This window comes from Hydrogenophaga sp. BPS33, assembly GCF_009859475.1.
Lineage (GTDB): Bacteria > Pseudomonadota > Gammaproteobacteria > Burkholderiales > Burkholderiaceae_C > Hydrogenophaga.
Genome location: NZ_CP044549.1, coordinates 4,083,862 through 4,141,532 on the forward strand (window position 1 = coordinate 4,083,862; position 57,671 = coordinate 4,141,532).

Genomic DNA, 57,671 nt, shown 5'->3' on the forward strand with positions numbered 1-57,671 from the left:
GATGCAGAGCTGGGCCCGTCCTTTGATGCAGCCCACTGGTCGCGGGTGGCAGGGGTGCGCATCTGCATCCTGGCCCGCACAAGCCGACCCCTGCCCACCACCGGTGGTGAGCGCGCCACGCTCGGCAGCTACGTGGATTGCGAGGGCAATCGACAGGACGGCAATGACGACGGCTTCCTGCGCCGGACATACCAGACCACCGTTCAGTTGAGGAACGCGCGCCCTGCCGTTCCCGCTCCCTACCCAAAGCTTGGAGCGAATGTTCGCGATCCATGGGCGCATCTTGTGGAAGGGCAATAAGGTGAGCTTCATGTCCATGCGATCGCACCATGAACAGGGCATCGTGCTGCCCATGGCGCTGATCATGCTCGTGATCATTTCACTGGCAGGCCTTCTCGCGGCCAGAAATTCGGCGACCCACGAACAGTTCTCGAACAACACGCGCACCACCCAGGTGGCCAGACAGTCCGCAGAAGCGGCGTTGCGCTTCTGCGAGAGCGCGGTTACCAACGAGGATCCGGCTTTCAACACCATCAGGACAAACATCGTGGCGACAGAACTGGAGCCCGACAAGATCGCGGACGGCGTCTGGAACACGAATTCGAACTGGGCCACGGGGGCAAGCAACCTCATCACCTACAAACCCGCGTTCGACCCCCACGTGCAGCAAGCAGCACAAACCAGGGCCGGCAACCACCCGACCTGTCTGATACAGGCCATGAAGAACGGCCGCTATCTCATCACGGCGCGAGGACTTTCCAACGATGCGGTTGTCGACAGGGACAACCGACTTTCCCAAGGCTCGGAGATCTGGTTGCAATCCGTTCTGACGCCAGAAATTCCGAACCACTGACCCCCGGGGCGCACATCCCGGCGCCTTGCGAACAACAACCGACGGAGAGGCAACCATGTTTGAAACTGCGCATGCGAAATCCACGGCACGGCTACTCTTTTGCGCCGTGATCTTGCTGGGGGCCTCCATGCGGGACTTCCAGGTTCAAGCACAACCCAGCAAGAAGCCGCTGCTGGCGAGCCAGTCCAACGTCAAGCCGAACTTGATGATCACGTTGGACAACTCCGGGTCCATGGCATTCAGCTACCACGAGACCTATGGCGTCGTAGACGATACCAACGATGAACTCACCATCTACAAGTGCCCGGACAACGAGTGGAGCTTGTTTTCAGGCGACTGGGTCCAAGGAGGTATTGCAGGCTTCAGCACGGTCAACAGCTGCATCAATCATGAAAGAACCCAGTACACCAGCCACGCAACTCCCGTGCAGATTACAGGCTCCTGGTCCGCGCAGCGCTCCGCCGATGTCAACCCTGTCTACTACAACCCGCGTACCACCTACCGCCCGCGCTTGGACGCGAACGGCCAGCCGCTGGTGGCAAATGACGGTATCACATGGGTGTCCAACCAGGGCACCACCACCATGCAATACACCGTCTACAAGAACAACGCAGACCAGATCATCGCGAAGCACTCGATGTTTGCGGACAGCAAGAGCGACCTGCCCGTTGGCTACTCCAGGGTCTATGGCTTCGCTTTTCCGTGGAAGATCCCTGAGCACATCGCCTACACGTCAACCAACAGCAGCACGCCAGGCTTCACGTACGCCTTCTGCACCAAGGTGATCACCGTGGCGGGATTGCAGGTGGGTTGCGACAAGGGCGCATGGACCGGCGTGACCATCTTTCACAAGGGGACCTCCGATGTCACGCTTCCGAAAGGCCACAACCGCACCGATTGCGGGGTGACCAGCACAACGTGCTCCCACGAAAAGGAAGTCGACAACATCCTGAACTGGTACCGGTACTACGCGTTCCGGGCCCCAGCCGTGGCCACGGCGATCGGTCAAGCCGTGTCCAACGACGCGTTCTACGACCTCCTGCGCATCGGCTATCTATCGATCAACCGCCGAAATGGCTTGACCGTTGGCGCCGTCGATCAGACACCGGGCATCGACACGGGTAACAACGCTGTGCTGCGAGGCGTCCGTCTGCATTCAAAAGGCTCACCGGATACGCAGCGCTTCTACACCTGGCTCTACGATCAGGACGGAACCGCCAATCGCACATCCGACGATGGAAAAGACCCTAGCTTCAACTCGGCGACACAACGGCGAGACGCGCCTTACGGAGGGACACCGCTGCACAACGCCATGACAAAGGTGGCCGACTATCTGAGCGTGGGCACGAATGCCAAGGAAAACCCCTGGGCCACAGACCCATCCCAATTGGCCAGCAGCAGCAACCCGGAGAAGAGCTGCCGGCGTTCGTTCAATCTGATGTTTTCGGACGGCGCCTGGAACACAGGCTCGTCCACCATCGCAGGCATCGACTACGACAACACGGATGGCCCCTCGTTCACGAGAACGCTGAGCAACGGACTTACCGACTCGTTTGTATATCGGAGGGCGGGGCTCGACAGTCCCGAGACAAGGCGTGCCTATACGCCGTTTCCGAGCACGGGCACGGGCGGCTTGGCCGACCTGTCCGCCAAGTACTTCTGGCACACGGACCTCCGCACCGACCTCGCCAACGAGGCAACCACCCGCGCAGGCCAGCCCACGTTCTGGCAGAACATGACCACCTACACGGTCGGATACCTGATTCGCCCCACAGGCGAGATTCCCGGCAAGAACGGCTTGACCTTCGGCCAGATCAAAGCATACGAAGCGGGATACGCCAGCGACGGGTACGAGAAGGCACCCAAACCCGCGTGGGCAGATGGCGATATCAGTGCGGCCGCCTCCGACCAGACCCGCGTCGATGACTTCATCCAGGCGGGCTATACCGGAGGTGGGAGAGGTTTCAGCGCGAGAACCGCCGACGACGTGCGCACGATCTTCGACACCATCATTTCCGAAATCCTGAACGCCATGGGCCGTGATGCGGGTGTGGCGGTGGGGTCCAAGGAGGCCACCGGCGACGAAGGCCCGCTGAAGTACAGCGTGAGCTACCGGACCTTGGACAACTCCGGCGACCTCATGGCGCAAGAGTTGGACGCCAACGGAAACGTGAAGAAAACCCCGTGGAAGGCGGCCGATCTCATCAAAGAGCACGGAGATCGCAAGGTGTTCACGATGTCCGGAAACACCAGCGCCACCAATTTCAGTGGTCCGCTGTCCCAGCTTCCCGCCGATGTTCAAGCGGCCTTGAAGCCGGCATCCGCAGCGGACGTCGAACGCATTCCCAGCGACAGCCGTTTTGTAGACTACCTGCGCGGCAAGGACCCGGTGACCGACAACAACGGCGCTCTGTTCCGGCAACGTTCCAGCAAGATCGGCGCCATCGTCAACGCGCCCCCCCTCTTCATGGGAGACCGCCGTGACTTTGCGTACGACCTGTACAGCACGGTCAGCGGGAAGGAAAAATACGAAGCGTTTGTCAAGGCCAAGCGAGCTATGCCGGCGTCGATATTTGCAGCGACCAATGCCGGAGTGATGCACGCCCTGAACGCGAAGAATGGCGAGGAGCTTGCCGCTTTCATGCCACGTGGCAGCCTGCGCCGCATGCTGGACTACGCGAGGACGAACTACAGCTTCGACTACACGCTGGACGGACCTCTGAGCGAGCACGACATCTACGACAGTGAAAATTGGAACCACGTGGCCATGGGCAGCGGCGGCCGAGGCGAGAAACTCCTGTACGCGGTGCGCTCGCCGCTGAACGCCAGCATCCAGCCAAACCGAACACCCGAGCAACGGGATTTCCTGTGGGAATCCGGCCCCGAACTTATCGATGACGACCCCCTGACCAACGGCGTCACGATGGGATACATCACCAACCCCATCCGCAGCGGGCAGACGGCCAACGGCGAATGGATCGCCGTGGTCAACAGCGGTCATCTCAATGGCAACGTCGACGGCTCACGACACGGTCTCGTGATCCTGAACGCCATGACCGGTGCAAAGATCCGCAACATTCCATTGCCAAAGGGATTCCTGCCGAAAGACAGCTCAACAACGGGCTACACCACCGGGCTCGGAGGTGTCACATTGATGCGCAACGCCCAAGGGCGGATCGTTGCCGCCTATGCTGGCGACGCGAATGGCAATCTTTGGCGGTTCGATTTGAAGGGCGCACCCTCCACCTGGGCCGTGTCGTACGGCGCGCCACTGTTTACCACGGCCGACAACCGGCCCATCTACGGTGCCCCGGCCTGGCAACCCCACCCCAAAGGTGGCGCCATCGTGGTGGTGGCCACCGGCATGTTGCTGAGCGACGAAGACCTGAAGAACACGCTGGCGAACGAGGCGATCTATGGCATCTGGGATCCGACCCCCATTGGCGGAGAGAACGTCAAAGAATTCAAGACTGCCACTGTAGAGCAACTGCTGGCCCAGACGGTGTTGACGGACACCGCCAATGTGGTGGGCAGCAACACCTATTACGCTGCCAGCAAGAACACCATCGACTGGAAGGTCCATCGCGGCTGGACCATGCCACTGGGCCGAGAACACACCGGCGAGAGGTCCTTGGACCAGATTCAGAACCTGAGCAACATCGTGCTCGTCCCGACCACCGTGATCACCGCGCCCAGCTCCTCCGCGGAGGATACGTGCACGGCTTCGCCGATTCCACCGAACTACATCTATGCGCTGAAGGCGCTCGACGGATCTTCTGTCCGCTTTTTCGTGAACAGGAGAAACGATCAGACCGAATACGCCTCCGTGGTGTTCGTCGGTGAGGGTGGGTTCGCCAGAGGCATGGCTGTGGTCCAGGACGATGAACGGGCTCCTGTAACGAGCTCCAAACGCCTGACATACGCACCTGCAGAGAATGATGGCGAAAGCATTCCCAGCCAGGACGGCATCCTCAACAAGAAGTGTCGGCCTCAGCGCGCTCGGTTGACAGGTACCGACGACGAGAGCCTGGACGGAAATCTGCAGTGCTCGGTGGCCGGCTGGAGCCGCACCCAATACCAACTCAGCCGCCCTCCTGCCAACTGAGCGAGCCGCGCCATGCCCCTGTGTTCACACCATCGGACCCGCCACTCCCGCGGCTTCACCCTGATCGAGCTGATGATCGTGGTGGCCATCGTCGGCATCCTCGCGGCGATCGCCTACCCCTCCTACACCGAATACGTGCACGCGTCCAGAAGGGCCGACGTGCAACGCGCCTTGGCAGAGGTCGACCAGTACATGAAGCGCTACTTCAGTGCGCGTGACACGTTCGAGGAAGCGACCTTGCCGGCGGACCTCGCGCGCTCCCCCAGGGATGGCGCTGCCCCCGCGTATACCATCTCCCTGGTCGAAAACGGATCTCTCGTGAACAAGAGCGAGGCCGCCACGACCTACACGCTTCGAGCCACCCGCACCGGTGCCATGACCAACGACCGTTGTGGCGATCTGACGACCACGCACACCGGCGCGCGCGCGATCAGCAACAATGCGGCAGGCTCCACCCTGGCCGATTGTTTCAGGGGGTCCTGAGCCGTTCCCATCCACTACTGCGTGGCCGCCTGCGGCCTCGCCACTGCTTCATGCGTCAAATCGACACGGAACTGCTCCATCGTGTCCAAGCCTTGTCTGCACAGGCACTGCGGCTGTCCAACCCCAACCCTCGCGTGGGTTGTGTCATTGCCGATGCGTCCGGGCGCGTTCTGGCCGAGGGGTACACGCAAAAGGCCGGTGGTCCGCACGCAGAAGCCATGGCGTTGCGGGACGCACAGGCCCGCGGCCATTCTGTGGAAGGGGCGACCGCCTACGTGTCGCTCGAACCTTGCTCCCACCACGGCCGCACCCCGCCCTGTTGCGACGCGCTGATCGCGGCTCGGGTGGCCAGGGTGGTGGTCTTCACAGGCGACCCCAACCCGCTGGTGGCCGGCCAAGGCATTGACCGCCTGAGAGCTGCAGGCATTGCAGTGGAACTGCTCGCACCCGATAGCCCGCAAGCGCGCGCCTCGCGCGAACTCAACATCGGCTTCTTCAGCCGCATGATTCGGCATACCCCCTGGGTCCGCCTGAAAGCCGCCAGTTCGCTCGACGGCGTCACAGCGCTGGAGAATGGCGTCAGCCAATGGATCACCGGGGAAGCCGCGCGCACCGACGGCCATGCCTGGCGCGCGCGCGCCTGTGCGGTGCTGACCGGCATCGGAACGGTCCTGGAGGACGATCCTTCCTTGGATGTCCGGCTCGTGGAAACCCCGCGCCAACCGCACCTCGTCATCGTCGACAGCCGCCTGCAGACACCATCGACCGCGCGCCTGTTCCAGGCCCCTGCCCACGGGTTGTCGCGCCAGATCTGGATCTACCACGCAACACGAGATGCGGCCAGAGAGGCCGCGTTGCAGGCACAAGGTGCGACCCTGGTTCACATGCCAGGCGCCAACAACAAAGTGGACTTGCCCGGCTTGCTGGCCGATCTGGGGCGTCGGGAAGTCAACGAACTGCATGTCGAAGCGGGCCACAAGCTCAACGGCTCGTTTTTGCGCGAAGGCCTGGTGGACGAGTTGCTGCTCTATGTCGCGCCCACGCTGCTGGGACGCGGGGCCGGTGTGGCCCACTTCGGCCCCTTGGAGCAGCTCGGCGACGGTCCCCAGCTCCGTTTCGGGTCGATCGACCCCGTCGGACAGGACCTGCGGATCCTGGCCCGGGTGCAGGGCCGCGACCTATTCCTCCACCAAACCCCTGCCTCCGAAACCCTGCGAAAATAGCCGGATGTTTACCGGCATCATCACCGGCGTGGGGCGTATCGCCGACCTCCACGACCTGGGCAGCTCTTTGGAACACGGCAAGCGACTCACCCTGGAGGCGCCGCCGGGTTACCTCGACGACGTGGGCCTGGGTGACAGCATCGCGCTCAACGGCGCCTGCATGACCGTGACCTCGCTGGACCTGCCCCAGCACCGCTTCACCATCGACATTTCCGCCGAATCGCTGGCCCGCACCACGGGCTTGGCGCAGGCCGGCCGCCGCGTCAATCTGGAAAAGGCCTTGCGCGCGCACGACCGGCTGGGTGGGCACATCGTGTCTGGCCACGTCGATGGCGTGGGCACGGTCACCCGCTTCGCACAGGTTGGCGAAAGCTGGGAGCTGCGCATCCAGGCGCCCGCCGAATTGGGCAAGTACCTGGCCTACAAGGGCTCCATCACGGTCAACGGCGTGAGCTTGACCGTCAACCAGGTGGCGGACAATCGCATGGGTTGCGAATTCAGCATCAACCTCATCCCCCACACGGTGCAGAACACCGCGCTGGGCGAATTGACCGACGGCGGTTCGGTCAACCTCGAAATCGATACCGTCGCCCGCTATGTCGAGCGCATGCTCAGCGCGGGCGTGCATTTCAACAAGGAAGTCTCCGCATGAACGCCCCCGAAACCCTGGCACCCGTGGCCATCTCACCGGTCGAGGACATCGTCGCCGACATGCGCGCCGGGCGCATCGTCATCCTGGTCGACGAGGAAGACCGGGAAAACGAAGGCGATCTGGTGCTCGCGGCCGACCACGTCACACCCGAAGCGATCAATTTCATGGCGCGCTACGGGCGCGGCCTGATCTGCCTGACCCTCTCGCGCGAACGCTGCGAACGCCTGCGCCTGCCGCCCATGGTGCCGCGCAACGGCACCAAGATGGGCACCGCGTTCACCGTGTCGATCGAGGCCGCCGAAGGCGTCACCACCGGCATTTCCGCCGCCGACCGCGCGCGTACCGTGCAAGCGGCGGTGGCGCCGAACGCGCAAGCCAGCGATCTGGTGCAACCGGGCCACATCTTCCCGCTGCAGGCGGTCGAAGGCGGGGTGCTCATGCGCGCGGGCCACACCGAAGCAGGCTGCGATCTGGCCCAAATGGCCGGCTGCAGCCCTGCGGCGGTGATCTGCGAGATCATGAAGGACGACGGCACCATGGCCCGTCTGCCCGACCTGCAGGTGTTCGCGGCCGAACACGGTCTGAAGATCGGCACGATTGCCGATCTGATTGAACACCGCAGCCGCCATGAGCGCATGGTGCAGAAACTCGGCACCCGCACCTTGAACACCGCCTTCGGTGAGTTCCAGGCCACCGCCTACAAGGACGAGCCCAGTGGCGCGCTGCACCTCGCCCTGGTCAAAGGCCAGTGGGGGCCGGACGACAGCGTGGCGGTGCGTGTGCACGAGCCGCTGTCCGTGCTGGACGCCCTGGAAGTCGGTCGTTCCATGCACTCCTGGAGCCTGGAGGCAAGCCTGCGCCACATCGACCGGGCGGGTGAAGGCGTTGCGGTTCTGCTCAACTGTGGCGAATCGGCCGAACAGCTGCTGGCCCAGTTCGAAGGCACGGCACGCTCGGCCCAGGCCCCGGAGCGCGGCCGCATGGACTTGCGCACCTATGGCGTGGGCGCGCAGATCCTTCGAGACTGTGGCGTGCACCGCATGCAATTGCTGGGTCAGCCACGGCGCATGCCCAGCATGACGGGCTATGGCCTGGAAATCACCGGCTACCTCGGTCACGACGACTGAATCTTCTTCTCAATTTTTCTCCTCCCAGAAACGGATATCCCCATGTTTGGCGCAGACAAAGGCACCACGACGGTGCCCGACGGCAAGAAACTCAGCATCGGCATCGTGCAAGCCCGCTTCAACGAGGGCATCACCGATGCCCTGTTCGAGGCTTGCCTGGCCGAGTTGCTGCTGCTTGGCGTGCAGGACAAGAACATTGCCCATGTGAAAGTGCCGGGCGCACTGGAGGTGCCGGTGGCATTGCAGGCCATGGCCGAGCGCGACGATTTTGATGCGCTCATCGCATTGGGCTGCATCATCCGCGGCGAAACCTACCACTTCGAACTGGTGGCCAACGAGTCGGGCGCGGGGGTCACACGCCTCTCGCTCGACTACCAGATCCCCATCGCCAATGCCATCCTGACGACCGAAAACCTGGAGCAGGCCGTGGCCCGCCAGACCGAAAAGGGCCGTGACGCTGCTCGCGTGGCGGTGGAAATGGCGCATCTGCTTCAAGAGATCGGCTGAACACCATGTCCTCCGCAGAGACCTCTCCCAAATCCAAGAACACGGTACGCAAGGCCGCCGACAAGTCCGCCCGCACCCGCGCGCGCGAGTTTGCGTTGCAAGCCATCTACCAGCACCTGGTGGGCCGCAACGCCACGATCGACATCGATGCTTTCACCCGCGACCTGGCCGGCTTTCACAAGGCCGACAGCGTGCACTACGACGCGCTGTTGCACGGCTGCATCGCCGAAGCCGCGGCCATGGACACGCTGATCGCCCCACGCCTGGACCGTCCCCTGGCCGAGCTCTCGCCGATCGAGCACGGCGTGCTCTGGATCGGTGCGTATGAATTCCAGCACTGCCTCGACGTGCCCTGGCGCGTGGTGCTCAACGAGTGCATCGAACTGGCGAAATCGTTCGGTGGCACGGATGGCCACAAGTACGTCAACGGCGTGCTGCACCAGTTGGCCTCGCAGCTGCGCCCGGTCGAAGTGGCCGCAGCGCCCGCCGCGCGCGGCGCCGGACGCAAGCCCGCCTCATGAGGATTGCCCAGCGCGCGCAGCGCGTCGAGCCGTTCTACGTGATGGAGCTGGCCAAGGCCGCCTCCGCCATGGACGCGCAGGCCGGTCCCGCCGATCGGCCGATGATTTACCTCAACATCGGCGAGCCTGATTTCACGGCGCCTGCGCTGGTCACCCAGGCCGCCAAGCGCGCCATTCAGGCCGGCCGCAGCCAGTACACCCCCGCCACCGGCCTGCCCGCGCTTCGCGAGGCCATCAGTGGCTGGTATGCCACCCGCTTTGGCCTGCACATCGACCCGGCACGCATCGTCGTCACCGCCGGTGCGTCGGCCGCGCTGCAACTGGCTTGCCTGGCCCTCATCGAGGCGGGCGACGAAGTGCTCATGCCCGACCCGAGCTACCCCTGCAACCGGCAGTTCGTGCAAGCGGCAGAAGGGCGCGCGGTGCTGATCCCCTCGGGTCCGGCGCAACGCTTCCAGTTGAGCGCCGAGCAGGTGGAGGCCGCCTGGAAGCCGTCGACACGCGGCGTGCTGCTGGCCTCCCCGTCCAACCCCACCGGCACGAGCATTGCGCGCGACGAGCTCGAACGCATCGCGCGCTTCGTGCGTGCCAAAGGCGGCATCACGCTGGTGGACGAGATCTACCTCGGCCTGAGTTTCGAGGAAGCGTACGGACACAGCGCCCTGGGCCTGCCCGATGGCCTGGGCGACGAGGTCGTCAGCATCAACAGCTTCTCCAAGTACTTCAACATGACGGGCTGGCGCCTGGGTTGGCTCGTCTTGCCGCCCGCGTTGGTGCCCGCCGTCGAGCGGCTGGCGCAGAACCTGTTCATCTGCGCCAGCACCATCGCGCAACACGCGGCGCTGGCCTGCTTCGAACCCGAAAGCCTGACCGAGTACGAGCGTCGGCGCAGCGAGTTCAAGGCGCGGCGCGACTACTTCATCCCGGCGTTGAACCGCCTGGGCCTGTCGGTGCCGGTCATGCCCGATGGCGCGTTCTACGCCTGGGCCGACGTGCGCGGCCTGTGCGAACGCTGGGGCATCGCGCCACCCGGTGCGCGCCCCGATGAAGGCGGCAGCTGGGCACTGGCGTTCGAGCTCATGCGGCGCTGCCAATTGGCCACCACACCCGGGCGCGATTTCGGCCATGCCGACCCGGGCCACTACCTGCGCTTCTCCACCGCCAACGCGATGGCGCAGTTGCAGGAGGCCGTGGCCCGGCTGGAGCAGGCACTGTGAACAAGGCAGCAGCCCCGTTCACCTGGCCGGTGCGCGTCTACTGGGAAGACACCGACGCCGGCGGCATCGTCTTCTATGCCAACTACCTGAAGTTCTTCGAGCGCGCGCGCACCGAATGGCTGCGGCACCTGGGTGTCGAGCAACAGACGTTGCGCGACACGGTGGGCGGCATGTTCGTGGTCAGCGACACCCAGGTGCGCTACCACCGTCCGGCCCGGCTCGATGATTTGCTTCTCGTTACAGCATGTGTCCAGGAAGCGGGCCGCGCGTCGTTGACAATCCAGCAGACCGCGCGCCTGAAACCCCACGAAGCCGGCGAACCGCCGGTGCTGCTGTGCGAGGGCACCATCCGCATCGGTTGGGTGGATGCCGCCAAGCTGCGCCCCCAACGCATTCCCGACGTGGTCTTGCAGGCGCTGTGCGTGCAGCCCACCTGAGCGCGCTGAAACTTTTCCGTCACCTACCGCATCCGATTTGCCATGACCCATGACCTCTCCATCGTTCAATTGATGCTCAACGCGAGTTGGATCGTGCAGGCCGTGGTGGCTTTGCTGGTGGTGGTGTCCGTGGTCAGCTGGGCGGCCATCTTCCGCAAGGTGTTCGCGCTCAAGCGGGTTCGCGCGCACAACGACGACTTCGAACGCGAGTTCTGGTCCGGCACCAACCTCAACGACCTCTACGCCTCGGCCGCACAGAACGCCAAGCACGGCGGTCCGATGGAACGCATCTTTGCCAGTGGCATGCGCGAATACCAGAAGCTGCGCGAGCGCCGCATCACCGACAGTGGCGCCCTGCTCGATGGTGCGCGCCGTGCCATGCGCGCGAGCTTCCAGCGCGAGCTCGATGCGCTGGAAACCAATCTCTCCTTCCTCGGCTCGGTCGGCTCGGTCTCACCCTACGTGGGCCTGTTCGGCACCGTCTGGGGCATCATGCACGCCTTCACCGGCCTGGCGGCGCTGGCCCAGGTGACCCTGTCCACCGTGGCGCCGGGCATTGCCGAAGCTTTGGTGGCCACGGCCATCGGCCTCTTCGCCGCCATTCCTGCCGTCGTGTTCTACAACCGGTTCTCGCACGACATCGACCGCGTGGCCAACGCCATGGAGACCTTCATGGAAGAGTTCTCCAACATCCTGCAACGCAACCTGGGCGTTCATGCCCAGACCGCATCGGGTCACTGACATGCCCGCCGTCTCCTCACGCGGCCGCGGCCGCCGCACCATCAACGAGATCAACATGGTCCCGTTCATCGACGTGATGCTGGTGCTGCTGATCATCTTCATGGTCACGGCGCCGCTGATCACGCCGAGCCAGATCGCCCTGCCCAGCGTGGGCCAGGCCGGGCGCCAGCCCGACCAGTTCGTGGCCGTGGTGATCGACAAGGACGAGCAGATCAAGGTGCGCGAAGGCTCTTCGAGCGCGGAGCCACAAGCCGTGGCCATGGGCCAGTTGGTCGCCCGCGTGCAGCAGCTGCAGGCCAGCCGCGGCAGCCCGCCCGAAGGCGGCGTGCCGGTGGTCATCAGCGCCGACAAGAACGTCAAGTACGAAGCCGTTGTTCGCGTGATGGACACCTTGCAGCGCGCGGGCATTGCGCGCGTGGGCCTGTCGGTGCAAACCTCTCGCTGATCCACGCCCTCTTCTTGCCATGCAGACCACCGCCGACCACCTCGACCTCACCCCGCCACGCACCGGGCGCTGGCTCGGTCCTGTCGGGCTTGCGTTGGTGGCACACGGCATCCTCATCATTGCCTTGACCTTCGGTGTGCAATGGCAGAACGACGGCGAGCCGGTGACCGTGGAGGCCGAACTCTGGTCGCGCACACCGCAGCAGGCCGCGCCGCGCGCGGTGGAGCCACCTCCACCGCCACCCGCGCCCGCCCCGGCGCCAACGCCAGCACCCGCCCCCAAACCCGCGCCGGCACCCACCCCGGCCCCACCGCCTCCCGGGCCGACCCAGGCCGAGATCGCCACCGCTCAGGCCAAGAAGAAGGCCGAGGCGGAGAAGAAGGAACGCGAAGAAGAGGCCAAGAAGGTCGCCGTGGCGAAGGCTGCCGCCGAAAAGAAAGCGGCGGCAGAAAAGAAAGCCGCGGCCGACAAGGCTGCTGCCGAGAAGGAACGCCAGCAGAAACTCGCGGCCGAGAAACGCGAGCAACAGCGAGAAGCCGAAGACGCCAAGCGCAGTGCGGAGCTGCGCGCCGAGCAGATGAAACGCATGATGGGCCAGGCCGGCGCCAGCGGTGGACCGCAGAGCACTGGCACGGCACAACAGTCCAGCGGGCCGTCGCCGGGCTATGCGGGCCGCGTGGCGGCGCGCATCAAACCGAATGTGGTGTTCACCGAAGTCGCACCAGGCAATCCGCGCGCCGAAGTGGAAGTGCGCACCTCACCCGACGGCACGATCACCTCGCGCCGCCTCGTGAAAAGCAGTGGCAACAAAGACTGGGACGATGCCGTGCTGCGCGCCATCGACCGCACCGATTCGCTGCCCAAGGACACGAATGGGACCGTGCCTTCGTCGCTGGTGATTGGGTTGCGGCCGTTGGATTGAGGCTGAGAACTCCCCCCTGCGCCGCTGACGCGGCTTCCCCCCTCCGTTGCGCGCCTTACGGCGCTTCGAGGGGGGACGGCACCTGGGGCCGGCGGAGCCGGACCCTCGGTGCCCTTGGACAGACTTCCCCTCACTCACACGCTCTTTCTCGCCCGTGCTGTTCCCGGAGCGCGTGCCTTTGTCCAGAGACAGCGAGGGACGGCTTGTATGGTTGAGGTGTTGGGGTGGAGGGCCTGGAAGTACGGCTATCGGCTTGGACCGACTGGCGGAGATTGCCCCCACCCCGCCTTTCAGCGTCGATAAGGAACTGAGCGGCACCCAGTAGCGCCGATCTTGAAGCAAGCTAACGCGGCTGGCGGGAATTTCCACCCCAACACTTGCCATTCTTTCTCGCAGGAGGTTGCCATGCAAGAAGTCCATGTGTTCATCGGGGTAGATGTGGCCAAGGCCGAACTCGTCGTCGCCACGGCCTCCCAACCAGGATGCCGCAGCATCGCCAACGAGGTCGGCGCCATCAGCGCCTGGCTGCGTGAGCTACCAGACAACACCCTTGTGGCCATGGAGTCCACCGGGCGCTACCACCAACTGCTCGCCACCCTGGCACACGCAGCGGGTCTGCAGGTGTTCGTGCTCAACGCCCGCGATGTGTTCTTCTACGCCCGCGCCCTGGGCGCTCGGGCCAAGACCGATCGGCTCGATGCCCATGTGATCGCCCGTTACCTTCTTGAACATCATGAGCACCTGCACCCCTGGCAGGCTTGCTGCCCCGCGCTCGCTCAGGTCAACACCCTGCTCGCGCAGCGTTGGACGGTAGTGACCAAACGCACCGCGCTGCACCAGTCGCTACAGGGCTGTGATGCAGCCATCGCTGCCGAGCTAGGGGCCCTGGATGCGGCCTTCGCCACGCTGCTCAAGGCCATGGATGCGCGCATCGCAGCACTGTTCGCAAAGGATGCCCGCTTGGCAGAGCAACGGGCTTTACTGCAAAGCATCGTGGGCGTGGGCGCGCAAAGCAGTGCATTGCTGGCCAGCGTGCTGGCCCAGCTGGACTTTGCCAGCGCCGATGCCTTGGTGGCCTACAGTGGGCTGGACCCGCGTGCCTGTGATTCGGGCCGCAGTCGAGGCCACCGAAGGCTCTCAAAACGCGGACAACCGGCTCTACGACGCCAGATGTACCTCGCCGCCATGTCGGCCTGCCACACCAAGACATTTGAAGCCACGTACAAGGCTTTGCGCCAGCGCGGCCTGAAGACCACCGAAGCCCTCGTTGTACTGGCTCGCAAGCTCCTGCGTATCGCCTTTGCCGTCTGGCGCTCTGGCAAACCATTCGAGCCTCAGCGATATGCACCCAGCGCTTGACTTCTATCCATAGAACCTCCGCCGGCCCCAGCTGTCGTCCCCCCTCGAAGCGCCGTAAGGCGCGCAACGGAGGGGGGAAGCCGCGTCAGCGGCGCAGGGGGGAGCTTCGACTTTTAGTCGAAGACGATTTCCGCCCGCTGCTCATGCGCCTGCGCCATCCAGCTGGCCAGCGCCGCATCCGTGGGGAAGAACAGCGCACGGTCGTCCAGCTGCAGCTCGCACTGCGCCCCCTCGCGCAACAGCGCCAGCCGCACCGGCAACCCACGCACCAGTTCGCCCTGCTCGGTGACCTCGCGCTTGGGTGGAAATTCGCGCACCAGTTCGGCAATCGATGGCGCGGTGCCGTTCACCGCCACGCGCAGGTACTTGCCAAAGCGGCAGCGCGCGGCCGCCAGGTCCCACACCTGCTGGATCTTCAGGCGCACGCCGCCGGAGAAACGGTCGGGCTGGGCCACCGCCTGCACGATGATGAGTTCGTCGTCCTTGAGCACGTTGCGGTGCTGGTTGATCAGGTTCTCATCGGCACTGGTCTCGAACATGCCACTCTTGTCGTCCAGCTTGAACAGCGCGAGCTTGCCGCGCTGGCCATTGATGACGCGGAAGTCGGTGACGATGCCGGCCAGGATCATCGGGTCGCGGCTCTCCACCACGTCGCCCAGCGGCGTGCGTGCAAAGCGCCGCACCTCGCGCTCCACCTCGTCGAACAGGTGGCCCGAGAAGTAGAAGCCCATCGCCGTCTTTTCGAGCGTCAGGCGCTCCTTCACACCCCAGGGCGTGGTGGCCACGAAGTCGGGCTCCTGCGTGCTGGAGCCGTGGTCGTCGTCGCCCATCACATCGAACAAACCGCCCTGGTTCGCATTGGCCAGGCTGGCGGCGGCGAATTCGAAGGCACGGCCCACCGAGGCCAGCACCTCGGCGCGGTTGAGGTGCAGCGAATCGAAAGCACCGGCCTTGACCAACGCTTCCACGGTGCGCTTGTTCAGACGCGTGCGGTCCACGCGGACGCAGAAGTCGAACAGGCTCTTGAAAGGGCCTTTTTCGGCGCCACGCGGCCCTTCGCCACGGCCTTCGCGCGCGGCCACGATGGCCTCGATCGCCAGCTGGCCCGTGCCCTTGATCGCGCCCAGACCGTAGCGGATGGACTTGTTGGTGATCGGCTCGAAACGGTAGAAGCCCCGGTTCACATCGGGCGCCTCGAAGGCAATGCCCATCTTCAGCGCGTCTTCGTACAACACCTTGAGCTTGTCGGTGTCGTCCATTTCCACCGTCATGTTGGCGCAGAAGAACTCGGCGGTGTAGTGGACCTTGAGCCAACCGGTGTGGTACGCGAGCAGCGAGTAGGCAGCGGCGTGCGACTTGTTGAAGCCGTAGCCCGCGAATTTCTCCATCAAGTCGAAGACCTCGTCGGCCTTCTCCTGCGTGATGCCGTGGGTAGCCAATGCACCGGCGCGGAACTTCTCGCGGTGCTCGGCCATTTCCTCGGCCTTCTTCTTGCCCATCGCGCGGCGCAGCATGTCGGCGCCACCGAGCGAATAGCCGCCCAGGATCTGCGCGGTCTGCATCACCTGTTCCTGGTAGACCATGATCCCGTAGGTCTCGGACAGCATCTCGGCCACCGCCGGGTGCGGGTACTCGATAGGTTCCTTGCCGTGCTTGCGGTTCACGAAGCTGGGGATCAGGTCCATCGGGCCTGGTCGGTACAGCGCGTTGAGCGCGATCAGGTCTTCCAGGCGCGAGGGCTTGGCGTCTTTCAGCATGCCTTGCATGCCGCGGCTTTCAAACTGGAACACAGCTTCGGTCTGACCGCGCGAGAACAGGGCGTACACGCGCTGGTCGTCCAGCGGCACGTCTTCATAGCGGAAGTTTTCCTGGCCCGGGTGGCGCTTCATGATGAATTCGCGCGCGATTTCCAGAATGGTCAGCGTCGCCAGCCCCAAGAAGTCGAACTTCACCAGGCCGATGGCCTCCACGTCGTCCTTGTCGTACTGGCTCACGGCCGAGTCGCTGCCTGGCTGCGCGTACAGCGGGCAGAAGTCGGTGAGCTTGCCTGGCGCAATGAGCACGCCCCCGGCGTGCATGCCGATGTTGCGCGTCATGCCTTCGAGCTTCTGCGCCATCTCGATCAAGGTCTTGACGTCGTCTTCCTTCTGGATGCGCTCGGCCAGCACCGGCTCCATCTCGATGGCGTAGTTGTTCTTGTCACCCTCCTTCTTCGGCACCGGCGGGTACTGCAGCGTGACCGACATCCCCGGTTTGTTCGGGATGAGCTTGGAGATGCCGTCGCAAAAGCCGTAGGAGAAATCGAGCACGCGGCCCACGTCGCGAATCGCCGCGCGCGCGGCCAAGGTGCCGAAGGTGGCGATCTGGCTCACCGCTTCCTTGCCGTATTTTTCCTTGACGTAATCGATCACACGGTCGCGGTTGCCCTGGCAGAAGTCGATGTCGAAGTCGGGCATGGACACCCGCTCCGGGTTCAGGAAACGTTCGAACAGCAGGTTGTATTGCAGCGGGTCGAGGTCGGTGATCTTCAGCGCATAGGCCACGAGAGAACCGGCACCCGAGCCCCGGCCCGGGCCGACCGGGCAACCGTTGTTCTTGGCCCAGTTGATGAAGTCCCCCACGATCAGGAAGTAACCCGGAAACCCCATGCTCAAGATGGTGTTGATCTCGAACTCCAGGCGTTCGACGTAGCGCGGACGCTCGGCATCGCGCTTGGCCACGTCCGGGTACAGGTGCGCCAGGCGCTCTTCCAGGCCCTCGAACGACGATTGCCGGAAGAAGTCCGACATGGGCATGGGCACACCGTCGATCAGCGGGGTGGGGAAGTTGGGCAACTGCGGCTTGCCCAGCACCAGCGTGAGGTTGCAGCGCTTGGCGATTTCCAGCGAGTTGGCGACGGCCGAAGGCACATCGGCGAACAGCGCCTGCATCTGCTCGGCGCTCTTGAAATACTGTTCCCGCGTGAAGCGGCGCACACGCCGGTTGTTGGCCAGGATTTCACCTTCGGCGATGCACACGCGCGCCTCGTGCGATTCGTAATCGTCGGGCTCCAGAAACTGCACCGGGTGCGTGGCCACCACCGGCAGGTGCAGGCGCGCGGCCAATTGCACCGCCGCGATCACATGGCGTTCGTCGTCGGCACGTCCTGCGCGCTGCAGCTCGATGTAGAAGCGGTGCGTGAAGATCGAGGCGAGCCGCAGGGCCACATCCGACGCACGCTCGACATCGCCCTGCACCAGCGCCTGCCCGACCGGGCCGGCTTGCGCCCCCGAGAGCAGGATCAGCCCGCCGTTCAACTCCTCCAGCCATTCGCGCTGCACCAGCGCCTGGCCGCGGCCGTCGTTGCGCGTCCAGGCGCGCGCCAGCAGCTCGCTCAGATTCAGATAGCCCTGCTTGTCCTGCACCAGCAGCAGCGCGCGCGGCGCGGCGGGCTGGTGGGCACCCGGCATGGCGCCGGTGGTCTCTTCGCTGAAGCCTTGCAACAGCACTTCGGCGCCGATGATGGGCTTGATGCCCGAGCCACGCGCTTCCTTGTAGAACTTGACCGCGCCAAAGAGGTTGCTCAGATCGGTGATGGCCAGAGCGGGTTGGCCGTCGGCGGCCGCTGCGGCAATGGCGTCGTCGATGCGGGTCGTGCCGTCGACGACGGAGAATTCGGTGTGCAGGCGCAGATGGATGAACATCGGGCCATTTTAGAAGGCGCGCGGCGCCTTCGGCGCTCAGTTCGGCGGTGGTTCTTCGTCCTTGAGGATGGTCAGCACATCGGAGCGGAACTCGCGTGCATAGAGAATGGCGACCACCGTCAACGTGCCCAGCACCATGGCCATGGGCGAGACGAACCAGGCCAGCGCGGCAAACGAAAAGTAGTAGCCCCGCAGGCCGTCGTTGAAGGCCTCAGCGGCGGCGGCCACCACCCCGGCGGCGCGCGTGGCATACGCGCGCCGGTCGTGTTTGCCGGACGCGAAGTCTTCGGCGGGCGGCATGGCACCGATCACCAGCGCCAGAAAGGTGTACTGCCGCATGCACCATGAGAAACGGAAGAACGCGTAGACGAAGATCGCGATCAGCACCAGGATCTTGAATTCGAACACCACCAGGGTGGTGGCCTGGGCAAAGGGAATCTCGCTCATCAGCTCGGTGGCCTTGTCGGTGGTGCCGAGCAAGGCGAAGAGGCCGCCGATGATCAGGATGGAGGTCGACGAAAAAAAGGCAGGGGTGTTGGACAAGGCCTGCGTGATGAGGCCGTCCAGCATGCGCGGGTCGCGCGCCGTGGTCTGCATCATCCAGTAGCCGCGGTAGCGGTTGGTGGTGTGCAGCAGAGAGCCCATCTTGCGGCCCCACTCCCGGGCGAACCAGGCGTAGCCCATCCACAAGGCAAAAAAGCAGGCCAGCGCGAGCCAGTCTGTCCAGGGGATGATGCTGAGGAACTTCATGATCTGTGGATAGTAAAGGCTCCCCCCTGCGCCGCTGCGCGGCTTCCCCCCTCTGTGGCGCGCCTTCGGCGCTTCGAGAGGGGACGACACCTTGGGCCGGCGCAGCCGTCCCTTGGTGTCTCTGGATCAAGGCACGCGCGCCGGAGAAAGGGCTTTGCCCCCTCTCCCGCTTGTGGGAGAGGGTTGGGGTGAGGGTGACCCCGATCCCGTTTTCCGCCGTCGGGCCGGGCTGAGCAGCGCAGGGGTGCGGGGAAAAAGAAGTTCGCGTGTTTGAGTCCGCACAGCGGGCGAGTTTGCGAACTTCTCCCCGCACACCGAGCAGCGCAAGGAACCCCGAAGGGGCCCGGTCTTCGGCTCGCCTTTCTTTGGGCTACCTTTCTTTGGCGAAGCAAAGAAAGGTAGCTCGGCCGCCGGGCCGAGACCCGGCTCGCCACGAAAGAGAAAACACCCAAAAAACGCCAGACAACCTCGGCCATGGTGACCACAGCATCACATCTTCTGCGGCCCCTCCACACACCGCAATGCGGGTAAGTCCGAACGCTTACGGCATACATTTCCTGCCTATAGTGGAAATGTCTGAAACAGGCTGCTCCAGGAGACCTCTAATGAGTGCCAAGGACAACGCCGCCGTGATGCAGCTGTTCGATCTGCTCGAGTCCCGTTACGCCATGCGCGTGATCTGGGCGCTGAGCGATGGCCATCCCCAAACCTTCCGGCTGCTGCAGGACAGTGTGGGCGGGGTGACACCCAACACCCTGAACACCCGCATCAAGGAATTGCGCGCCGCCCGGCTGGTGGAACACGACGGGAACGGGTACCGGCTCACCGCCTTGGGCGCCGATCTGGCGCGGCGCATGGTGGATGTCCAGCACTTCGCCGGCAAGTGGAACCACCAGCAAGTACGCACCGCCAACGGCGCCCCGCCGCCCTAGCGCTACACGAAGTGCACCCGCGGCGGCGTCTTCATCAAGGCCTCGCCGCCTCGCTCGTTGACCAGCAGCGGAAACTCCAGCCGCATCCCGCCCACCTGGGGCATGTACAAGTGCGTGCCCAGCGCCATCACCATGCCGGTCTGCACCACGTCTTCGCTGCGCAGGTTGATGAAGGGGCGCGTGCGCGCGCAGGTGCCCAGGCCGTGGCCGAAGGTGGGCAGGCAGTACCCGCTCAGGCCGTGGCGCTCGAACACCGCCAGGCCCTTTTTCACCACCTCCGGAATCGGTTCGCCCGGGCGCATGTGGTCGATCATGGTCGACACAACCTCCTCCCAGCAATCGATCAGCTTGCGCTGCTGCGCATCCGGTTTGCCAATGAACACGGGGATGGACGAGTCGGCCAGGTAGAGATCGATCATCGGGTGCAGGTCGAGGATGACGAACTCGTTCTGCTGAATCGTCTTTTCCGTCGCCTGTTGCGTCACACCGTGCAGGTACCCCGTGCGCACGCCGGAGCCCACTTCGGTGCCGCCGGTGATGGCCCAGGCCCAGGTGCTGCCGTGGTCGCGGATGGCCTTCTCGATCGCACCCGCCACCGCGTTCTCCGTCACACCGGGTTTCACCGCCGCGCGCCCGGCCTCGAAGCCGACGTCGGCCACGCCCGCGGCAAAGCGCAGGCGCTCGATTTCCTGGGGTTCCTTGATCAGCATGACGTCGTCGATGAGGTGCACGCCGTTCTCGATGCGCGCCCCCGGCAGCTCATCGCGCAGCTCCAGGTATTCGCTCGCGGTCAACATGCCCGGCGCCACCTGCGCGGCGCCCGGGTGCGACAGGTCGATGCCAATGCGGCCCTGCGCCAGGCCAAGCGCCTGCAGCCGTTGGCCGATGGTCTTGACGAAGTCCGAGAAGGTGAAACTCTCCAGATCGAGCCCGTGGCCCTCCTCTCGCACGCGGCTGGCGTCCCATGCCCAATAGACGAACTTGCAGTCGCCGTTGGCCGTGATGATCACGGCGCCGCGCCAGGGCATGAAGCTGCCACTGAAGTAATGCAGAGCGGCCTGGCGGGTGCCGACGTAGGCGTCGAAACCGGCGGCCTTGACGGACTGGGCCACGCGGGCGCGGCGGGCCGCGAAATCGATGGGAGCGAAGTTGGGAATCATGTTGAACGAGAGAGAAACTGGGAGAGAAAGAGGAAGAGTCCGGCTCAATCGGGTTGGATGTTGGCCGCGCGGATGATCTCGGCCGACTTCTTCACCTCGGCCTCGATGAAGCGCTGAAAGTGCTGGGGCGAACCGGCCACGATCTGCAGGCCTGCTTCCTGCAGCTTGCGGGTGATCTCGGGGTCGCGCAGGGCATTGACGATGAGGCGGTTCAACCGCGCCATCGTCGCCTCGGGAATGCCGGCGGGGCCGACGAAGCCGTACCACGAGCCCGCCGTGTAGCCCTTGACGCCGGCCTCGTCGATGGTGGGCACGTTCGGCAGCTCGGGCAGGCGCTGCGGGCTGGCCGCGCCCAGCGCGATCAGCTCACCCGCGCGCACGCGCGGCAGGGCTTGCGGAATGATGTCCATCAGCAGCGTGACGCGGCCGGCCAGCAAGTCCACATAGGAGTTGCCCGAACCCTTGTACGGAATGTGGTTCATGCGAATACCGGCCATGCGCGCGAACGACTCCATGGCCAGGTGCATCGATGAGCCACTGCCGCCGGAGGCGTAGACGATGGTGTTCGGCGCGGCCTTGGCCTTGGCGATCAGTTCGGCCACCGTCTTCACACCCAGGCTGGGGTGGGCCACCAGCACCATGGGCGCGTTCACCGCGAGCGACACCCCGGCGAAATCCTTCACCGTGTCGTAAGGCACGTCCTTGTACAGGCTGGCATTGGCCGCGTGGTTGCCGGGCGTGGCGATGCCGATGGTGTAGCCGTCGGCGGGCGCTTTGGCCACCATGGCCGATCCGAGCATGCCGTTGGCGCCGGGGCGGTTTTCCACCAGCACCGGCTGGCCCGTGTGGTCGCCAATGTGCTTGCCCACCACGCGCGCCAGCATGTCGGTGGTGCCACCGGCCGCATAGGGCACGACGATGCGAATGGGTTTGCTCGGAAAGTCACTGGCGCTGGCGGCCAGGGGCATCAGGCTGGCGAGCGTGAGCAGCGGCAAGGCACAGATCGAACGGCGTTTCATGCGTCTCCTTCTTTATGGAAAGTCATCGGGAAGCGAGACCATAAAACCCGGCGCGGGATTCACCAAGACGGCCTGCCTTTAGCTGATATACGCTACGCGCATGACCTCATCTTCGCCCGATCTCGACTCGCTGCGGCTGTTTCTCAAAGTGGCCGAACTCGGCAGTATTTCCCAGACGGCGCTGGCCGTGGGCCTGAGCCAGCCGTCGGTGAGCCGCTCGCTGCGTGCGCTGGAAGAGAACCTGCAGACCTCCCTGTTCCACCGCACGGGCCGGGGCGTGCAACTCACCGAAGTCGGCGAACAGGCGCTGGCGCGTGCCCGCGCCCTGGTCGACGGAGCGGACCAGTTCGCCGACGACATCCGAGACCAGGCGCGTGCGCCCACCGGCGTGGTCACGGTGGCGCTGCTCACCGCGTACATGCGCGACGTGGCGCCCGATCTCTTCGAGGAAGTGCGCCGGCGTTTTCCGGGTGTGGTGCTGCGCCTGCTGGAGAGTTTCAGCGTACAGCACGAAGACTGGCTGGCCAGCGGCCGGGTCGACATCGCGCTGGTCACGCGCTACCGCAAGCCCAGCCGGGACGGCCAGGAAGTGCTGGCGGTATCGGACATGGTGGTGGTCGGCAACCCGGCCATTGGCAGCGGCGAGGAACTCATGCCGTTTCGCGAACTGGCCTCGGTGCCGCTGGTGCTGCCCGCTGCGCCCAACGGCTTGCGGGTGCGCATGGAAGACGTGGCGCGGCGCGTGGGCATCCGGCTCAACGTGGTGCTGGAGGCCGATTCGATCGAAGCGCAACGCGCGCTCATTTCCCGCGAGCGCTGCTACCTCCTGTGGAGCCAGCACTCGGTGCGCCAGGCCGGCATCGACCATCTGTTCGCCAGCCGCCGGATCGTGGAGCCGCGCCTGCCGCGCTACGTGGTGATGCAGACCACCACCCACCACCCCTTGAGCCGCGCCTCGCGCGAGGTGGCGCGCATTCTGCGCCGGCTGGTGCTGGCGGCGCATGGGCAGGTGGTGGTTTGATTCAAATTAAAGCCGGCTTTATTGCGACGCACCGCAATGAAAGCGGGCTTTCATTTGAACTACGCCGATACCCGCAAGGCAGCGCGAAGTTCGATCTTGTCACTGCCAACTTTCGGCCAGCGCTTCCGCTTGTTGCAGCACCAGATCCACTGCGGCGTCCTGCATGTCGGGCGGGTACTTGTATTTGCGCAGAATGCGCTTGACCATCAACCTCAACGTGGCCCGCACACTCTCGCGCTTCGCCCAGTCCACAGAGACGTTCTGCCGCAAGTTCTCGGTGAGTTCGTGCGCGATCTTCTTCAGAGTCTCATCGGCCAGTTCCCGCACCGCCGACTCGTTGTCGATGAGTGCGTAGTAGAACCGCACCTCGTCTTCAGACAGCCCCAGCTGTTCGCCCCGGTTGATGGCCTCGCGGAACTTCCGGGCCATGTCGACCAGCTCTTCCATCACCTGCGCCGTCTCGATGCTCCGGTTCTGGTACCGGGTGATCACGCCCGCCAGCAGATCTGAAAATTTACGTTGCTGCACCACATTGCTGGCGAACTTGCTCTTGATCTCGCCCTCCAGCAAGCGTTCCAGCAGCTCGACCGCCAAGTTGCGTTCCGGCAGGCTCTTCACCTGGGCCAGGAACGCTTCGTCCAGCAAACCGATGTTGGGCTTCTCAAGCCCCACGGCATCAAAGATGTCGACCACCGCATCGCTGACGACCGCCTGGCCGATGATCTGGCGAATGGCCGCGTCGCGCTGGGCATCGGTGCGCTTCTGCTGGGTGGTGTCTCGCTTGGTCAGCAGCACCTTCACCGCCTGCAAGAACGCCACTTCTTCGCGCACCGCCTTGGCCTCGTCCAACGTGCAGCACAGGCTGAACGCCTTACTCATGGCCAGCGCCGTATCGGCAAAACGCTTTTTGCCGTCGCGCTTCGCGTCATTGCCCTGCGGCACGATGCCCAGCACGTGGTCTGCGGCGCCTGCCAAGACTTTGTGTCCACCCGTCTTGAAGCCGGTGTAATCGAAGCCATGCAGCATAGCCTGTAGCAGGTCGAGTTTCTCCAGCATCACGGCCAGCGCCTCATGCGCGTCCACCGTGGGTTTGCCACGGCCCTGGCTCGCCGTGTACTCCTTCATCGCCGCCTTCAGCTCGTTGCCGATGCCGATGTAGTCCACCACCAGGCCGCCTTGCTTGTCCTTGAAGACGCGGTTCACCCGCGCGATGGCCTGCATCAGGTTGTGCCCCTTCATGGGCTTGTCCACGTACATGGTGTGCACGCAAGGGGCGTCGAAGCCGGTGAGCCACATGTCGCGCACGATCACCAGCCGCAGCGGGTCGGCCGGGTCCTTGAAGCGTTTCTCCAGCCGCTTCTTGGTTTGACCGCTGTAGATGTGCGGGCGCAGCAGCGCCTTGTCGCTGGCGCTGCCGGTCATCACGATCTTGATGACGCCTTTCTCTGGGTCGGGGTCGTGCCATTCGGGCCGCAATTGCACGATGGCGTCGTACAGATGCACACAGATGTCCCGGCTCATGGTCACCACCATGGCCTTGCCTTCTTGCGCCTTGTTGCGCTCCTCGAAGTGCGCCACCAGATCGGCCGCCACGCTGGCCACACGGGGCTCGGCACCCACCACTTTCTCCAGCGCGGCCCAGCGGGACTTGAGCCGGGCCTGCGCGCCCTCCTCTTCGTCCTCGGCCAGTTCGTCCACCTCGTCATCGATCACCGGCAAGGCCTCATCCTTGAGCCGAAGTTTCGCTAGGCGGCTCTCGTAGTAGATGGCGACCGTGGCGCCGTCTTCCTTGGCCTGCTGCATGTCATAGACATGGATGTAGTCGCCAAACACAGCCCGTGTGTCGCGGTCGGTGCTGCTCACGGGCGTTCCGGTGAAGGCCACGAAGGTGGCTTTGGGCAAGGCGTCGCGCAGGTGCTGCGCGTAACCCACCTGGTAGCTGGTCGTGTATTCGGGTGGTGCGAACTCGGCTGTCAACGCCTGCGAGGTGTGTTCACCGTCGCTGGTGGTGAGCGCCGCAGAAGGCCGTGCCGCGCCTGTCTTTCGGGTCTTGAGTTTGGCCTCGAAGCCGTACTGGGTGCGGTGCGCTTCGTCGGCGATGACCACGATGTTGTGCCGATCGGAGAGCACGGGAAACATGTCCTCGTCCTCGCCCGGCATGAATTTCTGGATGGTGGCGAAGACGATGCCACCCGAAGGCCGGTTGCCCAGCAAGCGGCGCAGCTCCTGCCGGGTGGACGCCTGCACCGGCTGTTCGCGCAACAGGTCTTGCGCGAGGCTGAACACGCCGAATAGCTGGCCATCGAGGTCATTGCGGTCGGTGATCACCACGATGGTCGGGTTGGCCATGGCGGGCTCCTGCATCACCCGCGCGGCAAAGCAGGTCATGGTGATGCTCTTGCCGCTGCCCTGCGTGTGCCACACCACCCCGCCCTTGCCGCGCAGGCCCGCATCGCTGTCGGTTCGGGAGGCGGCCACCACCTGCTCGATGGCGGCGCGCACCGCGTGGAACTGGTGGTAGCCCGCGATCTTCTTGACCAGTTGGCCATCGTCCTCGAACAGCACGAAATAGCGCAGGTAGTCCAGCAGCACCTTCGGGTCCATCAAGCCCCGCAGCAAGGTCTGCAGCTCCTGAAACCCGCCCAGCGGGTCCAGCGCCACGCCATCGATGGTGCGCCACTGCAAGAAGCGCTCGGCGTTCGCCGAGAGAGAACCGAGGCGCGCGTCGCTGCCGTCCGAGATCACCAGCACCTCGTTGTACTGGAACACGTCGGGCACCTGTTCCTTGTAGGTCTGGATCTGGTCGTAGGCCTTCCAGAGATCGGCGTGCAGGTCGGCCGGGTTCTTGATTTCGATCAACACCAGAGGCAGGCCGTTGACGAACAACACGATGTCCGGCCGCCGTGTATGGTGGGGCCCTTTGATGGTGAACTGGTTCACCGCCCAGAACACATTGCGCGCCGGGTCGCTCCAGTCGACCAGCCGCACGAAGTCGCCCACGGTTTCGCCGTCTTTCTGGTACTGCACCGGCACGCCATTCACCAGCAGCTTGTGGAAGGCACGGTTGGCCGTGAGCTGCGCGGGGATGCCCAGGTCCATCACACGCTGCAGGGCGTCTTCGCGGGCGGCCACGGGAATCTCGGGGTTCAACCGCGCGATCGCCTCGCGCAACTGGAACGGCAACAACACCTGGCGGTAGTTCGCCCGCTGCGGGTCGGTGCCATCGTGGGCAATGTCAGGGCCGAAGCGGTGGGTGTAGCCCAGTTCGACGAGCCAGCTCAGCGCTTCCTGTTCCAGTTGGTCTTCGGTCATGTCGGTTGGTCTTCTTGTTCGTCTGGCGGGTGCGGTGCCTTGGGCGCGGTCACGTCGCCCGCCAGCTCGGCCTCGATCTCGGCAATGCTGGGCAGGCTTTTCTCCAGCCGCTGCGGCAGGTCGCGCAGCAGTTGGTACTCGGCCACGCCAATGGGTTTGTCGATGCCCGAGAGCGCGTATTCGGCCACCAGCCGGTTTTGCTGGCGGCACAACAGCAGGCCAATGGTGGGCTTGTCGTCGGGAGCCTTCACCTGTGCATCGACCGCTGCCAGGTAAAAGTTGAGCTGCCCGGCGTGCTCCGGTTTGAAGGCGGTGGCCTTGAGCTCCACCACCACGTAACACTTCAAACGCGTGTGATAGAAAAGCAGGTCGATGAAGAACTCATCGCCGGCCACTTCCAGCCGAAACTGCCGGCCCACAAAGGCAAAGCCCGCGCCCAGTTCGAGCAGGAAGCGGGTGATGTGGCGGATCAGGCCGCTCTCGATCTCACGCTCCTGCGCGTCGTCGCCCAGGCCCAGAAAGTCGAACAGGTAAGGGTCTTTGAGGGTGTCGTGCGCGAGTGCCGAATCGGGTCCGGGCAGACGGGCCTGGAAGTTGGTCACCGCCCCGCCCTGGCGCTGGTGGAGCCGGTTCTTGATGTGTTGGGCCAGCGTGGCGCGCGACCAGCCGTGCTGCACCGTCTGCACCGCGTACCACTCGCGCTCGGTGGCGCTGCTGAGCTGGGTCAACAGCGTGACGATGTGGAACCACGGCAATTGGTCAGCAGGCTGCTGACCAAATTGGCCGTCCGGGCAATGCTCGGCGAAAAACCGCATGTACTTGAGGTTGCTCGACGACCAGCCGCGCATATCGGGAAAGCTGTCTTTCAGGTCGCGGGCCAATCGGTCGATTACCTTGGCGCCCCAGCCTTGCGCCTGCTGACGCTGGAGAATCTCATGCCCGATGCGTCCGTACAACAGCACCAGCTCGGCGTTGACCGCCAACGACGCACGATGCCGGGCCTGGGCGATCTGGCTTTTGAGCTGGGCCAGCCAGTCGGCATAGCCTTCCGGCAAGGGCGGCGGTGTCTGGCTGGCGGCGATCATGGGCGGGCGTCTCCAAGCGGCTTGTCTGAATACTAGCGGGCGCGAGTCAGGAAATCCCTTGATCTCCCAACTGGGCGTTCAACCGTGTCGGCGTTCGGGCTAAGCTCGCGCCCCAAGTGGATTGGGGGTTCCTGGTTGGCGTCATAGCCTCGGTGGGTTCATCGGGGCCTTTCGCTTTCTGGGGGCGGTCATTGCGCTGTCGCCTCGACCAGGGCTTGTGCTTCTGGCGGGCGGAGTTGGCCGGAGATTAGGCGGGGGAGAAGGGTGTCGCGGAGGGTGGCCAGTGTTCTGCATTGCTCCTCGTTTTCGACTATCCGCTGATCGATAGGATGAGAAAGGTCTTCGTACGCGCAGAGCAGTTCCTCCCCTGGATCGACCACAGGTAGTGACTGAAAGTCCTTTTTATTGATCGATCCAAAAACCGTCCCTTCAGAATCAAATGTCTTGAATCGCTCACCTAGCCCCCGAACCGCATAGAACGTAAAACTCCGGTAGCCGTTCGGATGCCTAAGGGAGGAAACGCCTCGGCCAATGCAACTCCTCTCAATTGCCATATTGACATCACCGACAGGGGCGCGAACGCTCACCAGCGTATCTCCTTCCTCAGCAATGCGCGTTGGAGCATTGCAGAAAACGCGTTTTGTTGGAAAGCGGAAACCAAAATCCGTCCTCCCCTGATAGAACGGCAAGCCGTCGCCTTCGTTGTTGTAGGTATCCCCGGGTGGCGATTGACCCATCGTGAGAATGAAAGAGTCGCCCACGGTCGTAACACGCCAACCCTTCGGCAACATCCCCAGTTCTGACGTACCAAATTCTTCAGGAAACAGGGCCGCCGTGGCTTCGTCCATGCCTTCGGGCACGCGGCCCTCGACCTTGGCGCGCACGGGGTCGAAATCGACGAACCAGGATTTGAACAGCGCCTGGGCGATGGCTTCGAGCGTGGCGTTGGTTTCGCGCAGGAGCGTGATTCGGTCGTCAAGAGATCCAAGGATGGCGGCGATCTGCTTCTGAATCGACAAAGGCGGAACCGGTACAGGCGTCTTCTTCAAGATCCCCAAATTTGTGTGGGGCACTCCCGTCTGGATTGATGTGCTGCGAATGTAGTCAAGCTGGTCCTGCGAACAGAAAACATAGTAGAGATACTCAACATCGGCCTTCGTTGGATCAACGGTGACTTTCATCTGACTCTGACTGACGATGTATTCGGCAAATGGGTTACGTGGCACCAATGCCACCTGCCCTAGAGTGCCTCGTTGAGTAAACACAAGATCACCTGGCCTGGCTTTGTTCGCGCCAAGTGCCTCAGCCTTACTTGGTGAAACGTAAACGAACTCGCCACCTACCCACCGACCTCCCATGTTCTGCCCACGAATTACCGGCACACCTCGCTCAGCGTAGTCCTTTGAAACCAAATTGGAGCCGAATGGACCACCGACAATCGCGTTCTTCGTTGGCGCTGCCAGCTCAGCCAGGAGTTTGGTCTCAAAACTCATACCCAAGCCCCCCCAACTTCACCCGAATCAACGCATCCAACTCCGCCCCCTTCGCCATCTGCTCCCCCAACTGCTCGGTGAGTTTCTGCATCTTCTCGGCAAAGGCTTCGTCGTCGTCTTCCACGGCTTCGGCGCCCACGTAACGGCCTGGGGTCAGCACGTGGCCGTGTTGGGCGATCTCTGCCAGGGACACGCTGCGGCAGAAGCCTGGGATGTCGGCATACGGGATCGGGGAGCCCTCACCCCCGCCCTCTCCCGCCAGCGGGAGAGGGGGTAATTCACCTCGCCAGGCGGCTACCGTGTTGGCGATGCGGGCAATGGCCTCATCGTCCAGCTCGGCCTGCACCCGACTGATCATCTTGCCGAGCTTGCGCGCGTCGATGAACAACACCTCGCCTTGGCGTTGCTTCTTCTGCTTCGCCAGGAACCACAGGCAAGCCGGAATCTGCGTGTTGAAGAACAGCTGGCCCGGCAGCGCCACCATCGCCTCCACCACGTCCGCATCCACCATCGCAGCACGGATCACGCCTTCGTTGTTCTGGCTCGAACTCATGCTGCCGTTGGCCAGCACGATGCCCGCGCGCCCGGTGGGTTTGAGGTGGTGCAGCATGTGCTGCAACCACGCGGTGTTGGCGTTGCCCTTGGGCGGATCGCCGTACACCCAGCGCGGGTCGCCCTCCAGGCTGCCGTGCCACCAGTCGCTGATGTTGAAAGGCGGATTGGCCAGCACGAAGTCGGCTCGCAGATCCTTGTGCTGGTTCTGCGTGAAGGTGTCGGCGGGCTCGCGGCCCAGGTTGAAATCGATCCCGCGAATGGCGAGGTTCATCGCCGCCAGGCGCCAGGTGGTGGGGTTGGCTTCCTGCCCGTAGATGGACACATCGCCCAGCTTGCCGCCGTGCGATTCGATGAACTTCTCGCTCTGCACGAACATGCCGCCCGACCCACAACACGGGTCGTACACCTGCCCCTTGTGCGGCGCGAGCACGGCCACCAAGGTCTTGACGATGCTCGCGGGCGTGTAGAACTGCCCACCGCGTTTGCCCTCGGCATTGGCGAACAGGCCCAGGAAATATTCATAGACCTGCCCCAGCACGTCGCGCGCGGCGTTGGCCGTTTCGCCGAAGCCGATGGTGGAGATCAGGTCCACCAGCTCGCCGAGCTTGCCGTCGGGCAATTGGGTGCGTGCGTAGCGCTTGTCCAGAATGCCTTTGAGCTTGGCGTTCTCGGCTTCGATGATCGTCAGCGCGTTGTCGATGAACTTGCCGATCTGCGGGCTCTTGGCCATGTCGCGGATCGACTCCCAGCGCGCGCCCTCGGGCACCCAGAACACATTCGCGGCTTTGTAGTAATCGCGGTCGTCCAGCTCGGCCTGCAGGTCTTCGGGCGTGGCACCCGCAAAGTGGTAGTCGTCGTTCGGGTCCTTGAGGCGTGCCTCGATCTCGGCGCGCCGCGCGGTGAAGGTGTCGCTGATGTACTTCAGGAAGATCAGGCCCAGCACCAGGTGCTTGTATTCGGCGGCGTCCACGTTGGCGCGGAGTTTGTCGGCCGTGGCCCACAAGGTTTTCTTGATGTCGTCGAGCATGAGGAGCTGTGTCGCGGATGGGGAAAGGCGTACCGGCATGGGCAGGCCGCACGTATTCTGCTGCATAGGGCGCCGTTCCAAGGGGGAACCTCAGCACGCATGGGGCATGCAGGGGACGTTTGCGAATTCTTTCTAAACACCTTGAATGCTTTCGATGCATTGAGGTAAAGTCGCCCCGCTCACGTAAAAGGTGAGTCGGGTGTGAGAGCCCGGAATCCCTTTGCGGCCTGAAGGCCGCTGTACACACCGCTTGGACAGCGGCCTTCCTCGTTCATGCTCGCTTTTTGGCGGCCTGGACGGGAGGCCGCGAGGCCTACCGGTTCTTCGCAAGGGGATTCCCGGTTCTCACCCCGTTCGGGCCGCCGCCACTCTGTCACGTGGCGGCGGTTGTTCCACGAACAACGAACCAGGGAGAAAGCCACATGCCCAAGCTGGCGCACAAGCAACAGAAACTCGCCGTGTTGATCGATGCGGAGAACGTCCGTCACCTCAACCTCCGCGCCATCCTCCAGCGCGCCGCCTGCTACGGCACCTTGCTCGTCAAGCGCGCGTATGCCGACTGGTCGCTGGCCAAGATGCGCGACTACCGCAACGTCCTCTACGAAAACGCCATCGAGGCGATGCAGGTGGTCTCGTACGCCAAGGGCAAGAACGCGGCCGACATCGCGCTGTGCCTGAATGCCATGGACCTCGTGCACACCGGCCATTTCGACGGCGTGTGCCTCGTGTCCTCCGACAGCGATCTCACACACCTGGCCCTGCGCCTGCGGCAAGAGGGTGTGCGGGTCTACGGTTTTGGCGAGCGGCAGACGCCACGGGGTTTCGTGATGGCGTGCAGCAGCTTCATTTACACAGATGGGTTGGGTTTGGCCAAACGCTCTCACGGGAGCGCTTAAGCCGCAGTAGCGCTCTCATAGGAGCCCTTGAGCAACCCCATCACCTTCCCCGTTTCGCAAATCCGCAGGGGCTCTCTTCAAACCCCAACCCCCGCCAACGCCAGCACCCCCAGCACCGCAAAGATCAACGCCGCCACGCTGTGCACGATCTTGATCGGCACCTTGCGCGTGATCGCGTCGCCGAAGAACACCACCGGGGCGTTCGCCAGCATCATGCCGAAGGTGGTGCCAAGGACCACCGCCACCAGGGGCTCGTACTGCGCGCCCAGCGCAATGGTGGCAATCTGCGTCTTGTCGCCCATCTCGGCCAGGAAGAAGGCCCAGGTGGTGGCGAAGAAAACACCCATCTGCCGCTTGGGCACGGCCTCGTCGTCGTCCAGTTTGTCGGGAATCAGCATCCACCCCGCCATGGCGATGAAGGAGACGCCGAGCACCCAGCGCATGGCGTTGGGCCCCACGGCGGCCATGATCCACGCGCCCGCCGCGCCAGCCAGGGCATGGTTGAGCAAGGTGGCCGCGAGAATGCCCCAGACAATGGGCCAGGGCCGCTTGAAGCGCGCGGCCAGCACGAGCGAGAGCAACTGCGTCTTGTCGCCCATTTCAGCGAGCGCGACGATACCGGTGGAGATGAGAAAGGCGTCCAAGACAAAACTCCGAGGGCCAGCAGAAACCAGAAGACCACACGGCATCCCCGGCCCAACCGGAGGCAGTGTGGTCAAAGGTCTTGCCAGGCTGGAGGCTGTCTGCGCCATGGCCGTGGGAGCCAAGTGTGTTGACGCAGACCTCGGCAGGTGCCGAGCGGCTACTCCCCAATGACGGGTGAAGGCCGGGAGTATACCCGCCCAAAAAATCAGATCAGCGTGACGCCGGTCTTGGACTGGATGAACTCGCGCGTCACGCCCGGCGCCATCTCCACCAGCTTCAAGCCTTGGGGGGTCACGTCCATCACGCCCAGGTCGGTGATGATGCGGTGGACCACGCCCACGCCGGTCAGCGGCAGCGTGCAGGCGGGCAGGATCTTCAGGTCTTCGGTGCCGTCCTTCTTTTTTGCTACGTGTTCCATGAGCACGATCACGCGCTTGACGCCGGCCACCAGGTCCATCGCGCCGCCCATGCCCTTGACCATCTTGCCCGGGATCATCCAGTTGGCCAGATCACCCTTCTCGCTCACCTGCATCGCGCCCAGGATGGAGAGGTTGATCTTGCCGCCACGGATCATGGCGAAGCTGTCGTGGCTGCCGAAGATGGCGGTGCCGGGCAGCGTGGTCACGGTCTGCTTGCCGGCGTTGATCAGGTCGGCATCGACCTGGTCTTCGGTGGGGAATGGGCCGATGCCGAGCATGCCGTTCTCGCTCTGCAGCCACACTTCCTTGTCACCGGTGTGGTTGGCCACCAGCGTCGGGATGCCGATGCCCAGGTTCACGTAGAAGCCGTCTTCGAGTTCTTGCGCCGCGCGTGCGGCCATCTGGTCTTGGGTCCAAGGCATGTCAGGCTCCAGCTTTGTCGGTGATGGTGCGCTTCTCGATGCGCTTCTCGGGGTTCGGGTTGTGCACGATGCGGTGCACGTAGATGCCGGGCAGGTGGATTTCGTCGGGGTGCATGGCTCCGGTCTCGACGATCTCTTCCACTTCCACCACGCAGATCTTGCCGGCCACGGCCACGGCCGGGTTGAAGTTGCGCGCGGTCAGGCGGAACTGCAGGTTGCCGGCCTTGTCGGCGCGAAATGCCTTCACCAACGAAACCTCGGGCACCAGCGAGCGCTCCATGACGTAGGTTTCGCCGTCGAACTCGCGCAGTTCCTTGCCCTCGGCCACCAGCGTACCCACGCCGGTCTTGGTGAAGAAGGCCGGAATGCCGGCGCCACCGGCGCGCAGTTTCTCGGCCAGCGTGCCCTGCGGCGTGAACTCCAGTTGCAATTCCCCGGCGAGGTACTGGCGCTCGAACTCCTTGTTCTCGCCCACGTAGCTCGAAATCATCTTGCTGATCTGGCGCGTCTCCAGCAGCTTGCCCAGGCCGAAGCCGTCCACGCCGGCGTTGTTGGAGATCACGGTGAGGTTCTTCACGCCGCTGTCGCGCAGCGCGTCGATCAGGGCTTCGGGAATGCCGCAGAGGCCAAAGCCTCCGACGGCGAGCAACTGGTCATTGGCGACGAGGCCCTTGAGGGCTTCGGCCGCGCTCGGGTAAATCTTGTTCACGTCGGCGTCTCCTGGTGGTCACGTGGAAGCCGCTACGATACTACGTAGCCACATACGTAGTATTTCGTAATGCCTAACCCCAAGCCGTCGCACCAGGACGCCACGGTCACCCTGCCGCTCGACATCGATTACCGCCTGGCCTTCGAGCTGGCGCCCGTCGGGCTTGTGCTCTCGCGCCAGCGCATCATGGTCGACTGCAACCAGGTCATGTGCGAAATGTTCGGCGCCACGCGCGAGCAGTTGGTGGGTCAGAGCTTTCAGCTGCTGTACCCGAGCGCAGACGAATACGAGCGCACCGGCGCGCGGCTGGTGCCTCTGCTGGGGCGCAAAGGCACCTATGCAGACAACCGCATCATGAAGCGCGTGGCGGGTCCGCTGGCGGGCGAGACCTTCTGGTGCCACGTGACCGGACGTGCGCTGCGGCTGGACGCGCCGCACGCCGAAGGCATCTGGGGTTTCGAAGACCTGAGCGCGACACGTGCGGTCAAGGCCGAACTCACCCCGCGCGAGCGCGAAGTGGCGGCTTTTCTCATGGACGGGTTGACCAGCAAGCAGATCGGCAAGGCGCTGGATATCAGCCACCGCACGGTGGAGATCTACCGCGCGCGGCTGATGCGCAAGTACCAGGCGCACAGCACGCCCGATCTGGTGCACCGCCTGCTGGCGGGCTGACGCTACCGCGCGGCAGCATCAACCGCTTCACGCTCAGGGCGCGAACTGCCCCACCAGACCATCGACCTGGGCGGTCGACATGCCCTTGCCCTTGGCCTGTTCGCGGGCCTTGTTCTGGCCATCGCTCAGCACCTTGTCGTAGGCCTTCTGCACCTCGTTGGCGAGGTCGGGCATGTCGTCTTCGAAGGTCTTGCCCATCGAAGCGAGGATGTCGCGCATCTGCTCGTTGTCGGGCTGCAGGCTGTCGCAGGTGCGGTCCAGCTGCGCCTGGAAGAGGCGCGTGACATCGGCCGACGGCATGTCTGCCGGCACCGCCAGGCCCAGCTTGTCCAGGGCCTGGCGCTGCTGCGCCACCGTCAGCACGCCGAGTTCCTTGCCGGTGAACTCCATCGCGAGTTCCTTCAGCAGCGTCTCGCGCGCCTCGTCGCGCAGAGCCTGCACCGCGGCGGTGATGGCTGCTGCCGCCTGCACCTCGGGCTCGCGCAGCAAGCTCATGGCGTTGGCCCGATCGGCGATCGGGAACTGACCCGCCAGGCGCACCAGCGTGTCCATTGGCGCCGGTGCTGGCTCTTCCTCGTCTTCGAGCGGCAACTGACTGGTGCCGTGCGCGCCGAACGAGGTCAGCGCCTCTTTCCAGCGCTCGACCTTTTTCAGGGTTTGCTTGGCCCGCGTGCTCAAGGCATAGGGGTTCTTGACGCGCGCACCCTCGTTCTCGGCCGCCTTGGCCGCCTTCGCAGCGGCAGCCTTCTCGGCCGGCGTCATGAGCTTCTCCATCGCCTTGGCCGCTTCGTCGTGCGACTTCTGCGCGGTCTTCTGCGCGGTGAGGAAGGTGTTCTCGCTCTCCTTCTTTCTGGCCGCTTTTGCCTTGTCGTCCAGCGCGGTGTCGGCGTCGATGTCCGCATCGCGCTTCTCGCGCGCGGCCAGCGCCTTGGCTTCGTCGGCCGTGGCCTGGGCGTCTTTCTGCTGCGCCGCGAGTCGGTCGTTGGCCTTCTGCGTCTCGGCCGTGTGACGGGCGTTGGCCGCGTCAAGCGCCTTCTGCTTGGCCACCGGGTCGGTCAGCTTGTGGGCTTCGGCGGTCTCGCGCGCCTTGGCCTTGTCGGCCGCCTTCCTGGCCAGTTCGGCGTCGTGCGCGAACTTGGCGTCATCGGCGACGCGCTGGTTCTCCGCCTGTCGGGTCTTCGAATCGGCCTCCAGTTCGCGCTTCTTCTGATCGGCTTGCTCCTGCGTTTTCGTGCCTGCTGTGACGGCGGCGTCCTCGGCGGCCATGGCCGCGTCGTGCGCGGTCTTCTCGCCGATCTCGACGGTGCGGCGGTCGCGGTCCAGATCGGCCCTTTTCTCGCCGTTCTGGCGCTGCTCCCGATCGGCATCGCGGACCTCGTCGCGCACGCGCTCGCGCTCGGCGGTGCGCTCGGCGTACTTGTCGGTGATCGCTTGCTCCTTCGCTTGCTTCTGCGGATCTCGGGAATCGATCGCCGCACGCTCGGCCGCCTCGCTGTCTCGATCGCGCGCCATCTGCGCCGCGTCGATCGCGTTCGCGCGGTCGACCGCAGCCGCCTCGCGCTCCATGGCTTGCGTGTAGGCCACGTCCTTCAGTTTGTCCGCACGCTGCTGATCGCTCAGCGCGCTGTCCTGCTCGGCCGCACGGCGGGCGTCTTCGGCTTTGCGGTCGGCGCGGGTCAGGTCCGTGCGCTCCTTGTCCGCCAGGGTCGCGTTCTCGCGCTGGATGTCCGCGTCCCGGGTGGCCTTGGTTTCGGCGGCCGTTTTGGTGTCGTCCAATTTTTGACGGTCGGCGTCCGCTTTCTGCACCGCCTGGGCATGCGCGTCGCGGGCGGTATCGGCTTCCTGCTGGTACTCAGCCTGGGCGTCGTTTTTGGCCTGTGTGGCGGTGGCTTCTTCGGCCTGGCGCTTGGTGTTCGCCGTCTCTTCGGCGCTCGTGCGGTCGCTGTCGCGCGCGGTATCGGCGTCCGTCTTGGCCTGGTTGAGCGTGGTGTCGGCTGCGGCCACGCGCTGCGCATGCTCGTCCTGCGCTTTCTGGCGCGCAGCGTCCTTCTGCGTCTGGCTCAGACTGCTGTCCGCATCGACCCTTGCCAGTTCGGTATCGCGCAGGGTATCGGCGTCCTGTTTGCTCGCGTCGCGCGCGGCCTCGGCGGCGCGCACCGCATCGTCGCGCTGTGCGTCGGCATTGTTCTGCGCCTGTCTCAGGTCGTCGGCGATCTTCTGCTTCTCGGTGTTGAGCGTGGTATCGGCCGCGTCCTTCGCGGCCTGCAGCTTGCCGTCCGCCGCCTGGTTGTCGGCGGCGAGCTTGTCCCGCGCCGCGTCCTTGGCCGCGGTTTGCGCGGCGTCGGCGGCGGCCTTGTCGCGGTTGTGGGCGTCTGCGGCCAGCTTCTTGTTCTTGGCTTCTTCGGCCGCGATCTTCGCCTGCTCCTGCTCCTTGCGGTTGGCCAGGCGCGTGTCTTCCTCGTTCCGGGAGTTGGTGCGCTTGTCGTCGTCCAGCTTCGTCTGCGCCTGGTCGATTTTCTGCTGGGCCGTGTCGGCGTTGGCTTGTTTGGCTTGCTGCTTCTCGGCGTCGGTCTTGTTGGGATCGGCATCGGCGGCGGCATCGGCGGCCAACTGGTCCCGGCGCGCTTGCTCGCGCGCGGTATCGGCTTCCTGGTTGGCCTGGCGGTCCTTGTCGGCGAGCTGCTTCTGCGCGTCGGCGTCCTTCTTGGCTTGCTGGGTGTCCGCGTCCACGTTGGCCTTGCGCTGATCGCTTTCGGCTTTCACGCGGTCCACGCCTGCCGTGTCTCCCGCCTTTTGCAGTGCGTCGACCTTGCGCTGCGTGGCCTCGTCCTCGGCCTGCTTGCGGCGGGTCTGGATCTCGTCGGCCGCATTCTTGCGCTGGTCGGCCGCTTCGGCCGCGTTCTGCAGCTTGGTGTCCTCGGCGGTGCGGTCGTTGGTCTTCTTCGTGTCTTCGAAGCGCTTCTCGATCGCGGCGCGGTCCTTGTCCTGATCGGCTTGCGACTTGGTGGTGTCGATGCCGGCCAGGGCCTGATCGCGTTCACGCGCGGCCGCGTCGTTCTGCGTCTGGCGATCGAAGTCGGCCTTCTGGTCTTTCTTCGACAAGTCCGACTTGATGCCCGAGTCCCTCTGGGTATTGGCGCGATCGGCCTGCGTCTGGTTGCGCGTGAGCTTGCGGTCTTCGGCCGCCTCGGTGCGCCGGGCGACGCTGGCGGGATCGGAGTCCAGGGCGTTCTTCGCTGACGTGCTCACGTCGGTCGCCTTGTTGCGCACGGCGGCCACGGTGTCGCTGTCGCGCACGCTGCGCGCCTTGTCGGCCACCATGTCGCGCGTCTTCTTGCTCGGCACGATCACACCCACGCTCACGCCGAATTTGGTGGACGAGGATTCGTCCACATCAGACAGCTGCGTGATGTTCACGTTGGCGCCGTTGAGGTTCGTCGCGCCCGCCACGATGACGCTCTCGACCCCGGCAACGTCCTTGCCTTTGATGTCGATGCCACCCGCCGCCTGGATGTCGGCCGTGCCGCCAATGTTGAGCACCGCGTTGTTGTTGCTCACCTTGTTCTCGGTGGTGCGCTCGCCTTGCGCCTTCACGCTGCCCTGGCCGCTCTTTTCCTTCGTGTCAGCCGAGAGGGCCACACCCACTTCGGTGTTGTTGATGCGCTTCTCGCTCGTGCTCACCGCCGCTTCGATGGTGAGCGCGCCGGTCCCCGTGTCGATGCTCGCGTTCTCGGCCACATTCACCTGCGTGCCCTCCAGGCGCACACCCGAGCCGGCGTTGATGGTGAGATTCTTCGCCGTGAGCGAACCGCCGGTGCGGGTGGTGCTGCTCTCGAACTCGTCGGTGCGGCTGCCGCTGGCCTCCACACCGCCACCGCTCTTGCCGGCTTCGATGCTCACATCCATCGACCAACCGTCTTTGGTGCGCGTGTGCGTGTCCTGCACGGCCTGGAAGTCGACCTGGCCTTCGCGCGACTCGAGCGTGGCCGACTCCTGCGCGGTGAGATTCGTGCCCACCAGCGTGATGTCGTCCTTCGACTTGAGCACGATGTTGCCCGCGTTGATGGAGCCCGCCTTGCCCGTGGTGCTGGTTTCGGAGGTGCTCATCTCGCCGCCACCGCCGCCCACGCTGCCCGACTTCTCCACCACGTTGACCGATACGCTGGCGTGTGCCGACATTTCGTAGCTGGACGAGGTGGTGGTGTCCTGAGCGGCCTCGAACTTGATCCCGCCTTCGCGCGATTCCACCGAGGCGGTCCCGCCCGCTTCGATCTCGGTGCCACGCAGAGTCACGTCATCGCGTGCGCTGAGGTTCATGTCGCCACCGGCCCTGAACGCGGCGGCCTGCTGCGAGGTGCTGCTGTCCGTTTCAGTGGAACGCTCGCCCGAGCCGGACGCGGAGATGGTTCCGTCACCGGACACGCCCACGCTCACGCTGGTCTCCGAGGTGTTCTGCGTGGCCGTTGTATAGCTGTCGGCGGTGAGGATGTTGATCGCGCCCTTGTCGGCGGTCACGTCGATGTTGCCGGCCGCGTCCACGTTGGTGCCGTGGAAGGTGGCATCTCCATCGCGCGCCGTGAACGACACGTTGCCACCGCTGCTGAAGCCAGAGGCAATGGCCTGCGAGCCGCTGCCGGTGTTGCTCTTGTTCGTCACCGTCACCGTGAGCTCTGCCTTCACCTGGCCCGGGTCGGGCATGCTGAGCGCGTTGATGCTCTGGCTGGCCTGCGCCATGTCGAAGCCGGGTTTGTTGTTGGCCGGGTTGATGAAGCTGGAGACCAAGCCGTCCAGGCCGGTCTCGGCGGTGACGCCCAGGCCCACGCTCACCGTGCGGGAGCTGCCGCTCTCGGTGGTGGTGTTTGCCGCAGCTTCGCTGGTGATGGTTTGGGCCGCGACGCTGATGTCTCCCCCGGCGGCCACCTGGGTGCCCTGCTCGCGGAAATTGCCAGCGGCGTCGATGTTGATGTTGCCGCCCGCGCTCAGACCCGAGACCTGCGCCGTGGTCTGCGTGGCCGTGTTCTCGCTCGTTTCGTTCTGGAAGTTGAGCGACACGCCGGCACCGCCCACCGAGGCATTGGCCGTGACACCGAACGAGGAGCTTGAACGCGTGGTCGTGACCGTGGCCGAGTCGTTGGCAGCCAGCACGTTGATGTCACCACCGGCGTGCAGGTTCATGTCGCCACCGGTGGCGATGTTGGAGCCGGTGATGTTGATGTCGCCTGCGATCGCGCCTGGGCCGGCGTTCAGGTTGCCGCCCACCGAGATGCCCGAGCGCAGGTGCGACGTGGCGTCAATGGTCGTGGTTTCGGTGCTGCGGCTGAACAGCGTGCCGGAGGCCGAGACTTCGCTGGCGGCGATGTTCTTGCCGGCATCGGCCTTGGCCTGCCCCCCAAAGACACTGCTGGTCTTGGTGGTTTGCGTGACGTCCAGCTTTTCTTCGAACGTGGTCACGTTGAGATCGCCGCCGATGCGGTCGACGTTCAGGTCGCCCCCCACGGCCAGCTGCGAGCCGACGATGTTCGTGTCTTGGCCCGAGGCAATGGTCAGGTCGCCACCGAAGTTCACCGTCGAGGCCTTGCCCGTGGTGTGGTCGATGGTGGTGTCCTGCGAGTAACTGCTGTTCCAGCTCTTGGTCGAGGTCGAGGTCTCCGTCTTGCGGTTCTCGGCCGCGGCCGCGATGTGGATGTCGTTGCCGGCATCCAGGCTGCCACCACCGGCCACATCGACCGAGCTGCCGATGATGTTGATGTCGTTGCCGGCCTTGGCGTTCAGGTTGCCGCCCACGTTCAGACCCGAGCCGACCTGGCTGGTGACGTTCTCGCGCGTGGTGGTCACCGTGGTGTGCCCACCCGATTTCGAGACTTCGTGCGTGGACGTGAAGGTCTCCTTCTCGACCGTCGTGAAAGTGATGTCGCGCCCCGCGTTGAGCGAGGCGTCGCCACCGGCGTTGATCTCGCCTCCGCGCGAGACGATGTCGTTTTTCGCGTCCAGCTTGAGCGTGCCCGTCGATTCGATGGTCGCGGTCGGCCCGAGGTGGGTGACATTGCCCATGTCGCCAAACGTCTGCGTCGCGGTCAGCGTTTCGTTGATGATCGAACCTTCGGTGGACACCACCGACACATCACCACCGCGGATGGTGCCGCTCTGGTTGAGGATGTCGCCCACGGCCTGGATGTTCAGGCCGTTGGCCGCCACCAGCGTGCCACCGGTGTTGGTGAAGGTGGTGCCGGCGTCGACCTTGAGGTCGTTCGACGCCACGAAGGCACCGCTGTTGACGAACGCGCCTTCGGTCTTGATGTCGATGTTGGACGCGACGAAGCGCGCACCCTGGGCCAGGCTGGCCTTGGTCGCGTCCGACAGGTACAACTGGGGCACCAGGGCCTTCTTGCCGTTGACCTCGGTCTCGACCATCCACACGATGTCCTTCTGCAGGTTCGCGATCTGCTCGGCCGTGAGGGCCACGCCCACACGCAACTGCAGATCGCCCTGGGCGGCAATGCCGTTTTCCATCAGGAATTTGAACTGGTCGTTTTCGCTGGCCAAACCATTGGCCACAAACAACTGGCCGGCTTGGGCCAGCAGTTGCTGGCGAATCAGTTGCTGTTCGAAGTACGGGTCGCCCACACGCAGGTAGTCCGTCGGATCCAGGCCCAGGCTGTTGAGGAACAGGTCCGAGCCGTACAAGCCTTCCAGGCTCATGAGGCGTGGATCGGTCTCGAACAGGAACGGCGAGGTCGGGTTGCTGCTGGGCACAAAGAAGGGGCTGCCCGTGAGGCTGCCGATGGTGCCGCCCGTGGGAGAACCGCTGGCGGGAGCCGTGCCCGGCACGATGGTCGCGCTGGGGGTTTCGCCGCGCTCGCCGCTCTGGTTTTCCAGGCGCGTCACGTTGACGGCGATGGTGCCGCCCGCCTGCACCGTGGAGGCCATGCCCACGGTGTAGTGGGTCAGCGTGCCCGGCGAGATGTCGACGAATTTCTTCTTGTACCAGCTGCCGTTGGATTCCCAGAAGGAATCACTGCCAACGACCGAAAGGCCACCCTTCTCATACCGGTAGACAAGCGCATCCTTGTCGTGGCGCAACTCGACGGCACGGTTGAAGAACGTGCCGGTGCCGTTGAGGGTGACGTTGCGGCCGGCCGAGATCAGGCTGATGTAGTTGAGGGCTTCCGTCTCGATCCAGGCCGAGAAGTCATTGCCCGCGATGATGCGTCCCCGAGGTGAGGTGTCGGGACTGCTGAGGGTCTGCGAGGTGGTCTTGACCCACTGAGCGCACACCTTGCCGACCTCATTTCTGTCGAAGTGGTCGTCGTTCGTTCCGCAGTCGCTCTCGATGCTGATGTTCGGCGTGGCAGGATTGTTGTCGTGGTCGTAACTACCGTACTGGTTTTGCGCGGTACCGTTGCTCACCACTGGCACGTTGCTGGTGGTCTTGCGCAAGTAACTGGTGAAGATGTCGACGTTGCCGATGCGCGCTTCGATGTCCGAGTCGGTATTGGCGATGGTGATGTCCTGCGCCGCGCTGCTCACCTCCGACGCGTTGTTCGCGCCCAGGAGCACGTTGCCGGTGTTGGCGAAGGTGGTGGCGCGCTTGCCGGCGTGCCGTTTGTTGTCGAAGAGCCGCGAGACCAGCACGTTCACGCCGGTGCCGCCGAAGAGCAGGCCGCCGGCGTTGGTCACCGCCTGGCTGGCCGCCGCGCCGCTGCGCGAGTCGATGCGCAACAGGCCGTCGCGCGCGACGATGGATGCGGTGTGCTGCGCGGTGGAGGTGTTGTCCAACGTGTGGTTGCCCAGCACGCTCAGGTTGTTCACGGCGTACAGCTCGGCCTTGCTCGTGGCGGTGGACACGTTGTTGAGGTCGGCCACGTTGAGCGTCATGGACGCCCCGGACCCCACCAGCTTGCTGTTGTTCAGCGTGTTCGCCGTGAGCGTGACGCCGGTCTGGCCCAGCAGCGTGCCGCTGTTGGTGACGGTGTTGGCGTCCACGGTGATCGCCGTGTCGCTGGCGATCAGGCCGGCGTTGGTGATGTGGGTGGCGCTCACATCCACCGCGCCTGTGCCGCGCACGCCCAAAGTGCCGCCCGCGTTGCTCGCCGCGTCCACGCTGATCGAACCGGCCACCACGTTCAGGTCCGCGCCGCCAAACAACGCGGCGCCGTTCAACTCGAGCGCGCCGGTCACGGTCACGTCGGTGCGGCCGGCGGGGCCGACGCCATCGGCCTCGCCCATGAGTTTCGCGCCCGAGGCCAGAACCATGCTGCCCGCGCTCACGGTGAGATCCGAGCCCGCGACGGCGGCGCCGCCGGTGATGCGCACATCTCCGCCTTCCAGACGCAGCTGTTCGATGGCACCGAGCTGCACGTTGTCGAGTTCGATCTCATCGCCCGCGGCCGAGGCGAGCTGTGTGGAGCGCAGCGTCACGTGGCGCTGCGCGCCCACCACGTTGTCCTTCAGGGAGATCTTGCCGTTCACGTCGAGCTCGACGTCGCTCACCGAAGCGGCCACGTTGCCCAGCATGCGCACGCCCAGGCCGGCTTCGGTGCCGATGAGCGAGATGCGCCCGGCGTACATGCCGCCCAGCGCCGACGAGTCCAGCGCAAACGACGGCGCGGTGCCCGAGGGCGTGCGCGCCGTGGCCGCGAGCGTCGCGTAGTCGACGTCGTTGGTGCCCAGGCGCAGCGACAGGTCCTTCGCGTTGATCTGGCCATAGACCTGCGCCGAGCGCGTGAGGATGTCGAAGTAGTCCACGCCCGTGGCGTTGAGGCCACCCGCGCCGATGCTCACGTCACCGCCGTCGATGCGAAAGCCCATGAGGTTGTCGCCGGTGAAGAGCGGCGTGCCGGTGGTGAGCGTGGCGCGGGGGAAGTTGATGAAGCCGCAACCGTCGCACGTGATGCCGTTGGGGTTGGCCAGGATGTAGGCGGCCTGGCCACCGAGCAGTTCCTGTGTGCCTTGCAGGATGGAGCGGTTGTTGCTGGTGACTTCGTTGAGGATCAGCCTGGCCTGGCCACCGGCGAGATGGGGGTTGGCCACCACCGCGCCACCGATGTTGGAGATCGCGTTGATGTTGGAGTTGTTGATCACCAGGCCCTTTGTGTCCACGTTGAAGGTGCTGAACTGGTTGTGCGAAAGCCCGGCCGCGTTGGGCGCGGCGATGTTCTGCACCGCCGTGCCGTTGAGCGACTGCGTGATCGTGGACTGCTTCGCCGCCGCGGCCGCCGGGTCCACCACCTGCTGGGCGTGGCTCACATGCAGCACCGGGATCATGCCCATTGCAGCGCCCGTGAACGCGGCCTTGAGCGTGGCCTTCATGGTGATCTTGGTCATGTCTGTCTCTCCCTGTTGTCAAAAAGCGATGGAAGCGCGCGCGTACAGCGCATAGCCTTCGATCTCACCGCGCGCCTGGATGGAGGTGGAGGCACGCAAGGGTTCGCCGTAGCCGATGTCCAGACCGATCTTTCCGCCCACGGTGCGCATGCCCACCACCATGCCCGCCAGGCTGCCGGTGAACTGGCCTTCGCGGCCGTAGATGCGGCCGGTGTCGATGGCCACATAGGTCTGCAGCCGGCCAAACCACTTGGCGGTCACGGGGTCGGCCGCTGGCGCAAAGGTGACGGCCAGGTCGTTGCGCCAGTAGGCGCCGCGCTCGCCCGACGCCGAGGTGCCGTCAAAGCCGCGCACGGTGTGCATGCCGCCCACCGACATCTGCTCCGATCCGTAAAGCACGTGCGGACTGGTCTGCATCTGCAGGCTGCTCGACCAGGTGGCGTCCAGCGAGCCCAGGCGCAGCGGACGGAAGTAGGAAATGCCGGCGTTGTAGCGCACGCCCGTGGGCGTGGGCACGTTGTTCATGCCCGCGCCCGGCAAGGCCTGTACGCCGAACGCCTTGAGGCCCTTGTTGAGCGAGGTGTCGACGGTGAAGGTGCCCGCGCCCACTGCGAAAACCGAGGTCAGCCCGAGGCTGAAATCGGTCAGCTTGGGGCTGCTGGCCGTGAGCAGGCTGCCTTCGATGTAGTTGCGCGAGTCCTTGTGCGCCAGGCCCGTGTTGAGGGTGAGCTTGCTGGTCTGCCCACGCAGCAGCACGCGTTGCGCGCCGATGGAAAAAGTTTCGGTGTTGCCCGAGCTGCGGAACTGCTGCGTGAAGCTGCGCACCGTGCTGGCGTAGGCGCTCTTGCTGATGTTGGCACTGAAGTTCCAGTAGCCGTAGGGGTAGTTGGCCCCGATCATGAAGCTCTCGGACAGGCGCGTGCGCGGGTGCGCGTCGAGGTTGCGCGAGAAGCTGGCGAACCACGCGTCGTTCACGCCATAGAGGTTGTCCACCGAGAGGTTCACCGTGCCGCGCAGATCGCCGGTGGATGGGCTGCCGTAGTTGTCGACCGTGAGGCCGGCGTTGACGCGCTCGCGCGGCCGGTTCTGGATCAGCACATTGGTCAGGCCCGGCTCGTTGCTGGGCTCCAGCGACATGGTGGCGTTGTTGGAGCCCAGGCGGTTGATCTGGTCCAGTCCCTGTTCGATGTCGCGGATGTTGAGCACGCGCCCCTGCAGGCCGGGGAACGCCGAGGCCAGGTCCACGCCGGCCTGTTCGTCGCTCAGGCGCACCGAGCCGACCTTGCCTTCGAGCACCAGCAGCTTGAGCAGCCCCTGCCCCATGTCCTGCTGCGGGATGTAGACGCGCGTGGTCACCAGCCCGATGTCGACGTAGTGGTTGGTGATGGCGCGCATCAACTCGCGGATGCCCTTGAGGCCCACGCATCGACCGATGAAGGACGCGGTAAGACTGGCCTGCTCGGCCGCGCTCAGGTGCAGAGCGCCATCGAGCTCGATGCGCTCCACGTTGAAGCACTGGCCGTCATCGGCCGGCTCGGGTGGGGCGGCGGGCGCCGGGACGTCGACCGTGCCCGGCAGGCGGCGCGCGGCATCCTGCTCGCGCAGCAAGGCTTCGCGCCTTTGCTGCTCCTCGCGTTGCAGTTGCTCCTGCTGCTGGCGGATCTGGTCGATCTGTTGCGGCGTGGGACCCGCAGGCTGGGCCTGAACGGCACCGAGGCTCACAAGCGCCGCAAACCCAATGGCCCACGCCGCGATCGGCCCTTGGATGAATTCCCTGTTCTTGTCGATGTGCACACTCGCTCCACACGGTGGAGCGCGCAGCCGCTTGGCTGGCACCCCGCCCCAAAAAAGGGCGGAGTGTGCGGATTTGTTTCAGAGCGGGCCATTGGACCAAAGACGCAAGCGGCCACCGATCCGTGATCGATGTCACGGGCCAGAAGTCAGAAGAAAGACCATCGGCGACAACCGGTCGCCCTGGGCCTCCGAGCGGCAGCCCCAGTACCCCGGCATGTATGGATATCATCGAACATCTATTATCTTTTTTGTAGCGCCAAACCCTTGACAGATCGTGCCTTGCACGTAGCTGGTCAACGCCAATTGATGAAACTTCTTGTGATCGATGACCACCCTGTGATGCTCGAAGGCCTGGCCTCGCTGGCCGCGCAGGCCTTGCCGCAACACACCGTGCTCAAGGCGAGCAGCTTTGCCGAAGGCCATCGCATCGCGCAGGCCGAATGCCCCCCCAGCCTGGTGCTGCTCGACCCGGTTCTGCCCGATGTGCCCCGTGCCCTGGCGATCCGCAGCATCGTCAACGCAGCGCCGGGTGCCAGCGTGATGGTGATCTCGGACAGCGACCAGTCGCACGACCAGGAAGAGGCCTGGGCGGCCGGTGCGCATGCGTTTGCCTCGAAGTCCGCGCGACCCGAGGCGCTCATTGCCGGCCTGCATGCGGTGGCCAATGGCCAGCGGGTGCTGGTCACCGCCACGGAGCAGCGCAAAGCCCCGCTGGCCGAAAAAAGACACCGGGGCGAACTCAGCGCGCGTCAGTTCGAGGTGCTCACCGCGCTGTGCGAGGGCCTGACCAACAAATGGATCGCCCAGCGTCTGCAGATCACCGAGAAGACGGTGAAGTCGCACGTCACCGCCATCTTCGAAAAACTCGGCGTGGCCAACCGCACGCAGGCCAGCCTGGCCGCGCGGCGCCTGGGCCTGATCACCGAGACCTTGCCGCCGCCGCCGTAACGCGCCGGCCTTGACCGACGCGCCGCGCGCTCACTGCGGCTGGAAGCCGCTGTCCTTGATGATCTTGGCCCACACCTTGCCGTAGGCTTGCTCGCGCGCACCCAGTTGCGCGCCGCTCATGAAGCCCACGGTGAGGCCCATGGCGGTGAGCTTGTCGCGCACGTCGGGTTGCGCGATGGCCTTCTGCACCGCCTGCGCGATGCGGTCGATCGCCGCCTTGGGCGTGCCGGCTGGCGCGAACAGGCCGTAGTACGGCACGTCTTCGAAGCCCTTGAGGCCGAGCTCGGCGAAGGTGGGCACCTCGGGCATGGCGGCCTGGCGCTGCGAACCCATCACCGCCACCACGCGCAGCTTGCCCGCCTTGTGGTTCTCGATGAAGTCGGGGATCGAGGCCACACCGGCCGGGATCTGGTTGCCGATCATGTCGCCCATCATGGGCGCGCTGCCCTTGTACGGCGCGGCCACGAGGTCGAGCTTGTTCTGCTTGGCGATCACGTCCACCAGGAACTGCGGCACCGAAGCGGGCGCGGGAATGCCCACGGTGCTCTTGCCGCCGGCGGCCTTCACGCCGTCGATGTAGGCCTTGAACGACTGGGCCGGCGTGCCGTTGGACACGGCGAAGGCGTTGACGAAGGTGGCGAAGCCGGCCACCGGCACGAAGTCCTTCGCCGAGTCGTAGCCCGGGTTCTTCGTCACCATGGGCAGGATGGTGATGCTGTGGTCGTGGCTGAGGAACAGCGTGTGGCCATCGGCGGCCGAAGCCTTGAGGGCCTGCGCGGCGAGCTGGCCGCCCGCGCCGGGCTTGTTCTCCACCACCACCGGGCTGCCCAGGTCCTGCTGCAGCCGCTCGCCGAGAATGCGGGCGATCGCGTCGGTGCCGCCACCGGGCGGGAAGCCCACCAGGACGCGGGTGGTGGACTGTGCCTGGGCCAGTCCCAGGGTGCCAACCAGGCCGGCCGCCAACAAGGCGCGGCGGACCAGCGAAAGACGGGAAGCGGTCATGACGAAACTCCAGAGGGTAAAAATGGAAAACCCCGACTGTAGCGCCGCCACGGACTGTCGCTACAGTCGGAGCCAGCCGCCCTTCCCCCTTCCCCCTTCCCAACCACACCGCTGGAGACGCCCATGAGCCGCTATCCCATGCCCGACCTCAAAGACCTGCCCGAGGACATCAAGACCAAGGTGCTCGAAGTGCAGGAGAAGGCCGGCTTCGTGCCCAACGTGTTTCTGGCGCTGGCGCGCCGCCCGGCCGAATGGCGCGCGTTCTTCGCGTACCACGACGCCTTGATGCTCAAGGAAGACGGCTCGCTCACCAAGGGCGAGCGCGAAATGATCGTGACCACCACCAGCGCGGCCAACCAGTGCCTGTACTGCGTGGTGGCGCACGGCGCGATCCTGCGCATCTATGAGAAGAAGCCGCTGGTGGCCGACCAGGTGGCGGTGAACTACCGCAAGGCCGACATCACGCCGCGCCAGCGCGCCATGCTCGATTTCGCGATGAAGGTCTGCGAGCGCTCGCACGAGATCGACGACAACGACTTCCCGCCCCTGCACGCGCACGGCTTCTCGGACGAAGACATCTGGGACATCGCCGCCATCACGGCCTTCTTCGGGCTCTCCAACCGCATCGCCAGCTTCAGCAACATGATGCCCAACCCGGAGTTCTATTTGATGGGGCGCGTGCCGAAGGTGAAGCCTGCGGCTTGAATATCAGAATCCGCTGACAGCATGTTTGCGCGCGTCAAGGTTCAATCGGTCGCATGCCCACAACAACTCAAGGAGAGTTTTCATGTCGATCAAACCATCCATCACGCGCGCTTTTCTGTTGACCGCAGCCCTCGCCTTGGGCACCGGGGCGGCCTTTGCCGAAGACATCAAGGGACGCATCACTTCCGTCGACGCGACCGCCAAAACATTCACGGTGAACAGCGAAGTTATCTACGTCACCGACAAGACCGACTACGAAAACGACTACAAGCGCTTTGAGGATCTGTGCCAGGGCCACTATGTGGAAGTCGACATCGACCGCCGCGATGGTCGCCTGTATGCCGATGATGTGGAGTACAAGGCCAGCGCGAAAGAAAACAAGCAGTAAGAAGGCAGCCTCGGGCCACTTCAGCCACCGATGCGCAGCAGCTTGCCGCTCGCGCCATCTGTGAGCAGGTAGAGGCGCCCGTCGGGGCCTTGCCGCACATCGCGGATGCGCTCGTTGCGCGTGGCCAGCAAACGCTCGCGGCCAGCTTCACGCGTGCCATCGAACTTCAGACGCCACAGCGCCGTGCCGGCCAAAGCGCCCACGAAGACGCTGCCGTTCCAATTCGCTGGAATGTTCCCGGTGAAAAAGGCCATGCCACTGGGCGCGATGGACGACTTCTGGCCACCGGTCCAGGCAGAGCCGTCACTCTTCTCCCAATACGCCACGGGTTGCTCCATGCCGGCCTTGGCGGTTCCTTCGCCGACTTGCGTCGTGGTGCCGTATTCCTGGCCATAGCTGATCACAGGCCAGCCATAGTTGCGCGCGGCCAGCGTGCGGTTGATTTCATCACCGCCTTGCGGGCCATGCTCGTTCGTCCACAACTCACCCGTCTCGGGGTGCAGCGCCGCGCCCTGTGGGTTGCGGTGGCCATAGCTCCACAAACCCGTCATGCCCCCGGCGATCACCGGATTTCCCGGGGCAGGATTGCCGTCGGTAGTGATGCGCACGATCTTGCCGTTGCCACGGCTCACGTCCTGCGCAAACACGCGCTGGTCGGCGCTTTCGCGGTCGCCCAAGGTCACGAAGAGATGGCCGTCGCGGTCGAACACCAGGCGCGACCCGAAGTGGGCCGTGCGCGCGACCTTCGGGGTCTGGCGGTAGATCACCTGCCAGCCCACGAGGGTCAAGGCACCGGTGTCGAGCTCGGCGCGCGCCACCGCTGTGCCGTTGAGCGTGGGGTTGCCGGTATCGCTCTCGGCGAAGCTGACATAAATGCGGCGGTTGCTCGCGAACGCGGGGTCGACCACCACGTCCAGCAAGCCGCCCTGCCCTGTGGTGCTCAGGTTCGAGAGGCCCGCAAGGTTGATGTTGTTGAACGACAGGCCATCCGCCGTGTAGAGCCGCAAGTTGCCCAGGCGCCCCGTGACGAGCATGCGGCGGTCGGGCAGGAAGGCCAGGCTCCAGGGATTGGGCAAACCGGTGGCCAGTTCGGTCACCGCCACCGACCCGGTGGTAGGCACAAACACCGGAGCAGCCGGGCCCTTGGATTCACCGTCGCCGCCACCACAAGCGGCCACCAAAGCCAGTGAAAGGCTGAGCACCGCCAGCAGGGCAAAAGGAGGGGAATAGGCTCGCATGGGGTGATGCTAGTGCGCGCCTGTCACCTGTCGGTGCGCCACCGCACGCTCAGTCAGCACCACTTGGAGCGGGTGCATGGCGTTTCATGTGCCCGCACGCTGCCTGCAGCACGGCATGCACAAGTTCACGCCGGGTCTGCGGCAAAAATGCCGGCGGTGCGGCGGTAGTGCTCGGCGATCAAACGCTGTGCCTCTTCCAGCTGAACGCCCATGACCGCATCGAAGATGGCCCGGTGCTCATCCAGTTCATGACGGCGTTTGTAGGCCTTGCGCGCGGCAAGCTGCCGGTAACGATAGGCCTGGTCGTACAGCTGTTCGCAAAAACCGAGCAGCAGCGACGAACCACAACCCTTGAGCAAAGACTCGTGGAACGCCCGGTGCAGGCGTTCCCATTCCGGGTTTTCTTCGTAGCCCTCTGTGCTCACCGAACGCGACGTGCGCGAGAGCCTGTGGAAGGCCAGCACCATGTCTTCTTCCCAGGCCGGCGTGCGTGCTGCAAACGCTTGCGTCAGGGCCAACGATTCGACCGCAATGCGGGTGGACACCAGGTCGTCCAGTTGTGCCTGCGTCGCTTGCGCCACGCTGAATCCACGCTGATCGCTGTGCACCACCCACTCTTCGCTCGCGAGCCGGTTGAGTGCTTCGCGCAGCGGGCTGGCGCCGACCTGGTAATGGTCGCGCAACTCGTGCATCAACAGCTTGCGACCTGGCTGCCAACGGCCGGACAAGACATCGGCACGCAGCCGGTCGTACGTGGTGCGCGCAAGGGTGGGCATCGAGATGTCGGGCGAAGGTTCGGACAACATAGGGTTTTCACTTAATTATCGACAACAATATGCGACGCATAATTTTATCGACAAAATGATCTGACACAGGATTTATCGACATCATGCCAAAATTTGCGCGCATTGCCACCGTTGCGGGAGGGCCAACCCATTGGGCCGTCCAGCAGGGAAACGACCTCATCGATCTCGGCCCTGCTCCGCCGGGTGACGACACCACCGCATGGTTTGAGTTGCTGGCAAGTGGCGCCAGCGCCTCGGCCCTGGCGCGCGGCCAGCGCTGCGATCCATCGCGCGTCGAGTGGCACACGCCCGTCAGGCGGCCGGGCAAGGTGATCTGCCTGGGGCTGAACTACTCGGCGCACGCGGCCGAGGGAGGCAACGCCGCCCCCGAATACCCGAGCTTTTTCATGCGGGGCGCTACGTCGTTGATCGCACACGAGGCTGCGCTGGTGCGCCCACGCGTGTCCGACAAACTGGACTTCGAAGCCGAACTTGCGGTGGTGATCGGTCAACGCGCGCGCCACCTCACCGAAGCCAACGCCTTACAGGCCGTGGCCGGCTACGCCTGCTTCAACGACGGCACACTGCGCGACTACCAGCGCCGAACCGCCCAATGGACCATTGGGAAGAACTTCGATGGCACCGGCGCTTTCGGCCCCTGGCTGGTGTCGGCGGCTGACCTGCCAGCGGGGGCCAGCGGACTGAAGATCGAGTCGCGCCTCAATGGCCGCGTGATGCAGAGCGACAACACCGACCACATGGTCGTGTCGGTGGCGCAGGCACTGGTGTTGCTCTCGGAGGTGCTCACGCTGGAGCCCGGCGACGTCATCGCCATGGGCACGCCAGCGGGCGTCGGCTATGCGCGCACACCACCGGTGTGGATGCAGCCGGGCGACCGCATCGAGATCGAGATCGACGGCATCGGCTTGCTGTCCAACCCCGTTGTCCAGGAAAAAAACTGATGGAACCGCGCATTACCCGACTTCCCGACGACTTCCGCTGGCCTGGAGGCCACAAGCTCGCCGTCATTTTCAACATCGCCTACGAAGCCTGGTCCGATGGGCAGGCGCCAGGCATTGGTCCGATGGGCAATGTGCTCAAGCCCGGCTTCTTCGACACCAACGCGCATTCCTGGGCGTCATTCGGCCTTGTGCGCGGCATCCACCGGTTGCTGGCCATTCTGGAAAAGCATGGCGTCAAGGCCAGCGTCATGGTCAACGGCGTGATCTGCGAACGCGATCCAGCCACGGTGCGCAAACTGACCGAACTGGGTCATGAAGTCATCAACCATTCCTGGGGCATGGACGTGATCCCGGTGTACTTCGAAGAGGCTGGCGAACGCGCCAACCTGCAGCGAAACCACGACTTGCTCACACAAACCACCGGCATTGCGCCCGTGGGATGGATCAGCCCACGCGGCACGGGCAGCCCGATCAGTTCGCGCTTGCTGGCCGAGGCCGGCTACCTGCACCACGGCGACGTGAACGACGACGACCGACCCTATGTGATGGACTTTGGCGGCAAGCGCATCGTGGGCATTCCGCTGACGATGGATGTGAACGATTTGCCCACTTGCATTCGGTATGGCCAGGGACCGCGCCACATGCTCGACACCTTCGACGACACCTTCGCGGCCATGCGCGCGGAGAACGCGCCTTTGATGCTGGACGTGACAGCGCACACGCATGTGATGGGTCGCCCCTCCGGGGCCTGGGTTTACGAGGAGATCGTTCAGCGCGTCAAGGCAGCAGACGGCGTCTGGGTGTGCACGCGCGAAGAAATGGCGCGCCACGTTTTGCAGTCAATCTGATCACCTGGTGCCCACGGCATCCATTGAAACCACCATTTAATTCAGGAGACAAAACATGATTCAACGTCGCGCATGTTTGCAATCGCTTGGGGCCCTGGCTGCAGCCGTTGTGTGGCCCGCCGCTGCACAAACGGACTTTCCCTCCAGGCCAATACGGGTGTTGCTGCCATTTGCCGCAGGGGGTGCGCCCGACATCCTGGCACGCCTGATCACCCAGGCCGTTACGCAGCAGAACGCTGCCTACAACTTCGTGATCGACAACCGCCCAGGTGGAAACGGCATCATCGCAACGGATGCAACCGCCAAAGCGGCTGCCGATGGGTACACGCTTCTCTACACCACGGGTTCGCACACCATCAACTCGCACGTCTACAAGAAGATCCCCTACGACATCGCCAAGGACTTCGTGGCGGTCACGCAGGTCCGCACAGCGCCAGGCGTTGTGTTGGTGGTCAATCCCGCACTGCCGGCAAAGAACCTGCAGGAGTTCCTGTCGCTGGCGCGCGCGGGGAAGGTTGCCTACGGCTCCCCCGGGGTCGGCAATACGCTGCACTTGCCCGGCGAGTTGCTGAACATGATGGCTGGCGCGAAGATGTTGCACGTCCCGTACAAGGGTGCTGCGCCGGCTCTGAACGCCGTGATCAGCGGCGAAATTCAGGCCGCATTTCTGAGCGTCACGGCGGCACTTCCCCCCATGAAAGCCAACCAGGTGCGCGCATTGGCGGTGTCGAGTCCCGCGCGCCTGCCTGGCTTGCCGGATGTACCGACGATTGCAGAAGCGGGCGTGCCCGGCTACGAGATCGATGGCGGATGGCAGGGATTTTTTGCCCCTGCGGGCACACCGGCGGATGTGGTGAAAAAGCTCTCTCAACAACTGGCGGGCGCCATCCGGTCGCCAGAGATCCAGCAACGTATCCTGTCCGATGCCTCCGTGCCGGTGGGCAACACATCGGCAGAGTTCGAGAAGTTCGTCGCGGCGGATGCAGAGCGCGTCGGCAAGATCGTGAAGAGCGTCGGCATCAGCATTGATTGAGCGAGACACAGCATGATCATTGAAAAAGATGTCCCCATCGAAATGTCCGACGGGTCGGTGCTGTACGCGAATGTCTTCCGTCCGGAGGCAGCGGGCACATGGCCTGTGGTCATGGCCTTTGGCGTCTATGGAAAGGACGTGCATTTTGCCGATGGCTGGCCCGCGCAGTGGAAGCGGCTCAACGAGATCTATCCCGGCCTGTGCCAGGACGGGTCGACCGGAAAGCATCTCGTCTGGGAGGCTGCGGATCCCGAACGCTGGGTTCCGGACGGGTTTGTGATCGTCATTGTGGACGGGCGCGGCAGTGGTCGCTCGCCTGGGTATCTCGATGTCTTTTCGCCACGGGAAACGCGTGACTACCACGAGTGCATCGAGTGGGCCGGAACGACAACGTGGAGCAACGGCAAGGTGGGGCTTCTGGGCGTGTCGTACCTTGCCATCAAGCAATGGCAGGTAGCCGCGTTGCGGCCACCCCATCTGGCGGCCATCGTGCCATGGGAGGGGGCCAGCAACTACTACCGCGACTCGATTCGTCACGGGGGGATCCTCAGCAACGGTTTTCGAGCCACCTGGTGGCCCAAGCAGGTGTTGTCGAGCCAAAACGGGAACGCGGAAACAACGCATCGGGATCGCGAAACCGGCTTGCACACCAACGGCAACTCGCTGTCCGCCGACATGTTGGCGGGGTCGCGCAGCGACTGTCCGCGCGACATGCTGGAGCATCCGCTGTACGACGCCTGGGCGCAGGACCGGGCGCCTCGGCTGGAGCGCATCGAAGTACCCGTGCTATCGGCAGCGAACTGGGGCGGGCCTGCCAATCATCTGCGTGGAAACGTCGAAGGCTATCTGGGAGCGGGATCGAAAGAAAAGTGGCTGTTTGCGCACATCGGAACGCACTACGAGAGCTTCTACCTGCCGCACTATGTAGCGATCCAAAAGCGATTCCTCAACCACTATCTGCGTGGCGAGGAAAACGGCTGGGAATTCGAGCCCCGCGTGCAACTGGAGGTCCGCCGCCCCGACGGCACCGCCACGACCCGCCACGAGCACGAATGGCCTTTGGCCCGCACGGAATGGACACGCTTCTACCTGGACGCGGCAAGCGCCACGATGGGCACCGAACCGAGCGACGCCGAGGGGTCGGCGACCTATGAGGCGATGAAAGACAGCATCAGCTTCTCAACGGCACCGTTCGAGAGCGACACCGAATTCACCGGCCCGGCCAGCTTGCGGCTGTGGGTGTCCTCCTCCACCAGCGACCTTGATGTCTTTGCTGTGCTGCGCGTGTTCGATCCCGATGGCCAGGAAGTGACCTTCATCGGCGCTCACGAGCCAGTGCCCATGGCCTTGGGCTGGCTGCGCGCGTCGCACAGAAAGACGTCTGCAGAGCTCAGCCATCCGTACAGGCCGTGGCACACCCACGACGAGGTCTGGAAACTGACACCTGGCGAAGCCGTGGCCCTCGATGTAGAGATCTGGCCGACCAGCATGGTCTTTCCCAAAGGTTGGCGGCTGGTGCTCACCTTGCAGGGACACGATTTCATCGTGGTACCGCCTGGACGCATGCGGCACGATCACCCGCTGGACCGGCCAGCGGACGAGTTCGGCGGCGCCAACACGGTGTTCACGGGAGGCGACAAAGCCAGCTACCTGCTCATGCCGCTGGTTCCCGCTAGGACCGACTGAAGCCGACAGCCAGTAGCCGGAGCGAAGGGACTCCATCCAGAGGCACCGAGGGACGGCTCTGCCGGCCCAAGGTGCCGTCCCCCCTCGAAGCGCCGAAGGCGCGCTACGGAGGGGGGACGCCGCGCAGCGGCGCAGGGGGGTGTTCCAATTCAATCCGCTTTGATCTTGCGTTCCTTGATGATCGCGCCGTAACGCTTGCTGTCGTCGGCCATCACGGTGGCGAACTGCTGCGGCGAAAGCGGTGGCGGGCAGCGGCGGCCAGCGGCACGAGGTCCTTGACGACGACAACGACTTCCCGCCCCTGCACGCGCACGGCTTCTCGGACGAAGACATCTGGGACATCGCCGCCATCACGGCCTTCTTCGGGCTCTCCAACCGCATTGCCAGCTTCAGCAACATGATGCCCAACCCGGAGTTCTACCTGATGGGGCGCGTGCCCAAGGCCAAGTGACGCGCGGCCTGCGGCACGTCCAGCGCCTGCAGCAACACTTCGACCGGGTGTCGCAGGCGTTGCCCCTTCCACCGCTGCACCTGGCTGCGGCATGAATAGCCCGTGGCGAGCAGCTCGCCGTCGGGATCTGCCGGGGACTCCAGCAAGGGCCGCCAGCTCTGCTCGAAGATCACGCGGGACGTCGCGACGTTGCGCGATTCGTGGCCGTAGGTGCCCGACATGCCGCAGCAGCCGCTGGCCTGCGCCGTCAAGCTGAGGCCGGCGCGGTCGAACAGCTGCAGCCACATCGCTGCGCTCGCGGGCGCGTTGGTCTTCTCGGTGCAATGCGCGAGCAGCCGGTAGCGCACCGGCAGCGTCGCGCGCGCGGTATCCGGCCAGGCGTCGAGCAGCCACTCTTGCGGCAGGCGCACGACAGACACCGGTGCCGCACCTTCGACGCCGAGGTATTCCTGCCGATACACCAGCGTCATCGCCGGGTCCAGCCCCACCAGGGGAACGCCGGTGCGCGCGAGCTCGGCCAGCAAGGCCGCGTTGCGCCGCGCGGCGCGTTCGAAACGCGGCAGGAAGCCTTGTGCGTGCAGGGGCTTGCCGTTGGGCCTGAACGGCGCCAGGTAGGCGCGGTAACCCAGTCGCACCACCAGCTCGGCGAAAGCGGCGAACACCGGGGTGTCGAACCAGCGGGTGAACGCGTCTGGCACCAGCACCACGCTGCGCTTGCGCTCGGCGGGCGAGAGGCCCTCCAACAGCGCGGGCGTCGCTTCGCGCAGACCCAGGCGGGCGCAGGTGGCGGCAAAGTCGAACCGGCTGAGCAGCGGGCTGTCGACCATGCCGGCGTGGCGCTCCAGCGCGCGCCGCATCCACGGCGAGCCCATCACGCCGTTGTAGGCCGCAGGCCAGCGCGCGAGCCACGGCACCGTGAATTCCAGCGAGCCGATGAGGTAGTCCTTCAGCGGGCGCAGGTAGCGCTGGTGGTACAGCGCCAGAAAGCGCGCGCGGAACTCGGGCACGCTCACCTTTACCGGGCACTGGCCCGCGCAACTCTTGCACGCCAGGCAGCCGGCCATGGCTTCGTACACCTCGTGCGAAAAATCGTCCGGGCAGTTGCGGGTGTTGCGCCAGCGCTGGACGAACCCACGCCAGAAACCACCCGTGGCGGTCTGCAGCACGTCGGCACCGGCCTGCTGCTGCAAGCGCAGCCATTCGCGCATCAGCGCGGCCCGTCCCTTGGGCGAATGCCGGCGCTCGCGCGTGCCCTTCCACGACGGGCACATGGCATCGTCGGGGTCGAAGTTGTAGCAGGCGCCATTGCCGTTGCAATGCATGGCGGCGCCGTAGCTTTGCCACACGCGCTCGTCGATACCGCGATCGGCGTCGCCCCGCAGCGGCACGCCATCGATCTTCAACAACCGCGCCAGCGGCAGCGTGGCGGGTGTGGCGATCTTTCCGGGGTTCAACTGGTTGCGCGGATCGAACGCCGCCTTGAGTTGCTGCAAGGCCGGGTAGAGCTCACCAAAGAACCTGGGCGCGTATTCGCTGCGCACGCCTTTGCCGTGCTCGCCCCACAACAAGCCGCCGTAACGCTGCGTGAGATCGGCCACGCCGTCCGACACGGCGCGCACCAGCGCCGCCTGGGCCGGGTCCTTCATATCGAGTGCCGGGCGCACGTGCAGCACGCCGGCATCCACGTGGCCGAACATGCCGTAGCGCAGGCCATGCCGGTCGAGCAGCGCGCGGAATTCGGCGATGTAGTCGGCCAGGTTCTCCGGTGGCACTGCCGTGTCTTCCACGAAGGGCTGCGGCCGCGCTTCTCCTTGCACATTGCCCAGCAGGCCGACGGCGCGCTTGCGCATGCCGTACACGCACTCCACCGCCTGGGCACCCGCCGCCAGCGTATGGCCCAGCCGGACCACGCTGGTGTCGCAGCGCAGGTGAGCGGCAAATGCGGCCACCTTCGCGTCGACCTCGGCCACATCGTCGCCGCTGAACTCCACCAGGTTGATGCCCTGCGTGGCGACCGTGTCGTGCCCGGTCGGGAAGTACGGGGCCACGCTGTTCCACACGATGTCCTGCATGGCCAGCTGCAGCACCTGCGAGTCCACCGTTTCGATGGACAGA

At 64.7% G+C, this 57,671-nt stretch carries 43 protein-coding genes, 1 pseudogene and 1 riboswitch (2 of these 45 only partly in view); of the genes and pseudogenes, 27 read left to right on the top strand and 17 right to left on the bottom strand.

Annotation, left to right across the window (positions count from 1 at the left end; all coding sequences use genetic code 11):
- From F9K07_RS18990 to F9K07_RS19060, 15 genes are all read left to right on the top strand, one after another.
- Positions 1-300, top strand: the 3' end of a protein-coding gene (locus F9K07_RS18990; protein ID WP_442907337.1) for a PilW family protein. The gene continues 735 nt to the left of window position 1, outside the view; the window shows 300 of its 1,035 coding nt (coding positions 736-1,035); its start codon lies off the left edge, out of view; it ends in the stop codon at positions 298-300.
- 10 nt (positions 301-310) lie between these two features.
- Positions 311-853 (top strand): pilus assembly PilX family protein, encoded by a 543-nt coding sequence (locus F9K07_RS18995; protein ID WP_159594911.1) that lies wholly within the window; start codon positions 311-313, stop codon positions 851-853.
- Positions 854-908: 55 nt separating this feature from the next.
- Positions 909-4,958 carry a pilus assembly protein gene (locus tag F9K07_RS19000; protein WP_159594912.1) on the top strand — a complete coding sequence of 1,350 codons (4,050 nt, stop codon included), beginning with the start codon at positions 909-911 and terminating at the stop codon, positions 4,956-4,958.
- A gap of 12 nt (positions 4,959-4,970) precedes the next feature.
- Positions 4,971-5,441, top strand: coding sequence for a type IV pilin protein (locus F9K07_RS19005; protein ID WP_159594913.1), 471 nt, complete (start codon positions 4,971-4,973; stop codon positions 5,439-5,441).
- 50 nt (positions 5,442-5,491) lie between these two features.
- On the top strand, positions 5,492-6,664 hold the full coding sequence (ribD, locus tag F9K07_RS19010; protein WP_159594914.1) for a bifunctional diaminohydroxyphosphoribosylaminopyrimidine deaminase/5-amino-6-(5-phosphoribosylamino)uracil reductase RibD: 1,173 nt from the start codon (positions 5,492-5,494) through the stop codon (positions 6,662-6,664).
- 4 nt (positions 6,665-6,668) lie between these two features.
- Positions 6,669-7,316, top strand: coding sequence for a riboflavin synthase (locus F9K07_RS19015; RefSeq protein ID WP_159594915.1), 648 nt, complete (start codon positions 6,669-6,671; stop codon positions 7,314-7,316).
- A complete protein-coding gene (gene ribBA / locus F9K07_RS19020; RefSeq protein WP_159594916.1) occupies positions 7,313-8,443 on the top strand; it encodes a bifunctional 3,4-dihydroxy-2-butanone-4-phosphate synthase/GTP cyclohydrolase II in 1,131 nt (376 codons plus the stop codon). The genes F9K07_RS19015 and ribBA overlap by 4 nt, the downstream gene beginning before the upstream one ends.
- 42 nt (positions 8,444-8,485) lie before the next feature.
- Entirely contained in the window at positions 8,486-8,950 is a 465-nt protein-coding gene (gene ribH / locus F9K07_RS19025; RefSeq protein ID WP_159594917.1) for a 6,7-dimethyl-8-ribityllumazine synthase, read from the top strand.
- Positions 8,951-8,955: 5 nt separating this feature from the next.
- Positions 8,956-9,471 carry a transcription antitermination factor NusB gene (gene nusB, locus F9K07_RS19030; protein ID WP_159594918.1) on the top strand — a complete coding sequence of 172 codons (516 nt, stop codon included), beginning with the start codon at positions 8,956-8,958 and terminating at the stop codon, positions 9,469-9,471.
- Positions 9,468-10,688, top strand: a complete 1,221-nt coding sequence (locus tag F9K07_RS19035) for a pyridoxal phosphate-dependent aminotransferase (RefSeq protein WP_159594919.1) — start codon at positions 9,468-9,470, stop codon at positions 10,686-10,688. The genes nusB and F9K07_RS19035 overlap by 4 nt, the downstream gene beginning before the upstream one ends.
- Positions 10,685-11,125 (top strand): tol-pal system-associated acyl-CoA thioesterase, encoded by a 441-nt coding sequence (ybgC, locus tag F9K07_RS19040; protein WP_159594920.1) that lies wholly within the window; start codon positions 10,685-10,687, stop codon positions 11,123-11,125. Before F9K07_RS19035 ends, ybgC begins: the two co-directional genes overlap by 4 nt.
- 42 nt (positions 11,126-11,167) lie before the next feature.
- A complete protein-coding gene (tolQ, locus tag F9K07_RS19045) occupies positions 11,168-11,866 on the top strand; it encodes a protein TolQ (protein WP_159594921.1) in 699 nt (232 codons plus the stop codon).
- A 1-nt stretch (position 11,867) separates the two neighbouring features.
- A complete protein-coding gene (locus tag F9K07_RS19050; protein WP_159594922.1) occupies positions 11,868-12,311 on the top strand; it encodes a biopolymer transporter ExbD in 444 nt (147 codons plus the stop codon).
- A gap of 19 nt (positions 12,312-12,330) precedes the next feature.
- On the top strand, positions 12,331-13,233 hold the full coding sequence (gene tolA / locus F9K07_RS19055) for a cell envelope integrity protein TolA (RefSeq protein WP_159594923.1): 903 nt from the start codon (positions 12,331-12,333) through the stop codon (positions 13,231-13,233).
- 405 nt (positions 13,234-13,638) lie between these two features.
- Entirely contained in the window at positions 13,639-14,592 is a 954-nt protein-coding gene (locus tag F9K07_RS19060) for an IS110 family transposase (RefSeq protein ID WP_159593437.1), read from the top strand.
- A 113-nt stretch (positions 14,593-14,705) separates the two neighbouring features.
- On the opposite strand, the gene dnaE is transcribed toward F9K07_RS19060, so the two are convergent.
- Entirely contained in the window at positions 14,706-18,275 is a 3,570-nt protein-coding gene (gene dnaE, locus F9K07_RS19065) for a DNA polymerase III subunit alpha (RefSeq protein WP_159594924.1), read from the bottom strand.
- A 36-nt stretch (positions 18,276-18,311) separates the two neighbouring features.
- On the bottom strand, positions 18,312-19,025 hold the full coding sequence (locus F9K07_RS19070; protein WP_159594925.1) for a DUF599 domain-containing protein: 714 nt from the start codon (positions 19,023-19,025) through the stop codon (positions 18,312-18,314).
- Positions 19,026-19,630: 605 nt separating this feature from the next.
- On the opposite strand from F9K07_RS19070, the gene F9K07_RS19075 reads away from it, so the two are divergent.
- Positions 19,631-19,957 carry a winged helix-turn-helix transcriptional regulator gene (locus tag F9K07_RS19075; protein WP_159594926.1) on the top strand — a complete coding sequence of 109 codons (327 nt, stop codon included), beginning with the start codon at positions 19,631-19,633 and terminating at the stop codon, positions 19,955-19,957.
- Between the two features lie 2 nt (positions 19,958-19,959).
- Here F9K07_RS19075 and F9K07_RS19080 read toward each other — a convergent pair whose 3' ends face one another.
- A complete protein-coding gene (locus tag F9K07_RS19080; RefSeq protein ID WP_159594927.1) occupies positions 19,960-21,117 on the bottom strand; it encodes a M24 family metallopeptidase in 1,158 nt (385 codons plus the stop codon).
- 44 nt (positions 21,118-21,161) lie between these two features.
- On the bottom strand, positions 21,162-22,136 hold the full coding sequence (locus F9K07_RS19085; protein ID WP_159594928.1) for a Bug family tripartite tricarboxylate transporter substrate binding protein: 975 nt from the start codon (positions 22,134-22,136) through the stop codon (positions 21,162-21,164).
- Positions 22,137-22,236: 100 nt separating this feature from the next.
- Here F9K07_RS19085 and F9K07_RS19090 point away from each other — a divergent pair, with 100 nt between their 5' ends.
- Positions 22,237-23,157: a LysR family transcriptional regulator gene (locus F9K07_RS19090; protein WP_159594929.1), complete on the top strand. Its 921-nt coding sequence runs from the start codon at positions 22,237-22,239 to the stop codon at positions 23,155-23,157.
- A gap of 99 nt (positions 23,158-23,256) precedes the next feature.
- Here F9K07_RS19090 and F9K07_RS19095 read toward each other — a convergent pair whose 3' ends face one another.
- The 4 genes from F9K07_RS19095 to F9K07_RS19110 all read right to left on the bottom strand — a co-directional run bounded on the left by F9K07_RS19095 (position 23,257) and on the right by F9K07_RS19110 (position 30,629).
- Positions 23,257-26,469 (bottom strand): type I restriction endonuclease subunit R, encoded by a 3,213-nt coding sequence (locus tag F9K07_RS19095; RefSeq protein ID WP_159594930.1) that lies wholly within the window; start codon positions 26,467-26,469, stop codon positions 23,257-23,259.
- A complete protein-coding gene (locus F9K07_RS19100) occupies positions 26,466-27,554 on the bottom strand; it encodes a PDDEXK nuclease domain-containing protein (RefSeq protein WP_159594931.1) in 1,089 nt (362 codons plus the stop codon). The genes F9K07_RS19095 and F9K07_RS19100 overlap by 4 nt, the downstream gene beginning before the upstream one ends.
- A gap of 188 nt (positions 27,555-27,742) precedes the next feature.
- Positions 27,743-29,047, bottom strand: a complete 1,305-nt coding sequence (locus F9K07_RS19105) for a restriction endonuclease subunit S (protein ID WP_159594932.1) — start codon at positions 29,045-29,047, stop codon at positions 27,743-27,745.
- Positions 29,037-30,629, bottom strand: coding sequence for a class I SAM-dependent DNA methyltransferase (locus tag F9K07_RS19110; protein WP_159594933.1), 1,593 nt, complete (start codon positions 30,627-30,629; stop codon positions 29,037-29,039). The genes F9K07_RS19105 and F9K07_RS19110 overlap by 11 nt, the downstream gene beginning before the upstream one ends.
- Positions 30,630-31,051: 422 nt before the next feature.
- On the opposite strand from F9K07_RS19110, the gene F9K07_RS19115 reads away from it, so the two are divergent.
- A complete protein-coding gene (locus F9K07_RS19115) occupies positions 31,052-31,525 on the top strand; it encodes an NYN domain-containing protein (protein WP_159594934.1) in 474 nt (157 codons plus the stop codon).
- Between the two features lie 77 nt (positions 31,526-31,602).
- Here the strand turns inward: F9K07_RS19115 and F9K07_RS19120 are convergent, their stop codons facing one another.
- The 3 genes from F9K07_RS19120 to F9K07_RS19130 all read right to left on the bottom strand — a co-directional run bounded on the left by F9K07_RS19120 (position 31,603) and on the right by F9K07_RS19130 (position 33,720).
- Entirely contained in the window at positions 31,603-32,169 is a 567-nt protein-coding gene (locus F9K07_RS19120; RefSeq protein WP_159594935.1) for a TMEM165/GDT1 family protein, read from the bottom strand.
- A gap of 6 nt (positions 32,170-32,175) precedes the next feature.
- Positions 32,176-32,348: riboswitch (yybP-ykoY riboswitch) on the bottom strand.
- 27 nt (positions 32,349-32,375) lie between these two features.
- Positions 32,376-33,011: a 3-oxoacid CoA-transferase subunit B gene (locus F9K07_RS19125; RefSeq protein WP_159594936.1), complete on the bottom strand. Its 636-nt coding sequence runs from the start codon at positions 33,009-33,011 to the stop codon at positions 32,376-32,378.
- A 1-nt stretch (position 33,012) separates the two neighbouring features.
- Entirely contained in the window at positions 33,013-33,720 is a 708-nt protein-coding gene (locus tag F9K07_RS19130; RefSeq protein WP_159594937.1) for a CoA transferase subunit A, read from the bottom strand.
- A gap of 69 nt (positions 33,721-33,789) precedes the next feature.
- Between F9K07_RS19130 and F9K07_RS19135 the strand changes: the two genes are divergently transcribed.
- Entirely contained in the window at positions 33,790-34,392 is a 603-nt protein-coding gene (locus tag F9K07_RS19135; RefSeq protein WP_159594938.1) for a LuxR C-terminal-related transcriptional regulator, read from the top strand.
- Positions 34,393-34,425: 33 nt separating this feature from the next.
- Here F9K07_RS19135 and F9K07_RS19140 read toward each other — a convergent pair whose 3' ends face one another.
- Both F9K07_RS19140 and F9K07_RS19145 read right to left on the bottom strand, forming a co-directional pair.
- The gene (locus F9K07_RS19140) at positions 34,426-43,716 is read right to left on the bottom strand and encodes a hemagglutinin repeat-containing protein (protein WP_159594939.1); all 9,291 of its coding nucleotides are present in this window, start codon (positions 43,714-43,716) and stop codon (positions 34,426-34,428) included.
- An 18-nt stretch (positions 43,717-43,734) separates the two neighbouring features.
- Positions 43,735-45,510 (bottom strand): ShlB/FhaC/HecB family hemolysin secretion/activation protein, encoded by a 1,776-nt coding sequence (locus F9K07_RS19145; RefSeq protein ID WP_159594940.1) that lies wholly within the window; start codon positions 45,508-45,510, stop codon positions 43,735-43,737.
- A gap of 306 nt (positions 45,511-45,816) precedes the next feature.
- Here F9K07_RS19145 and F9K07_RS19150 point away from each other — a divergent pair, with 306 nt between their 5' ends.
- Positions 45,817-46,458, top strand: a complete 642-nt coding sequence (locus F9K07_RS19150) for a response regulator transcription factor (RefSeq protein ID WP_159594941.1) — start codon at positions 45,817-45,819, stop codon at positions 46,456-46,458.
- 30 nt (positions 46,459-46,488) lie between these two features.
- Here the strand turns inward: F9K07_RS19150 and F9K07_RS19155 are convergent, their stop codons facing one another.
- Positions 46,489-47,460 carry a Bug family tripartite tricarboxylate transporter substrate binding protein gene (locus tag F9K07_RS19155; RefSeq protein WP_159594942.1) on the bottom strand — a complete coding sequence of 324 codons (972 nt, stop codon included), beginning with the start codon at positions 47,458-47,460 and terminating at the stop codon, positions 46,489-46,491.
- 123 nt (positions 47,461-47,583) lie between these two features.
- Here F9K07_RS19155 and F9K07_RS19160 point away from each other — a divergent pair, with 123 nt between their 5' ends.
- Together F9K07_RS19160 and F9K07_RS19165 are read left to right on the top strand one after the other, a co-directional pair.
- Complete coding sequence (locus tag F9K07_RS19160) at positions 47,584-48,165, top strand: peroxidase-related enzyme (RefSeq protein WP_159594943.1); 582 nt, start codon at positions 47,584-47,586, stop codon at positions 48,163-48,165.
- Positions 48,166-48,247: 82 nt separating this feature from the next.
- Positions 48,248-48,553, top strand: a complete 306-nt coding sequence (locus F9K07_RS19165; protein ID WP_159594944.1) for a DUF5666 domain-containing protein — start codon at positions 48,248-48,250, stop codon at positions 48,551-48,553.
- A gap of 20 nt (positions 48,554-48,573) precedes the next feature.
- Here the strand turns inward: F9K07_RS19165 and F9K07_RS19170 are convergent, their stop codons facing one another.
- Both F9K07_RS19170 and F9K07_RS19175 read right to left on the bottom strand, forming a co-directional pair.
- The gene (locus F9K07_RS19170) at positions 48,574-49,791 is read right to left on the bottom strand and encodes a PQQ-dependent sugar dehydrogenase (protein ID WP_159594945.1); all 1,218 of its coding nucleotides are present in this window, start codon (positions 49,789-49,791) and stop codon (positions 48,574-48,576) included.
- 125 nt (positions 49,792-49,916) lie between these two features.
- A complete protein-coding gene (locus F9K07_RS19175; protein WP_159594946.1) occupies positions 49,917-50,597 on the bottom strand; it encodes a GntR family transcriptional regulator in 681 nt (226 codons plus the stop codon).
- Positions 50,598-50,680: 83 nt separating this feature from the next.
- On the opposite strand from F9K07_RS19175, the gene F9K07_RS19180 reads away from it, so the two are divergent.
- From F9K07_RS19180 to F9K07_RS19200, 5 genes and pseudogenes are all read left to right on the top strand, one after another.
- On the top strand, positions 50,681-51,538 hold the full coding sequence (locus tag F9K07_RS19180; RefSeq protein ID WP_159594947.1) for a fumarylacetoacetate hydrolase family protein: 858 nt from the start codon (positions 50,681-50,683) through the stop codon (positions 51,536-51,538).
- On the top strand, positions 51,538-52,386 hold the full coding sequence (locus F9K07_RS19185; RefSeq protein ID WP_159594948.1) for a polysaccharide deacetylase family protein: 849 nt from the start codon (positions 51,538-51,540) through the stop codon (positions 52,384-52,386). Before F9K07_RS19180 ends, F9K07_RS19185 begins: the two co-directional genes overlap by 1 nt.
- Positions 52,387-52,441: 55 nt before the next feature.
- A complete protein-coding gene (locus F9K07_RS19190) occupies positions 52,442-53,419 on the top strand; it encodes a Bug family tripartite tricarboxylate transporter substrate binding protein (RefSeq protein ID WP_268894722.1) in 978 nt (325 codons plus the stop codon).
- 12 nt (positions 53,420-53,431) lie between these two features.
- Entirely contained in the window at positions 53,432-55,105 is a 1,674-nt protein-coding gene (locus tag F9K07_RS19195; protein WP_159594950.1) for a CocE/NonD family hydrolase, read from the top strand.
- A gap of 265 nt (positions 55,106-55,370) precedes the next feature.
- A pseudogene (locus tag F9K07_RS19200) lies at positions 55,371-55,556 on the top strand (peroxidase-related enzyme); the annotation flags it as partial.
- On the opposite strand, the gene ydiJ reads toward F9K07_RS19200, so the two are convergent.
- Positions 55,523-57,671, bottom strand: partial view of a D-2-hydroxyglutarate dehydrogenase YdiJ gene (gene ydiJ, locus F9K07_RS19205; protein ID WP_201451451.1) — the 3' portion only. The gene runs 953 nt beyond the window's last position; 2,149 of the gene's 3,102 nt are visible here — the last part of the coding sequence; the start codon falls outside the window, past its right edge — the gene reads right to left on this strand; the stop codon is at positions 55,523-55,525. The pseudogene F9K07_RS19200 and the gene ydiJ sit on opposite strands and share 34 nt — an antisense overlap.

Bases quoted from the DNA above. Each gene is read 5' to 3' on its own strand.
- F9K07_RS19050 (WP_159594922.1), top strand. From the start codon at position 11,868: ATGCCCGCCGTCTCCTCACGCGGCCGCGGCCGCCGCACCATCAACGAG.
- F9K07_RS19135 (WP_159594938.1), top strand. From the start codon at position 33,790: ATGCCTAACCCCAAGCCGTCGCACCAGGACGCCACGGTCACCCTGCCG.
- F9K07_RS19005 (WP_159594913.1), top strand. From the start codon at position 4,971: ATGCCCCTGTGTTCACACCATCGGACCCGCCACTCCCGCGGCTTCACC.
- ribH (WP_159594917.1), top strand. From the start codon at position 8,486: ATGTTTGGCGCAGACAAAGGCACCACGACGGTGCCCGACGGCAAGAAA.
- F9K07_RS19105 (WP_159594932.1), bottom strand. From the start codon at position 29,047: ATGAGTTTTGAGACCAAACTCCTGGCTGAGCTGGCAGCGCCAACGAAG.
- F9K07_RS19165 (WP_159594944.1), top strand. From the start codon at position 48,248: ATGTCGATCAAACCATCCATCACGCGCGCTTTTCTGTTGACCGCAGCC.
- F9K07_RS19170 (WP_159594945.1), bottom strand. From the start codon at position 49,791: ATGCGAGCCTATTCCCCTCCTTTTGCCCTGCTGGCGGTGCTCAGCCTT.
- F9K07_RS19100 (WP_159594931.1), bottom strand. From the start codon at position 27,554: ATGATCGCCGCCAGCCAGACACCGCCGCCCTTGCCGGAAGGCTATGCC.
- F9K07_RS19015 (WP_159594915.1), top strand. From the start codon at position 6,669: ATGTTTACCGGCATCATCACCGGCGTGGGGCGTATCGCCGACCTCCAC.
- F9K07_RS19180 (WP_159594947.1), top strand. From the start codon at position 50,681: ATGCCAAAATTTGCGCGCATTGCCACCGTTGCGGGAGGGCCAACCCAT.
- F9K07_RS19150 (WP_159594941.1), top strand. From the start codon at position 45,817: ATGAAACTTCTTGTGATCGATGACCACCCTGTGATGCTCGAAGGCCTG.
- F9K07_RS19160 (WP_159594943.1), top strand. From the start codon at position 47,584: ATGAGCCGCTATCCCATGCCCGACCTCAAAGACCTGCCCGAGGACATC.
- F9K07_RS19095 (WP_159594930.1), bottom strand. From the start codon at position 26,469: ATGACCGAAGACCAACTGGAACAGGAAGCGCTGAGCTGGCTCGTCGAA.
- dnaE (WP_159594924.1), bottom strand. From the start codon at position 18,275: ATGTTCATCCATCTGCGCCTGCACACCGAATTCTCCGTCGTCGACGGC.
- nusB (WP_159594918.1), top strand. From the start codon at position 8,956: ATGTCCTCCGCAGAGACCTCTCCCAAATCCAAGAACACGGTACGCAAG.
- F9K07_RS19075 (WP_159594926.1), top strand. From the start codon at position 19,631: ATGAGTGCCAAGGACAACGCCGCCGTGATGCAGCTGTTCGATCTGCTC.
- ribBA (WP_159594916.1), top strand. From the start codon at position 7,313: ATGAACGCCCCCGAAACCCTGGCACCCGTGGCCATCTCACCGGTCGAG.
- F9K07_RS19175 (WP_159594946.1), bottom strand. From the start codon at position 50,597: ATGTTGTCCGAACCTTCGCCCGACATCTCGATGCCCACCCTTGCGCGC.
- F9K07_RS19125 (WP_159594936.1), bottom strand. From the start codon at position 33,011: ATGCCTTGGACCCAAGACCAGATGGCCGCACGCGCGGCGCAAGAACTC.
- tolQ (WP_159594921.1), top strand. From the start codon at position 11,168: ATGACCCATGACCTCTCCATCGTTCAATTGATGCTCAACGCGAGTTGG.
- F9K07_RS18995 (WP_159594911.1), top strand. From the start codon at position 311: ATGTCCATGCGATCGCACCATGAACAGGGCATCGTGCTGCCCATGGCG.
- F9K07_RS19110 (WP_159594933.1), bottom strand. From the start codon at position 30,629: ATGCTCGACGACATCAAGAAAACCTTGTGGGCCACGGCCGACAAACTC.
- F9K07_RS19155 (WP_159594942.1), bottom strand. From the start codon at position 47,460: ATGACCGCTTCCCGTCTTTCGCTGGTCCGCCGCGCCTTGTTGGCGGCC.
- F9K07_RS19185 (WP_159594948.1), top strand. From the start codon at position 51,538: ATGGAACCGCGCATTACCCGACTTCCCGACGACTTCCGCTGGCCTGGA.
- F9K07_RS19060 (WP_159593437.1), top strand. From the start codon at position 13,639: ATGCAAGAAGTCCATGTGTTCATCGGGGTAGATGTGGCCAAGGCCGAA.
- F9K07_RS19195 (WP_159594950.1), top strand. From the start codon at position 53,432: ATGATCATTGAAAAAGATGTCCCCATCGAAATGTCCGACGGGTCGGTG.
- F9K07_RS19080 (WP_159594927.1), bottom strand. From the start codon at position 21,117: ATGATTCCCAACTTCGCTCCCATCGATTTCGCGGCCCGCCGCGCCCGC.
- F9K07_RS19140 (WP_159594939.1), bottom strand. From the start codon at position 43,716: ATGACCAAGATCACCATGAAGGCCACGCTCAAGGCCGCGTTCACGGGC.
- F9K07_RS19070 (WP_159594925.1), bottom strand. From the start codon at position 19,025: ATGAAGTTCCTCAGCATCATCCCCTGGACAGACTGGCTCGCGCTGGCC.
- ribD (WP_159594914.1), top strand. From the start codon at position 5,492: ATGCGTCAAATCGACACGGAACTGCTCCATCGTGTCCAAGCCTTGTCT.
- F9K07_RS19000 (WP_159594912.1), top strand. From the start codon at position 909: ATGTTTGAAACTGCGCATGCGAAATCCACGGCACGGCTACTCTTTTGC.
- F9K07_RS19115 (WP_159594934.1), top strand. From the start codon at position 31,052: ATGCCCAAGCTGGCGCACAAGCAACAGAAACTCGCCGTGTTGATCGAT.
- F9K07_RS19035 (WP_159594919.1), top strand. From the start codon at position 9,468: ATGAGGATTGCCCAGCGCGCGCAGCGCGTCGAGCCGTTCTACGTGATG.
- F9K07_RS19085 (WP_159594928.1), bottom strand. From the start codon at position 22,136: ATGAAACGCCGTTCGATCTGTGCCTTGCCGCTGCTCACGCTCGCCAGC.
- F9K07_RS19190 (WP_268894722.1), top strand. From the start codon at position 52,442: ATGATTCAACGTCGCGCATGTTTGCAATCGCTTGGGGCCCTGGCTGCA.
- tolA (WP_159594923.1), top strand. From the start codon at position 12,331: ATGCAGACCACCGCCGACCACCTCGACCTCACCCCGCCACGCACCGGG.
- F9K07_RS19090 (WP_159594929.1), top strand. From the start codon at position 22,237: ATGACCTCATCTTCGCCCGATCTCGACTCGCTGCGGCTGTTTCTCAAA.